This window comes from Streptomyces sp. NPDC104831 (genome assembly GCF_055583025.1).
The window spans coordinates 1-54,784 of record NZ_JBVJOT010000029.1 but is presented as its reverse complement, the minus strand read 5'-3'; the positions used below and the strand labels follow the sequence as shown (position 1 = coordinate 54,784).

Here is a 54,784-nt window from a genome sequence, read left to right as displayed (position 1 = left end):
GGGAGACCGTGCGCAAGGTGGCCCGGACGGTGTCCAGCATGACCGCGCTGCTGGAGGACGAGCCGGACTTCGTCTTCGCCATGTCCCAGGCGCAGCAGTGGGCGTGGGTGAAGGAGCACCGGCCCGAGGTGTGGGCCCGGGTGAAAGAGGCCGTCGCCGAGGGGCGGTTCGTGCCGGCCGGCGGGATGTGGGTGGAGTCGGACACCAACATGCCCGGCTCGGAGGCGATGGCCCGGCAGTTCGTGCACGGCAAGCGGTTCTTCCTGGACGAGTTCGGCGTCGAGAACGAGGAGGCATGGCTCCCGGACACCTTCGGCTTCGCCGCGGGCCTGCCGCAGATCATCAAGGCGGCCGGCTCCAAGTGGCTGCTGACGCAGAAGATCTCCTGGTCGCAGACCAACGAGTTCCCGCACCACACCTTCCACTGGGAGGGCATCGACGGCACCCGCGTCTTCACGCACTTCCCGCCGATCGACACCTACAACTGCTCGATGAAGGGCGGTGAGATCGCCCACGCGGTACGCAACTTCCGGGACAAGGGCAGGGCCCGGCACTCCCTGGCACCCACCGGCTGGGGCGACGGAGGCGGCGGCACCACACGGGAGATGGTCGCCAAGGCGGCCCGGCTGCGCGACCTGGAGGGCTCGGCCACCGTCCGCTGGGAGACACCGCGCGCGTTCTTCGAGCAGGCAGAGGCCGAGTACCCCGAACCGCCGGTCTGGGTCGGCGAGCTGTACCTCGAACTGCACCGCGCCACCCTCACCAGCCAGGCCCGCACCAAGCAGGGCAACCGGACTTGCGAGCACCTGCTGCGCGAGGCCGAACTCTGGGCGGCCACCGCGTCCGTACGCACCGGGGCCGCCTACCCCTACGAGGAGTTGGACCGCATCTGGAAGACGGTCCTGCTGCACCAGTTCCACGACATCCTGCCCGGCTCGTCCATCGCCTGGGTGCACCGGGAGGCCCGGGCGACCTACGAGCGGCTGACCGCCGAGCTGACCGCGCTCATCGACACCGCCCAGCGCGCGCTGGCCGGGAAGGGCACGGCCCCGCTGCTGTTCAACTCCGCCCCGCACGCCCGCCACGGTGTCCCGGCGGGCGGCGCCGGCGCCCCCCAGGCACCGGGCACCAGCACGCTCACGCCCCGCGAGGACGGCGGGTTCACGCTGGACAACGGCCTGCTGCGGATCACCGTGGACGCCCGGGGCCTGGTCGTCTCCGCCTACGACCCCGCCGCCGACCGCGAGGCGATCGCCCCGGGCAGGGCCGCGAACCTCCTCCAGCTCCACCCGGACCTCCCGAACATGTGGGACGCCTGGGACGTCGACTCCTTCTACCGCAACACCGTCACCGACCTCACCGAGGCGGAGTCGGTCACGGCCGGCGCGGACGGCGCCTCGGTGCGGATCGTCCGGGCCTTCGGGTCCTCCCGGGCGACCCAGCTGCTGTCCCTGCCCCCGGGGGAGCGCCGGCTGCTCATCGACACCGAGGTGGACTGGCACGAGACGGAGAAGTTCCTGAAGCTGGCCTTCCCCCTCGACCTGCACGCCGAACGGTACGCGTCCGAGACCCAGTTCGGGCACGTGTTCCGCCCCACCCACACCAACACCTCGTGGGAGGCCGCCAGGTTCGAGGCGTGCAACCACCGCTTCGTGCACGTGGAGGAGCCCGGCTGGGGCGTGGCGGTCGTCAACGACTGCACGTACGGCCACGACGTGACCCGCGCCGTCCGCACCGGCGGCGACCGCGGCACGACCACCACCGTCCGGGTGTCCCTGCTGCGCGCCCCGCGCTTCCCCGACCCGGAGACGGATCAGGGCGTCCACCGCTTCCGGCACGCCCTGGTCCCCGGCGCCACGGTCGGCGACGCGGTCCGCGAGGGCTGGCGGATCAACCTGCCGGAGCGGCGCACGAGCGGCGCCGGCGCGGTCGCCCCGCTGGTCACCGTGGACGACGACGCGGTGGTGGTGACGGCGGTGAAACTCGCCGACGACGGCAGCGGGGACGTGGTCGTCCGCTTCCACGAGGCCCACGGCGGCCGGGCCCGGGCGACCCTGACGACCGGCTTCCCGTTCACCGACGTCATCGCCACCGACCTGCTGGAACGCCCGCTGTCCGAGGGCCGGCCCGGCGCACGCGAGGGCGAGCGGATCACCGTGCGCCTGCGCCCGTTCGAACTCGTCACCCTCAGGTTCGTCCGCCCCTGAACCCGCGGGGAGCCGCCCACCGCGGGGCCCGGCGCCGGCTCGCCGGGCCGCGCCGGGCCCCGGCCGGGACGAGGTCTCACCGCTCAGCGCCCCCGACCCGCCCCCGCAGCCACTCCTCCACCCCGCCCACGTGCACCGAGGCCGCCCCCGGCGCCCGGACGGCCGGTGCCCCGCGCCCCTACGCGGACATCGCGCCGGACGCCTTCGGCCCCGGTGGGCCGATGTCCGGCTCCGACTGGCCGGTGCGCACCCCGGCCGCCTCCTGCGCGCAGGTGCTGCACACCGCGCGGGAACCGACCTCCCACCTCGCCGAGGCGGGGCGCACGGCACTGTCCGAGTCCACCGCGACGCGTGTCTACGCCCTCTGAGCCGGCCCCGCCAGCCGCGTCGGCGGCAGGTACTCCCGTACGAACGTCCGCTCCCAGCACGCCCCCGTCTCCCGCAGTTCCCGCGGGCTGGTGTACCGGTAGCGGAACAGCCGGGCCCGCACATGGCGGGGCGGGGTGCCCGGCGGGAACGGGGAGCGGCGCAGCAGCCTCAGGGTGTCCCGGTCGTTCTCCAGCAGGCGTTCCACCAGGGCGCCGAACCACTCCCCGGCGTAAGCCGGCGACAGCGCGGCGAACCACATCAGCCAGTCCAGGCGCAGGTGGTAGGGGGCGAACTGGCGCGGCCAGCGCCCCGGATCGCCGGGCTTGCCCTTGAAGGCGTACTCCCGCCAGTCCGAGTCCGCGCGCGGGGGATCGTCCAGGGTGCCCTCGACCACCACCTCGTAGCGGACCCGGCTGACGCTGCCGAACGCGCCGTAGGTGTTGACCAGGTGCAGCGGGTCGAAGGACCGGTTCATCACCTGGCGGCGGGAGATCATGTTCAGCACGGGGCGGTGGCTCAGGAAGAGCAGCAGCGCGCCGACCGCGAGCACCAGCACCTCGTACCACAGCGGCGCCGCTGTGCCCGGGCGCGCCGTCGCCGGCAGCCGCAGCGCGGACAGGGCCAGCACGATGGTGATCCAGTTCAGCCAGGAGAAGTTCCCGGAGAGCACCAGCCACAGCTGGGTGACGATCATCAGGGCGGCGGCGGCCGACGCGAACGGCTGCGGGGCGAACAGCAGGAACGGCACCACCAGCTGGGTGACGTGGTTGGCGGCCACCTCCACCCGGTGCAGCGGCCTCGGCAGATGGTGGAAGAACCAGCTCAGCGGGCCCGGCATCGGCTGGGTCTCGTGGTGGTAGTCCAGACAGGTCAGCTTCCGCCAGCAGGCGTCGCCGCGCAGCTTGATCAGCCCGGCGCCGAACTCCACCCGGAACAGGATCCAGCGCAGCAGGAACAGCACGACCACCGGCGGCGCCACCTCGCCGTTGCCGAGGAACGCGGCCAGGAAGCCGGTCTCCAGCAGCAGCGACTCCCACCCGAACGCGTACCACGTCTGGCCCACGTTCACGATCGACAGGTACAGCGCCCACGGCACCAGCCACAGCACGATCCCCGCCCACAGCGGCAGGCACGCGTCCGCCCCGGCCAGCAGCGCCGCCGACACCGCGCAGCCCGCCCAGGCGCAGCCGGCGAAGAAGCGGTCGGAGTAGTGCAGCTGGAACAGGCTCGGGGCGCGGCGGAAGGGCACCCGGGCCGTGAAGCGGGGGACCGGCAGCATGCCGCGCTCGCCCAGCAGGGCGCGGAACTGCAGGGCCGCCGACAGGAACGCGACCAGGTACACGGCGGCCAGGGCCCGCTGGAGGACCAGCCGGCTCAGCCAGTAGTCGGGTGCGGTGAACCACTCCACGGCTGTGCGCGCCCTTCCGTACGGCTGTGCCGTCGCCGCTTCCGGCGCGGCGTTCCCCGAGTTGCCAGCCAAACCCGTGCGATGCCAACAATAGGGCGTAATCACCCATAGTGATGTGGAGTGTGCGGTGCGGATCCCCACCCGAACCCTGGTCGCGGCCTGCGTGCTCTGGGCCGCGCTGCTCGTGGCCGGTTGCGCGGGCACCGGCGTCAAGCAGACCCGGGTGGGCGATCTCGTCTTCCTGCAGGGCGTCGCGGACCGGGGGCCCGGTCCCTTCACCGACTCCGCGGCCACCGGTCCCGTCAGCGAGTCCCCCCGGACCGGCGCCACGATCTCCGCCGGGGAGCTGGCGGCGCCCCTGCGCGCGGCCCGCACCGTGTCCGGCTCGACCCCCGGCCTGTACCGGGGCACCCCGCGCGTCGCCCACTGCGACGTCGAGCGGCACATCCGCTATCTCACGGCGGACCCGGCCAGGGCCGACGCCTTCGCCGGCGTCGTCGGGGTCGGACGGGCGGCGCTGCCCGCCTACCTGCGCGGTCTGACCCCCGTCGTGCTCGGCTCCGACACCCGGGTCACCAACCACGCCTACCGGACCCGCAGGGCGGACGACTACCAGGCCGTGCTCCAGGCCGGCACCGCCGTCCTAGTGGACGACCGGGGCATGCCCCGGGTGCGCTGCGCCTGCGGCAACCCGCTCGCCCCGCCCGCGCCGACCCACGGCGGGGCCAGTGCCCGGGGCACACCCTGGTCCGGCTACCGGCCGAACAAGGTGATCGTGGTCAGCCCGGCGCCCCGGGCCGTCACCAGTCTCACGCTCGTCGACGCCGGGCACCGCACCTGGACCCGGCGCCGGGTCGGCCACGACGTCCGGCACGACCGCGTCGTCCCGCCGCCCGCCGGAGCGACGACCGGCCCGTCCCCGGCCCCGACCACCCGCGCGGACCCCGACCCCACGCCCACACACCCGCCGAACGCACCCGTGGCCCCGGACCACCCGGCCACCTGAGCGGGCCCCCGAGCCCGTCGGGCGTGGCCAGGGCTCGGGACCGCCTGGCGGCCTGGGTGGGCCCAAGCTCGGTGGGCGTGCCCGTGGCCCCGGATCGTCCCGCTGTCCGGGCGAGGTCCCCGGATCCGCTGGGTGTGGCCAGGGCTCGGGACCGCCCGGCGGCCTGGGTAGGCCCAAGCTCGCCGGGTGTGCCTGTGGCCTCGGATCGTCCCGCATCCGTCGTGTGTGGCCAGGGCTCGGGATCGCTCGGCGGCCTGGGCGGGGCCAAGTGCGTCGGGTGTGCCCGTGGCACCGGACCGCCCGGCGGCCTGGGGGCCCAAGCTCGCCGGGGGTGCCCGTGGCCCCGGGACTGAGCGGGGCGTCCCAGCACGCCGGGCGCGCCCGCGGTCCCGGGCCGGCCCGCCCGGCGGTGACCCGCCCCGCGCCGTCCGCGGGCCCCGGGCGAGTCGAAGAATCGGCCGGATCCTGGCAAGGTGGCCCCATGGCCGATCGGGGTGCGAGCGCCCTGTCACTCCCGGAGGACCGGCCCGTGCAGCCGGACCCGGTCCTCGCGCTCAACGGCATGGGCGGCTTCGACTGGGACCTGGACGCCGGTCTGTTCCGCCTGGACGCCCAGGCCCTCGAGGTGTTCGACCTGCCGCCCGGGGAGTACGACGGGCGCCTGGAGACCCTGAACGCCCTCCGGGTGCCCCCGCCGGAGGCGGCCCGGCTCGACGCGACGGTCGCCCGGGCGATCAAGGACGGCAGCGACCACTACAGCGCCTACTTCCGCATCCGCCGCCGCGACGGCACCATGCGCTGGACGCACACCCGGGGCCGCATCCGCCGCGACGACTCCGGCCGCCCGCACCGCGTCGTCGGCATCCTCCGCGACGCCACCGAGGAACTCGCCGACAGCACGGCGCGCAGCCTGCGGGCGGCCCAGGACCAGGCGTTCCGGCAGCAGACCGGCGTCGTCCAGGTCATCTCCGCCGCCCTCGCGCACGCCCGCACCGTCCAGGACGTCATCGACGTGCTCAAGGACACCCACGGCGTCCGGCACCTGGGCGCGACCAGCCTGGTGATGGGCCTGGTGGAGGCGGGCCGGATCAGACTGGTGGCCGAGGGTCCCGCGGGCAGCTTCGTCCCCGGCACCCGCGTCACCCGGATCGACGAGCCGTATCCGATGAGCGAGGTCGTCCGCTCCCTCAGCCCCCGGTTCATCGAGTCACCGGAGGAGTTCGCCGCGCACTACCCCGTCCTGTGGCCGCACCTGGCCGGCCTGCGCATCACCTCGGCCGCCTACCTCCCGCTGATCGCCCAGGCCCGCCCGATCGGCGCCATGGGCCTGCTCTACGACGACCGGCGCGGCTTCTCCGCAGAGGAGCGCGCCGTCCTGGTCGCGCTCGGCAGCAGCATCGCGCAGAGCCTGATGCGGGCCATGCTCTACGAGCAGGAGAAGGACCTCGCCCAGGGCCTCCAGCAGGCCATGCTGCCCCGCTCCATCCCCAGCGTGTGCGGCGCGGACGTCGCCGTGCGCTACCGCGCGGCCGCCCTCGGCCGGGACATCGGCGGCGACTGGTACGACCTGATCCCGCTGCCCGGGGGCACCCCTTCCGGGGGCGGGCGGGTCGGCGCGGTCATCGGCGACGTCCAGGGACACGACACGCACGCCGCCGCCGTCATGGGCCAGCTGCGGATCGTGCTGCGCGCCTACGCCGCCGAGGGCCACACCCCGGCCACCGTGATGGCCCGCGCCTCCGTCTTCCTGCACGAACTCGACACCGACCGGTTCGCCACCTGCCTGTACGCCGAGGCCGACCTGGCCACCGGAGTCGTCCAGATGGTCCGCGCCGGTCACATCGACCCGCTGGTCCGCCACCGCGACGGCCGCTGCACCCGGCTGTCCGTCGAGGGCGGGCTGCCGCTCGGCCTGTCCGCCGAGTTCGGCCGGCTGGAGTACCCCGTCGCCACCCTCGAACTCGACCCCGGCAGCACACTGCTGCTGTGCACCGACGGACTGGTGGAACTGCCCGGCACCGACCTGGACGAGGGCATGTCCGCGCTCGTGACGCTCGTGCGCGAGGGGCCCGCCGAGGTGGCGGCCCTCGCCGACCGGCTGATCCGGGCGGCCGAGGAGCACGGCGGCGACGACGACGTGGCGCTGCTCCTGCTGCGCCGCCACACCCGGCAGGCGGCCCGGCCCGGCGGCCGGCTCCGCCGGCACGTGGCCCCCGGCGACCCGGAGGCCCTCGCCCGGGCCCGGCACATGATCCGCGCCGCCGTCCGCGCCCGCGGCGCCCGCGCGCGGGCCGACGACATCGAGCTGGTGGCCGACGAGCTGATCACCAACGCCCTGCTGCACACCGAGGGCTCGGCGATCGTCACCCTGCGGGTGCTGGAGGGCTCCGAGCGCCGGCTGCGCATCGAGGTCGAGGACTGCTCCAGCGTCCTGCCGCGCCGCCGGGACGCGGTCGGGAACGGGGCCTTCGGCCGGGGTCTGCTCCTGGTCGACCGGCTCGCCGACGCCTGGGGCGTGACGGCGCGCGGCTCGGGCAAGGCGGTGTGGTGCGAGTTCCGGCTGCCGTAGGGCCGCGTCCGGCCGCCGCGTGGCGTCCCCGGCGCCGGCTGGCACCCTGGACGTATGCCCGAACTGCCCGAGGTGGAAGCGCTGACGGACTTCCTGACCGAGCACCTGACCGGCCGCCGGGTGGTGCGGGTGCTGCCGGTCGCCGTCAGCGTCCTGAAGACCTACGACCCTCCGCCCGGCGCCGTCGAGGGCGCCGAGGTGACGGCCGTGCGCCGGTCCGGCAAGTTCCTGGACATCGAGACCGGCGGCGGACTCCACCTGGTCGTCCACCTGGCCCGCGCGGGCTGGCTCCAGTGGCGGGACCGGCTGCCGGACGGCCCGCCGAGGCCCGGCAAGGGCCCGCTGGCGCTGCGGGTCGCGCTGGAGACCGGGGAGGGCTTCGACCTGACCGAGGCCGGCACACAGAAGCGCCTCGCCGTGTACGTCGTGCGCGACCCGGCCGAGGTGCCCGGCGTCGCCCGCCTCGGCCCGGACCCGCTCGCCCGGGACTTCACCGAGGACCGCCTCGCCGCCCTGCTCGGCGGCGAACGGCGGCAGCTGAAGGGCGCGCTGCGCGACCAGTCGCTGATCGCGGGCGTCGGCAACGCCTACAGCGACGAGATCCTGCACGCCGCGCGGATGTCCCCGTTCAAGCTCGCGGCCTCCCTCACCCCGGAGGAGACCCACCGGCTGTACCAGGCGCTGCGCGGCACGCTCGGCGAGGCGGTCGAGCGTGCCCGGGGCGTGGCGGCGGGCCGGCTGAAGGCGGAGAAGAAGGGCGGTCTGCGCGTCCACGGCCGCACCGGCGAACCCTGCCCGGTGTGCGGCGACACCATCCGCGAGGTGTCCTTCAGCGATTCCTCGCTCCAGTACTGCCCGACCTGCCAGACGGGCGGCAGACCACTGGCCGACCGCAGGCTCTCCCGCCTGCTGAAGTGAGGGCGGCGGGGCGGGGCCGCGTGCCGGTGGCGGGCCCGGGACCGGTGCCGCCCGGGGTGGGCCGTCAGCGCGCCGCGAGCGTGAGCAGCAGTCGTCCGTCCGCCGTCCGGATCTCGTACCGGGCGATCCGGTCCGCACGCAGCGCCGTGGCGCCGAGCGCGGTGGTGGGCCGGGTGCCCGCGCGCGGGGCGGTCCAGCCGGCGGCGATCCGTTCGGTGCCGTCGCGGCCGACCACGACCAGCCGGCGGGTCCGCGGCCCGGCGCCGTCCCCGGCCTCGACACGCAGCGCGCTGCCCCACTCCTCGTCCGCCGCGGTGACCCGCGCCCACACCCCGGTGCGCGGGTCGGCCGCCTCGGCGACCCGGCCGGCCCCCGCGTCCGGCGGCCCCGGGCGCCCGGCGAACGCCACGATCCCCGGACCGGCCACGGCCAGCACCACCGAGGCGGCCAGCCCGTACAGCAGCCGCCGGCGGCGCGTCCGGCGCCGGTGCGCCAGCTCGCCGAGCAGCCGCTCCAGCAGCCGGGCGCCGGGCCGCGCCAGAGGGGGCACGAGAGGCGGGGTCGCCCGCCGGTACAGCATCAGCTGCCGGGTGACGGGCCCGAACCCCGTCACGTGGGCCGCGCACCGGGGACACTCCACGAGGTGGTCCTCGAAGCGGAACGCCGCCGCCTCGTCCAGCACGCCGAGCGCGTACGCGCCGGCGTCGCGATGCCGTTCCAGGGACCTCATGCCGAATCCTCGTGCCGTCGGGTGCGGGCGGGGCTGCCCCGTGCCCCCACCCGTACGCAGCGGACCACCGGATCACTCACGGCACGCACGCGATCGTGACCGGGGGACGCGGAGCCGCCCGGCCGCGGACCGGTGCGCGGCGTGAAGGGTTCAGAAGAGGTGGATCGCCAGGTGCCCGAGCGGCAGGCCCAGCCGCCACGCCGGGGTCCACACCTTCGGGCCGTCGTCCTCCCCGACCACCGGGCCGCCGCCCGGCACCGCGTCCAGGTCCGGCGCCAGCAGTTCGGTCTCCTCCAGCCAGCGCCAGGCGTCGGCGGCGAGCGCCAGGTCCGGGCAGGGCGCGTCGGATGCGGCCGCCCGTTCGGCCCGCTCGGCCATGCGCGCCCGCACCCAGTCCTGCCACGGCCGGTCGTGGGCGGTCAGCGCCAGCCAGTTCTCCAGCTGGGAGATCACCCGGATGCCGGACAGCTCCCCGTCGGTGTCGGACAGGAAGACGGTCAGCGCGAGCGCGTCCCGGCCGGCCCGGTACTCGAAGGACGCCGGCGGCATCAGATCGCCGGTGCGCAGCAGCTCGTCGGCGATGTACTCGGCGTACAGCCAGGCCATCGGGACGGTCAGCCCGCCGCCGTCGGCGCCGCCCGTGCTCTCGTGACCTCCGTGCAGCATCCCTTCCTGCCCTTCCTCCGGTGCGTGCGCGTCGCCCGGGCCGTCGGGGCCGGACCCCCGTCCGGAACGCGGATGAGGACAGCCCATGCCCGAACGCGGGCCGCGGCAAGGCGCTTTACCGAGACTTGACCGTCCTTGCGGTTTCACCGCAGGTCGGCCGCGTAACCCGGCAGGACCCGGCGCAGGGCACGCAGCGCGTAGTACGCGCGGGACTTCACGGTACCCTGTGGAATCCCCAGGGCCTCGGCCGCTTCCGCCACACTGGCCCCGCGGAAATACACGAGTACGAGCACGTCACGGTGGGCGGGAGTGAGTGTCTTCACAGCCTCCCGCACGTCGAGCATCGCCGCGGCCCGCTCGGCGTGGTCGGCGGTCACCCGGGCGTTCTCCGGCACCTCGTCGCCGGTCTCGGGCGGCCGGGCCCGCCGCGCCCGCCGGGCGTCGATCGCGAGCCGCCGGGCCACGGTCAGCAGCCAGGGCCGTACCGAGTCGAAGTCGTCGGCGTGCAGGGCCTCCGGGTGCTGCCAGGCGCGCACCAGCGTCTCCTGGACGAGGTCCTCGGCGCGCTGGCGGTCTCCGTCGCACAGCCTGAGCAGCAGGGCGAACAGCGGACCGCCGTGCTCGCGCTGGAGCGCGGCCAGCTCGTGCTCGGCGGTCGTCGTCCCGTGGGTGAGTGAGGTTCCGGCCGTCATGGCCGTATGCCAGCGCAGGCCGTGCCCGGCGGACAGGGGGCGGACCGGGTCGTGCGACGGACGGTCGATCGCGTCGGCGAACGGTCGGCCGGGCGGTACACCGGGACACCGGACGGGCTAATGACGCCACCCGGACTGTTTATCCGACGCATCAGCTTCATACCCATATGCCCGTCACGGCTTCGTCTGCACGGACGACGACCCTGGGGTGAGTTGATGATCGGACGCAGAAAGCAGGTGGCGCTGGTCCTGACCGCCGTCCTCGCGGCGGGGGCGGCCTGCCGGAATCAGCACGAGGAATCCGGCGCGCCGGGACCCGCGGGACCCCCGGCGTCCCCGGCGCCCGCCGCGGCCGGGCCCTTCACCCTCGTTGCCTCCGGGAGCATCCTGCCGCACGCCACCGTCGTCGAACGGGCCGCCTACGACGCCGGCGGCGACGGCCACGACTTCCGCCCCATGCTCTCCGGCGTCCAACCGGTCGTCTCGGGCGCCGATCTGGCGCTGTGTCACCTCGCCACCGGCTACGACCCCGCCGGCGGGCCCCCGCCGACCGCCCCGCCGCGACTGGCCGAGGACCTCGCCGCCACCGGCTACGACGGCTGTTCCACCGCCTCCGCCCACGCGCTGGACGACGGCGCCGACGGTGTGCGGCGCACCCTGGACGCCCTGGACCGGGCCGGGCTGCGGCACGCCGGGACCGCCCGCAGCGAGACCGAGGCCCGCTCGGTCATGCTGTACCGGGCGGGCGGCGCCCGGGTCGCCCACCTCGCCTACGCCGCCGCCACCGGCCAGCCGCCGCCCGCCGGCCGGCCCTGGGCGGTCGGCCTGATCGACGCCGACCGGATCGTCGCCGACGCCCGCGCCGCCCGGCGGGGCGGCGCCGACGTGGTCGTGGTCTCCCTGGACTGGGGCACCGAGGGGCAGGACGGACCCGACCCGGTCCAGCTCACCCTCGCCGGGCGGCTGACCGCCTCGGCCACGGACGGCCACCCCGACATCGACCTGATCCTCGGCACCTGTCCCCACGTCCCGCAGGCGTACGAGAAGGTCAACGGCACCTGGGTGGTCTACGGACTGGGCGACCAGATCGCCGGCCCGCGCCACGACGGGCAAGGCGCCCCGGACCCGCGCGGCAACGAGTCCACCCTCGGCCGCTTCACCTTCGCCCCGCCGGACCGGCCGGGCGGACCCTGGCGGGTGGTGAAGGCCGAGTTCGTCCCCCAGCTCTACGACCTCGACGCCGGCCGGGTGCTCGACCTCGGCCGGGCCATCGCCCAGGGCGCCGAGCTGGAGGGCGCCCGCGACCGGATCAGGGACGTGGTCCTCGGCCGCGGGGCCGCCCGGGACGGCCTGGTCATGGCGGAGTGATCAGCCGCCGCTCCGCCCGCGGGCCAGCACCGAACGCCGGTAGGAGTAGGCGAAGTAGATGACACAGCCGAGCGCGAACCACACCGCGAACCGCAGCCAGGTCTGCCACTGCAGGAACGTGATCAGCCAGACGGAGAAGAGCACCCCGAGCGCGGGCACGACCGGCATGCCCGGTGTCCGGAAGGTGCGCGGCAGCTCCGGCTGCCGGTAGCGCAGCACGATCACCGCCGCGCACACCACCACGAACGCCAGCAGGATGCCGATGTTGGTCAGCTCGGCCGCCTCGCCGATCGGGACGAAACCGGCGATGAGCGCGGACGCCACCCCGACGATCCAGGTCACCCGGGTCGGCACGTGCCGCGTCGGGTGGGTCTTGGCGAACCACGTGGGCAGCAGCCCGTCCCGGGACATCGAATACCACACCCGGGTCACGCCCAGCATGAAGGTGAACATCACCGTGAGGATGCCGATGATCGCCCCGACCGCGATCACGTCCGCCAGCGCCCCGAGCCCCACCGACTTGAACGCGGTGGAGAAGCCGCTCTCCTTGTCGATCTCCTTGTAGTTCTGCATGCCCGTCAGCACCAGGCAGGCCGCCACGTACAGCACCATCGAGATCACCAGCGAGTAGATGATCGCCTTCGGCATGTGCCGCTGGGCGTCCTTCGACTCCTCGGCCGCCGTCGACATCGCGTCGTAGCCGAACACCGCGAAGAACACCGTCGCCGCGCCCGTGAACGCCCCGCCGACGCCGTAGGGGAAGAACGGGTGGTAGTTCCCGGTGTTGATGTGGAACACGCCCACCCCGATCACCAGCAGCACCACCAGCACCTTCAGGGCGACCACGAACGTCTCGAACCGGGCCGCGCTGCGGATGCCCAGGGTCAGCAGCCAGGCGATGAGCAGGCACAGCACGGCCGCGAACAGGTCGACCCGGTGCCCGCTGCCGGTGCCGGGCGCGCCCAGCATCCACCGCGGCAGATCGGCGCCCAGCTCCCCGACCAGGAACCCGAAGTAACCGGAGATGCCGATGGCCACCACGGACACGATCGCCGTGTACTCCAGCAGCAGGTCCCAGCCGATGAACCAGCCCGCGAACTCGCCGAGCACCGCGTACCCGTAGGTGTAGGCCGAGCCCGCCTTCGGGATCATCCCGGCGAACTCGGCGTACGACAGCGCCGCACACGCGCTCGCCACACCGGCGATCAGGAACGACACCAGCACCGCGGGGCCGGCGGTGCCGTTGGCCACCGTGCCGGCCAGCGTGAACACGCCCGCGCCGATGATGCCGCCCACCCCGATCGCGGTGAGCTGCCAGAGCCCCAGCGACCTCTCCAGCCGGGTGCCCTCGCCGACCTCGGTCTCCTCGATGTGCTCGATGGGTTTGCGGCGGAGGATCCCCTCACCCGCGCGGAGCCTGCCCATGCGCCTCACCTCTTCGCCGACGGCAACGCCTGACGGCGGATCATGATGTCTCAGCGCCGCCGCCCAGGGAAGACGCCACGCACGGTCCGGCCAGGAGGCGCCGTGATCCCTTCGCGCGCTGCCGCCGGTGCCGCCGGTGCGGCCGGGAGCGTGGCCGCGACGGCCTTACGGCACCACCGTCACCGGCCAGCGGCCCGCCTTCACCAGCCGGATCGCCACCGAGCCGATGATCCGGTGGCCGGCCTGCTCCGACGCGCCCACCACCACCGCGTCCGCCTTCAGTTCGTCCGCCGCCCGCACCAGCCCGCTGTAGGGGTCGCCGCGGAAGGTGTGGAACTCCCAGCGCACCTCGAATATCCCCTTGACCCGCTCGGCCGCCTCCCGGATCTGCCCGATCAGGTCCTCGGCGATCTCGTCGGTCGCCTCCGCCACCGGCGCCCCGAGCGCCGCGCCCGCCGCGAGCACCGGCTGCACGTACACCACGGCCAGCAGCGCGTGCTGGCGCCGGGCCAGACCGCCGGCGTACGCGGCGGCGCGCAGCGAGGAGTCCGAGCCGTCCACCCCGACGAGGACGACCTTCGGGCCGTCCGTGCCCCGCTCGAACGTGTGCGAAGGCTGTTCGTGCTGTTCCGTCACGCCCCGAGGCTAGCGGAATCCCCGGTTCCCACCCAGGCCGGGGCCCGCCCGCCGATGGCGGGGCCGGTCGTGGACATGGCGGGAAGGCCGCCGGGGAAGCGCCCGCCGGATCCGCTGTCCGGGTGCATTACCGCCGCCGCACCGACGGTGTTGCGGTGCGGCGGCGTCCGGCCGGGCGACTGATGAGTCATGCAGAAGGATCAGTTGTTCACGCGGCGCCGGATGCTCCTCGCCGGTGTCGCCGCGCTCGGTTCGGCGGGCACGGCGGGTGCCGTGCTGGCGGGTGACGGCGAGGAGACCGTCCGGGCCGCCGTGGCCCCCGCCCCCGGGCCCCAGGCCCGTCCGGCCCTGGGGCCCTCCGCCTTCCGGCTCCAGCCGCTCACCGGATACGGGCCACCGCGCACCCCGCCCCGCAAGCTCAAGGTGCGCAAGGAGCCCATCCTGCGGATCTCCGGGCAGGACCGGCGCATGGTGCTGACCTTCGACGACGGGCCCCACCCCGACTACACCCCGCACATCCTCGACACCCTCGCCCGGTACCACGTCCGGGCGATGTTCTTCGTCTGCGGGGAGTGCGTCGTGGACAACCGGGAACTGCTGGCCCGGATGGCCGACGAGGGCCATGTCGTCGGCAACCACACCTGGACCCACCCGCTGCTGACGTCCCTCGGCCGCAAGGAGATCCGCTCCGAGATGGAGCGCACCAGCGAGGTCATCGAGGACACCTACGGCGAGCGCCCCCAGTGGTTCCGCGCGCCCTACGGCGCCTGGAACCGGGCCGCCTTCCAACTGGGCGCCGAGATGGGCATGGAGCCGATGGCCTGGACCGTGGACACCACCGACTGGATGGAGCCCGGCACCGACACCATCGTCGACCGGGTGGAGAGCGGCGCCGCCCCCGGCGTCGTGGTGCTCTCCCACGACGCCGGGGGCGACCGCTCGCAGACCGTCCGCGCGATCCGCGAATGGCTGCCCCGTCTGCTCGACTCCGGCTACCGGCTCACCGTGCCGGGCCGCCGGGTGTGAGGGCCCCGGCGGGGCGGTTCAGACGACCGCGGCCAGACGGGCGAAGACGACGACGTTGCCCTCGTAGCCGTTCTGCTTCGAGAAACCGCCCCCGCAGGTGATGACCCGCAGCTCCGGGGTGCCCTTGGAGCCGTAGACCCGGTCGCCGGGGAAGTCGTTCTTGGCGAAGACCTCGACGCCGTAGATCTCGAACACGGCGGTCTTCCCGTCCTGGCGCGCGACCTCGACCTGGTTGCCCTTCTTCAGCGCCCCGAGGCCGTAGAACACGGCGGGCCCCTGCTCGTTGTCGACGTGGCCGACGATGACCGCGGTGCCTTTCTCGCCCGGGGACACGGCGCCGGTGAACCAGCCGGCCTGGCCCGGGTTCTCCGGCGGCGGCGCGGCGACCCAGCCGTCCGCGTCCAGGCCGACCTGGATGACGGGGGCGTCCACCCGGATCGCCGGGATCCGCACCCGCCGCACGGGCGAGAACGGCAGCGCGGTGGGTGCGGGCGCGAGGGTGCCGAGGGTGGCGCGGGCGTCCGGGGCCGCCGCCGAGGCGGGCTGCGGCGGGCCGACGTCGAACTCCCCGGAGCCGTTGCGGATGAGGGCCAGGCCGGTCAGCAGCACCAGCGCTATCACCCCCCACGGGGCGCGCCTCCTCCGCCGCTCCTCCTCCTCGGCAAGCAGGGCCAGCTTGGACGCAGACATTCGCCATCCCCTCTCGACGCGGTCCCGCCACGTCCATCGCACATGGGAAAACGCTAAGTCCCGCACGGGCGGCGGGCGACGGGGCGATCGGCGAACGGGTGGCCGGCCGCGCGCCCGGTGCGCCATCCGAGTTGCCGTTCCCAGATATTTTCTGACGGTCCGTGACCTGCGGCAATATCCGATTGTGTGGTGATACGCCGGTGTGTCGGCTCACCAGGACGGACCATTCTCGACATGCGGGCGTGTTCCGCGCGCCCGAGTGTCGTCCCGGGAGGTGCTTCTCGCCGATCCACCGGGGACGGGACCCGGTGACCTCCCGCGGAGGATCACATGCGCAACCAACGTGCCCTGACGGCGGCGTGCACCACGGTCGCCGTCCTCGGGCTCGCCGTCCCCGTGGCCGTCGCGGACGGCATGGGAAACGGGGGCGGGCCGAGCGGCACCGACACCACTGTCATCGTCCCCGGCACCGGCAACATCGGCACCTTCAGCGGGAACGGCGTCTTCCCGGGGAACGGCAACGCCAACGGAAACGGCCACTTCAACGGGAACGGGAACGGCAACGGAAACGGCCACTTCAACGGGAACGGCAACGGGAACGGGAACGGCAACTTCAACGGCAACGGCAACGGCAACGGGAACGGGAACGGCCGCGGGGGTGAGGGCAACGGCCGGGGCGGCGAGGGCAACGGGCGCGGGGGCGAGGGCAACGGCCGGGGCGGGGAAGGCAACGGGCGCGGCGGCGAGGGCAACGGCCGCGGTGGCGAGGGGAACGGCCGCGGTGGCGAGGGCTTCGGCAACGGCCGGGGCGGGGAGGGCGGGGGCAACGGCCGCGGGGGCGAGGACTTCGGCAACCGGGGCGGCGACTTCGGACACGGGAACGGCGGCGAGGGCCGGGACGAGGGCTTCGGCGACGCGCACGACATCTTCGTCACCCCCGATGTGCTGCCGGCCGGGGGCCGCCTCACCGTCATCGTCAACGGCTGCCGGGGCGGTACGGCGAGTTCCGACGCCTTCGGCACCATCCGGCTGGAGTCGTTCCGCGACGACACGGCGCGGGGCGTCGCCATCGTCGACCGCGACGCCCGCCGCGGCCGGTACAGCGTCACCGTCCGCTGCGACGGCCGCACCCTGACCCGCCGGGACGCCTTCACCGTGCTCGGCGGGGTCAACGGCGGCCTCGGCGGCAGCCGGGCCGTCGGCGCGACACCCACCGACATGGCGATCGGCGGCGGTCTGGTCACCGCGGCCCTGGTGGGCGGGGGCGCCTTCTGGCTGCGCCGCCGGCACGAGAAGGGGGCCTGAGCCGCCGGTGCCCCGCGACCTCTCCGCCGCCGGGCACCCGCGCCACGGCCGGCCCACGCCCCGGTTCCGCGTTCCGCGCCGGAAGCGGGGGCGCGGGCCTGTCGCGGCCGGGCTCGGACGAGCGCTCCGGTGGCCGGGCTCCGGTGAGGGGCTCCGGCGGCCGGGCCGGTGGGCGTGGGTGTGGCCGGAAGCTAACCGGTGATGCCCGGGAACATGGTGACGAACGGTTCCGGGGTCACCGCGATGCCCCGGCTGTACGGCGCGTCGAAGTCCCAGATGAGGAACAGCATGAAGGCGATGGTGGCCGAGAACAGCGCGGCGAGGACCAACTCCCGCCCGGTGCGCCGGATCTGGAGGGCGAACACCATGCCGATGGTGATCAGCCCGCCGGTGATCAGCCCCCACCACACCACCGGCGGCATGGTGGCCCCGGTGGAGTCGGCGCGCGCGTTGCGGGCCTGGTCGGCGGCGGCCATCTGGTCCAGCAGCGGCTGGTAGGCCTGCGCCTCGAAGTCGTCGCGCGGACGGTAGTCGGTGACGTCCGCCCGGACCCGGCCCAGCAGGTCGGCACCGCGTTCCGTGACCCGCTGCTCGCCCGCCATCCGGTGCCACTCGGTGTGGACGACGTACCCGGCGTAGGCGTTCACGTCCTCGCGGACGCGGTCGCGGACGTCCGGCGGGTAGACGCGCACCCGCTCCGAGATCTCGTGCAGCGCCTGCGCCTCCGCCTGCACGTGGTCCTGCGCGGAGCTGCGGGCCTCCCACACGCCGGCGATGGCCAGGCCGAGGACGATGGCGTAGATGACGCCGATCCACATCGTCATGTACTCGATGACGTCGGGGGTCTCACTGGGGTCCTCGTCCTCGGACGCCGTCCGCTGCCGCACCAGCGTGATGACGACCACGACGGCGAAGGCCCCCGCCATCGCGAGGACGAGAACAAGCCAATCCGACAACTGGTGCCTCCAGGGGTGAGGGGCCGGTGCGTCAGCGCGGGCGCAGGGCGGCGACGGCCACGATCGCGGGGATGGTGATGAGCAGGACGTAGGTGACGGGAGTGGTGTGGCGGCGCGCCGGGCGGCGGACGGTGTGCGGGTGGTACACCGGGTAGCTCACGGGGGTCGCGGAGGGCCGCGGGGTCGGCTCGGGCGTGGGTTTCGGCGGCGGTACCGGTGCGGGCGCGGCGGTTCGGGCCGGGGTGGGTGCCGGGCGCGGGGCCGGGGGTGCCGGGGCGGGCCGGGCGGGTGGCCGGGGCGCGGGTGCCGGGGCCGGTGTGTGGGTGGGCGTGGGGCTGGGAGCCGGTCTCGGCGGGGTCGGCGACGGCGGGGGTGTCGGCTCGGGGGGCGGTGTGGGCTTCGGCGGGGGAGTGGGCGTGGGCGTGGGTGTCGGTTCGGGCGGGCACGGGGGCGGAGGCGGGGGCTTCGGGCAGGGCGGGTCGGGCCAGTGGTGACCGCCGGGCGGATGGGGCCGGTGGTGGCCACCGGGCCGGTGGTGGCCGCCGGCGTGGGCCACCGCGACCGTGCCGTCCGGGCCCGTCGAGGCGTACGCGCAGGCGTCGGCCGACGCGCTGCCGGCCGGCCAGCCCACCAGGGCCCAGGTCAGCGTCAGCAGGGCCAACACCCGTGCGGCGGGCGCGCGGCGGGTCACTCGGGGTCCATGCACGACGCAGATCATGGGGCGTGGGCGACCGTATTACCCCACAGTGGCCCGAGATTGCTCCGAAAGAGGGAGATCGAGCGGTCCAAGGTTTGCCGCGCGAAAGGGCGGCATATGCAGAACGGGCCTCCCGCGGCCCGCCTTCGCCGGGTCCCCGCCGCTCCCGGAAAGAACGCACGGCCGGTGTTGAACGCGGCGGCCCCCTTGTTCCGTACCCATGGCCGTGCGGCGGCGCGGCAGGCGCCGCGGTATCCAGGTGACGATGGGGAGCTGACGATGAAGACCTCCTGGCGGACCGCCTCACTGGTGGCCACGGCCGCCGCGGTACTGGTGCTGACGACGGCGTGCGGTCAGGACGGCACCACCACTCCCGCGTCGGCGGCCCGCGACGCCGGGGCGACGGTCGTCGCGGGCGACGGCGGCGACCGGGGCGGCGGCACCGCGATCGGCGCGGGCAACGGCTACGGCGCCGACGGCGACCAGGGTTCCGCGGCTCCGGGCACCCCGGCCGGCAGGCTGACAGTGGCGAGCAACCCCGAGCTGGGCAAGGTGCTGACCGACGGCTCCGGCCTCACCCTCTACCGGTTCGACAAGGACACGGCCGACCCGCCGAAGAGCAACTGCGCCGGCGACTGCGCCACCACGTGGCCTCCGGTCCCCGCCGACGACGCCACCGCCGGCGCCGGGATCGACAGGACGCTGCTCGGCGAGGTCACCCGCGCCGACGGCTCCAGGCAGCTCACCATCGGCGGCCGTCCCGCCTACCGCTACGCCAAGGACGTCAACGCCGGTGACGTCAACGGGCAGGGCGTGGGAGGCACTTGGTTCGCGCTCGCCCCGACCGGCAGGAAGGCCGAGCAGTCCGATCCGCCCGGCCTGTCCGTCCGCGAGGCCCCGGGCCTGGGCAGGGTCGTCGTCGACCGCGACGGCAGGACGGTCTACCGCTTCATGAAGGACAGGGCCTGGCCCAAGTCCGTCTCGAACTGCACCGGAGCCTGCCTGGAGAAGTGGCCGGCCGTCGCGCCGGTCGCCGCCGCCGACACCGACGGTGTGCGGAGGAAGGGCCTCATGTCCTTCACCCGCCCCGACGGCACCCGGCAGATGACGGTCGACTGCTGGCCGGTCTACACCTTCTCCGGGGACAGGGCTCCGGGGGACACCAACGGCCAGGGCGTGGGCGGCACCTGGTACGCCGTCTCGCCCGACGGCAAGCCGGTCGGCGCGCCGGGCGCGTAGGCCGCCTCCCCGGGGTCGCGTGCCCCGCCCCGGCCCGGCGCGCGGCCGAGGATCCGCCCCCTCCGCACCGAGCGGAGGGGGCGGGTCCTCGTGCGGGCGGGAGCGGTAGGGGCCCGCGCCGTCACGCACCGGGGTCGTGCGGGCACTTGCCGCAGGCAGTGACCGGGAACGGATGGTCAATTTCCGTTTCGGGTCGCTCCTTTGGCGGGCGATCAGTAGCCTCAGCTCGAACACCGGATCGCCTACACCTGTCCACGCTTTGGAGACATACATGGAGCGTCCTGCCTGGGCCCCACGCAGCATCGACATCTCGGTGCCGAGCGTCTCGCGGATCTACGACTACTACCTGGGCGGTTCGCACAACTTCGAGGTGGACCGGGAGGCGGCGCGCCGGGCGATGGAGTTCATGCCGGGTCTGCCGAAGGTCATGCAGGCCAACCGGGCGTTCATGCGCCGCGCGGTGCGGTTCGCGGCCGGCGAGGGCATCACCCAGTTCCTCGACATCGGTTCCGGCATCCCCACGTTCGGCAACGTCCACGAGGTGGCCCAGGCCGCCGTGCCGGGCGCCCGGGTGGTCTACGTCGACCACGATCCGGTGGCCGTCGCGCACAGCGAGGCGGTGCTCGCGGACAACGACGACGCGGACGTGATCGCCGCCGACCTCCGCAAGCCCCGGGAGATCCTGTCCAGCCCCCGGCTGGCGGGGCTCATCGACCTGAAGCGTCCGGTGGCGCTGCTGCTCGTTGCCATACTGCACTTCGTGGACGACGCGGACGACCCGTACGGCGCGGTGGCCGAGCTGTGCGCGGCGCTCGCGCCCGGCAGCCTGCTGATCCTCACCCATGCCTCGTACGAGGGAATCCCGCTGCCCGCCGAGCGGGCCGAGGGCGCGGTGGACGTATACAAGGACATTCGCAACCCGCTGATCATGCGCTCGCGCGAGGAGATCGCGCGGTTCTTCGAGGGGTACGACATGGTGGAACCCGGACTGGTGCAGATGCCGCACTGGCGCCCGGATTCGGCGCCGGAGGACGAGGATCCGTATGCCTTCTCCGGGTTCGCCGGCGTGGGGCGTCCGGCGTGAGCGCGGAACCGGACGGGCCGGAGGACAGACTGCGCCGGCTCACGACCATCTGGAGCCGGGCCGTCTACCCGGTGACCTCGACCTCGCTGACCCGCGCCGAGTTCGCGGAGGAACTCCTCCCGCTCGCCCGCCGGTTGAGCGAGTTGCTGCGCGCCCGCAACTTCGACGCGGACGCGGCGAAGGCGGTCGGCGCCGCCCTGGTCGGCGCGCACTGCACCGACCCCGAGGCGCTGGCCCGCACCCTGGACTGCGTGGACGCCTATCTGGTCCTGTACTGCGGCGAGGACGGCCCCCAGGACGAACTGCGGCTGCGGTCCTCGAAGTTGCAGCACGCGATGGCCGCCGGCTACGCGCAGGCGCTGCGCGTGCGCACCCGTGCCGAGCAGGAGGCCATCGCCCAGGCCGCGTTGCGGGCCCAGGGCGTGGTCGCCCAGGCGCTGCACGCGAGCGAGGCCCGGTTCCGCGCGGTCTTCGAGGGCGCCGCCATAGGGATCGGCATCGCCGACCTCGACGGCCACGTCCTCCAGGTCAACGAGGCGCTGCTGCGCATGTTCGGCCTGTCCGAGCAGACCCTGCGCGGCCGGCGCGTCCAGGACTGGGTGCATCCCGAGGACGCCCCGCAGATCCGGCGGCTGTACGAGGAGCTGGTCCGCGGCGAGCGCGAGCACTACCACGTGGAGAAGGCGTTCAACCGGCCTGACGGAACGGTCCTGTGGACCAACCTGACGGTCTCGCTGCTGCGCGACGCCGACGGACGCCCGCAGTATCAGCTGGCCCTGATGGAGGACACCACCGAGCGCCGGCTGCTCAACCTGCGGCTGCGCTACGAGGCCACCCACGACGCCCTGACCGGCCTGCCCAACCGCACCCTGTTCTTCGAGCGGCTGGAGAAGGCCCTGAACGCGGGCGAGGGCCAGCGCTTCGGCCTGTGCTACCTGGACCTGGACGGCTTCAAGACCGTCAACGACAGCCTGGGCCACGCGGCCGGCGACCGGCTGCTGGTGGAGGTCGCCGACCGGCTCCAGTCCTGCGCGACCGCGCCCGGGGAGATGGTGGCCCGGCTCGGCGGCGACGAGTTCGTGGCCCTGACCACCGGCCCCGGCACCGAGCGCGGGGTCGACGAACTCGCCGAGCGCATCATGAACGCGCTCGTGACCCCCATCAGCGTCGACGGGCGTGACCTGCTGGTCCGCGGCAGCCTCGGCATCGTGGAGGGCCCGGCCGGCGAGCGTACCGCCGCCGAGGTGCTGCGCAGCGCCGACATCACCATGTACCGGGCGAAGTCGGCGGGCGGCAACCGCGCGGAGCTGGCCGACCCCGAGGCCGACGCCCGCGCCATCACCCGGCACGGCCTGACCACGGCGCTGCCGACCGCCCTGGAGCGCGGCGAGTTCTTCATCGAGTACCAGCCCCTGGTGCACCTCGGCGACGGCAGCGTGCGCGGCGCCGAGGCCCTGGTGCGCTGGCTGCACCCGCAGCACGGGGTCCTCGGCCCGGACCGGTTCATCCCGCTCGCCGAGCACACCGGCCTGATCGTGCCGCTCGGCCGCTGGGTGCTGGAGGAGTCCATCCGGCAGGCCCGTGCCTGGCGGGAACGGCACGGCGGGCCGGCCGGCGCCGGACCGCTGCGCATCAACGTCAACCTCTCGCCCTGCCAGCTCGGGCACCCGGGGCTGGTGCAGGACACCGTGGAGATCCTCGAACGCGCGGGGGTCACCCCGGACGCGCTGTGCCTGGAGGTCACCGAGTCCGCGCTCATCGGCGCCGACGACGACCTCCTCAAACCCCTGCGCCGGCTCGCCGAGATGGGCGTCGACATCGCCCTGGACGACTTCGGCACCGGCTACTCCAACCTCGCCAACCTGCGCCGGCTGCCGGTCAGCATCCTCAAGCTCGACCGCTCCTTCACCCAGGGCATGCAGCGGTTCCCCGCCGACCCCGTCGACCTGAAGATCGTGGAGGGCATCGTCTCCCTCGCCCACAGCCTCGACCTGGCGGTCACGGTCGAGGGCGTGGAGACCGGCGCCCAGGCCGAGCAACTGCGCATCCTCGGCTGCGACACGGCCCAGGGCTGGTACTACGCCCGCCCGGGCCCACCGGAGCGGCTCCACGACCTCGCCCTGGTGGACGCGACGGGCTGAGCGGCGAGGGGATTCCCGTGGGCCGCCGGTCCTCCGCCGCGCGCGGCGCACCCGCCCGGCACAAAGACCTCCCGCGCGAGCCGGGCGCGTCGACGGCGGGGGCCGCCCGACCGCGCCCGCCCTCCGCTCGCCGCGCGTGGCCGGGAGCGGCCCGGTGGCGCCGGTCCCGGTGACCGTCACACCGTCCCGTCCCGTGCCGTCTCCGGCGCGCCGGGAGGCGGCGGTCTCGTGCCCGCGAGGGGGCGCGCTGCCGTGGTCCCGCCGCGCGGCCGGCTACGCGTGGGCGCCCGGGAGTGGCCGGGCGGCCGGATCGCCGCCGTCCGCCGCGTCGGCCCGCCGGCCGCCCGCGGCCGGGAGGGGCCCGGCGGCCGTATCCGCGGGGACCGGCACGCCGGTCCCCGCGCCGCGCGTTCCCGCGGCCACGCTCGTGGCCGACCGCACCAGCGCCGCCGCAGCCAGGGAGCGGGACTGCTGCGGCCAGGCGATCGCCAGCACCGAGGGCGGCGCGTCCGCGACCGGCCGGTAGACGACCCCGGGACGCGGATAGCGGCCGGCGACGGAGGCCGGCAGCACGGCCACCGCGTCGCCCAGCGCGATCAGCGTGAGCAGTTGGGCGAGGTCCCGGCCCGCGCTCCGGGTCTCCTCGAGGAACCGGTGCAGCTCCCCGGGCCGCAGCCCCAGGTCGCCGAGGGTGACCCCGTCCCGGGCGGCCAGGGGGTGGGCCGAGCCGAGGGCGGCGACCCGGTCCTCGGCGAGCAGGGGCTCGCTGTCCAGCCCGGTGCGGTCGAACGGCTCGTGCAGCAGCGCCACGTCGGCCTCCCCGCGCCGCAGCAGCCGGGGCTGTTCCCGCCACGCGCACAGGCGGACCGTCACCGGCAACGCGCCCGGCCGGGCGGCGTAGTGCTCCAGGAGGGGCTCCAGCAGGCCCGCGTCACCGTCGGCCTTCACCGCCAGGACCAGCTTCCGGTCCGGCCCGGCCGCGCGCCGCGCCCGCCGCCCGGCCGCCTGGAGGGCGTCCAGCGCGAACCGCGCCTCGGGCAGCAGCACCTCACCCGCCTCGGTCAGCGCGACGTGGTGCGTGGTCCGGTCGAACAGCGGCACGCCCAGCTCGGCCTCCAGCCGGCGGACCGCGCGGGACAGCGGCGGCGGGGAGATGCCCAGCCGCTCGGCGGCGCGGGCGAAGTTCAGTTCCTCGGCCACGGCGACGAAGTAGTGCAGCAGGCGGGAATCCACCCGCACCCCCTCCGCTCGGTATTGCCCTGAGGGTAACAACCCTGAGCCGGCCGGACCTTCAGTTCCCGGAGGGCCGCGGGCAGGCTCGGGCACGTCCTCCTCCCGCTCGCGCAGACCCCTCCGGAGCCCCTCATGATCCTCGTGACCACCCCGACCGGCCGGATCGGCGGCCAGGTCCTCGCCTCGCTGCTCGCCGCCGGCGACGCGGCGGGGCCGGTGCGCGTCGTCGTCCGCGACCCCGCCCGGCTCGCCCCGCGGGTACGCGACCGCGTGGAGGCCGTCCCTGGCTCGCACGCCGATCCCGAGGTCATGGCCGAGGCGTGCGCGGGCGTCGACCGGGTGTTCTGGCTGGTGCCGCCGTCACTCGCCGCCGACAGCGTCGAGGGCCACTTCCGCGCCTTCGCCCGGCCGCTGGCCGACGCGGTCGCGGCGCGGGGCGTCGAGCGGGTCGTCGCCGTCTCCACCCTGGGCCGCGGGGTCGCCGAGCGGGCCGGGCAGATCTCCGCCGCGCTGGCCGCCGACGACGAGATCCGGGCCACCGGCGTCCACCACCGCGCGCTGTGCCCGCCGTACCTGATGGAGAACCTGCTCGCCCAGGCCGCCGCCCTGCGCGACGGCGGTGAGCTGACCATGGCGGTGCCCGGCGACCGGGTGCTGCGCACCTGCGCCACCCGGGACATCGGCGCCACGGCCGCGCGGCTGCTGCTGGACGGCTCCTGGACCGGCCAGGCCGACGTACCGCTGGCCGGCCCCGACGACCTCACGCCCGAGGGCATGGCGCGGGTGGTGTCCGAGGTGCTGGACCGGCCGGTCCGCTTCCGCCGGATCGACGCCGACGACCAGCGGGCCGCGCTCCTGCGGTACGGCGCGAGCGAGGACGCGGCCCGGGGCCTGGCCGACATGATGCGCGCCCTCACCCGCCAGGACTTCTACGGCGCCGGCGTGCCCGTCACCCCCGACAGCGCGCCGACCGGCTTCCGCCAGTGGTGCGAGGAGGTGCTCAGGCCCGCCGTCCTCGGCTGAGCCGGGGCTCAGCGTTCCAGCAGCATCCGCTGCAGCTCCTGCGCCGCCCGCGGCGGGGCCACGTCGCTGCGGTGGGCGAGCGCGATCGTACGGTGCAGACCGGGCCGGGCCAGCGGGGTCACCCGCAGCCCGCGCCCGGCCCGGGTGGCGACCATGCGCGGCACCACCGCCACCCCCAGCCCGGCCCGGACGAAGCCCAGCACCGCGTCCATCTCGCCGCCCTCCACCGCGAAGTCCGGCTCGAAGCCCTCGGCCCGGCACGCGGCCACGGTCAGCTCCCGCAGGTCGTAGCCGTGCCGGAACATCACCAGCCGCTCACCCGCCAGGTCGGCGATGCGGATCACCCGCCCGCCCCGGCCGGGCGCGGGTGCCTCGGGCGAGGACACCACCACCAGGTCCTCGCGCAGCAGCTCCACCGTGGTCAGCGCGGGCGCCGGCGTCGGCAGCGGCAGTACGACCAGCGCCAGGTCGAGCGCCCCGCGCGCCAGCTCCCGCACCAGGTCGTGCGAGCCGCCCTCCTCGATCAGCAGCCGGATGCCGGGATACCGGTCGTGGAAGGCGCGCAGCACGTCCGGCAGCAGTCCGGTGCACAGGCTCGGCGTCGCCCCCAGCCGCACCCGCCCCCGCCGCAGCTGCACCAGCTCCTGCACCTCGTGCCGGGCGGTGTCCGCGTCGGCCAGGATCCGCCGGGCCAGCGGCAGCAGCGCCTCGCCCGCGTCGGTGAGCGTGATGTTGCCCCGGGCACGCAGGAACAGATCCGCGCCCAGCTCCCGCTCCAGCGCCTTGATCTGCTGCGACAGCGACGGCTGGGCCACGTGCACCCGCTCGGCGGCCCGGGTGAAGTGCCGGGTCTCGGCGACGGCCACGAAGTACTGGAGCTGTTGGAACTGCATCCAGGAACAATAGCCTCAAGCTATGGAAACAAGCTGCACCATGTCTTGGACCGATCGGGACCTTCGGCCCTAGCGTGCTGTCCCATGGCTCTGGCAACGCGGACGGACCGACGGCCGTCCATGGCGCGTACCGTGTGGGACAGCTCCGTCGGCAAGAAGACGGTCATGGCCGTCAGCGGCGTGATCATGCTGCTGTACCTGGTCGCCCACGTCATCGGCAACCTGAAGATCTTCTTCGGGCCCGACGAGTTCGACCACTACGCGCACTGGCTGCGCACCGTCGGCGAGCCGTTCATGCACTACGAGTGGACGCTCTGGCTGATCCGGGTCGTCCTGATCGTCGCCGTGGCCGCCCACGCCACCTCCGCCTACCAGCTCAGCCGCCGCGACCTCAAGGCCCGGCCCACCCGCTACGTCCACGCCAAGCCGCGGGCGAGCTACGCGACGCGCACCATGCGCTGGGGCGGTGTCATCCTCGGGCTGTTCATCGTCTGGCACATCCTCGACCTGACCACCGGCACCGTGCACCCCGGCGGCTTCCAGGAGGGACACCCGTACCAGAACGTCGTGGACACCTTCTCCACCTGGTACGGCAACGTCGTCTACATCGTCGCGATGCTCGCGCTCGGCCTGCACATCCGGCACGGCTTCTGGAGCGCCGCCCAGACCCTCGGCGTCGGCAGCCGCGCCCGCGACCGCGCCCTGAAGACCGTCGCCAACGTCCTCGCGCTGCTGCTCACGGCCGGCTTCATCGCCGTACCCGTGGGCGTCATGACCGGAGTGGTGAGCTGACCATGACCTACACCGACTACGCGACCGGTGCGCCGGTCGCCGACACCAAGGCCCCGTCCGGCCCGATCCACGAGCGCTGGGACAAGCGCCGGTTCGAGGCCAAGCTGGTCAACCCGGCCAACCGGCGCAAGCACACGGTCATCGTGGTGGGCACCGGCCTCGCGGGCGGCTCCGCCGGCGCCACCCTCGCCGAACAGGGCTACCACGTCGTCCAGTTCTGCTACCAGGACTCCCCGCGCCGCGCCCACTCCATCGCCGCGCAAGGCGGCATCAACGCGGCGAAGAACTACCGCAACGACGGCGACTCCGTCCACCGGCTGTTCTACGACACCGTCAAGGGCGGCGACTTCCGCGCCCGCGAGTCCAACGTGCACCGCCTCGCGCAGATCTCCGTGGAGATCATCGACCAGTGCGTGGCCCAGGGCGTGCCGTTCGCCCGCGAGTACGGCGGCCTGCTCGACACCCGCTCCTTCGGCGGCGTCCAGGTCTCCCGCACCTTCTACGCCCGCGGCCAGACCGGCCAGCAGCTCCTGCTCGGCGCCTACCAGGCGCTGTCCCGGCAGATCGCCGCCGGGAACGTGGAGCTGCACCCGCGCACCGAGATGCTGGACCTGATCGTCGTCGGCGGACGGGCCCGCGGCATCGTCGCCCGGGACCTGGTCACCGGAAAGACCGGCACGTACTTCGCGGACGCCGTCGTCCTCGCCTCCGGCGGCTACGGCAACGTCTTCTACCTGTCGACGAACGCCATGAACTCCAACGCGACCGCGATCTGGCGGGCGCACCGGCGCGGCGCCTACTTCGCCAACCCCTGCTTCACCCAGATCCACCCCACCTGCATCCCGCGCACCGGCGACCACCAGTCCAAGCTGACCCTGATGAGCGAGTCGCTGCGCAACGACGGCCGGATCTGGGTGCCCAAGGCCAAGGGCGACACCCGGCCGCCGCACCGGATCCCCGAGGACGAGCGCGACTACTACCTGGAACGCATCTACCCCTCCTTCGGCAACCTGGTGCCCCGGGACATCGCCTCCCGCGCCGCGAAGAACGTCTGCGACGAGGGCAGGGGGGTCGGCCCCGGCGGCCAGGGCGTCTACCTGGACTTCGCCGACGCCATCAAGCGCATGGGGCGCAAGGCCGTCGAGGCCAAGTACGGCAACCTCTTCGACATGTACCAGCGGATCACCGACGAGGATCCGTACGAGGTGCCGATGCGCATCTACCCGGCCGTGCACTACACGATGGGCGGCCTGTGGGTCGACTACGACCTGCAGACCACCATCCCCGGCCTGTTCGCGATCGGCGAGGCCAACTTCTCCGACCACGGCGCCAACCGGCTCGGCGCCTCCGCCCTGATGCAGGGCCTGGCCGACGGCTACTTCGTGCTGCCGGCCACCATCAACGACTACCTCGCCCGCAACCCCCACCAGGACCCGGTCACCGACGCGCACCCGGTCGTCCAGGAGGTGCTGGCCGAGACCGAGGACCGGATCAACCTGCTGCTGGCCGTGGACGGCGACCGCACCCCGGACTCCTTCCACCGCGAACTCGGCGAGCTGATGTGGGAGTTCTGCGGCATGGCCCGCACCGAAGCGGGGCTGCGCAAGGCCCTGGAGCGCATCCCGCAGATCCGCGAGGAGTTCTGGCGGCGGATCAAGGTGCCCGGCACCGGCGAGGAGTTCAACCAGTCGCTGGAGAAGGCCAACCGCATCGTCGACTACCTGGAACTCGCCGAGCTGATGTGCCTCGACGCGCTGCACCGCGCCGAGTCCTGCGGCGGCCACTTCCGCGAGGAGTCCCAGACCTCCGACGGCGAGGCCGCCCGCAGGGACGAGGAGTTCTCCTACGCCGCCGCATGGGAGTTCACCGGCACCGGCGAGGCTCCCGTCCTGCACAGGGAAGACCTGGTCTTCGAGTACGTCCACCCCACCCAGCGGAGCTACGCATGAAGCTCACCCTGCGCGTCTGGCGGCAGAAGAACGCCGGCGCCGAAGGAGCGATGTCCACCTACGAGGTGGACGACATCTCGCCCGACATGTCCTTCCTGGAGATGCTGGACGTCCTCAACGAACAGCTCATCCTGTCCGGCGAGGAACCCGTCGCCTTCGACCACGACTGCCGCGAGGGCATCTGCGGCGCGTGCAGCCTCGTCATCAACGGCGACGCGCACGGGCCGGAGCGCACCACCACCTGCCAGCTGCACATGCGGTCCTTCGAGGACGGCGACACGATCGACATCGAGCCGTGGCGGGCGTCCGCGTTCCCGGTGATCAAGGACCTGGTGGTGGACCGCTCGGCGTTCGACCGGATCATCCAGGCCGGCGGCTACATCACCGCCCCCACCGGCTCCGCGCCGGAGGCCCACGCCACCCCGGTGCCCAAGGCCGACGCCGACTTCGCGTTCGAGCACGCCGAGTGCATCGGCTGCGGGGCGTGCGTGGCCGCGTGCCCCAACGGCGCGGCGATGCTCTTCACCTCCGCCAAGGTCAACCACCTCAACGTGCTGCCCCAGGGCGCGCCCGAGCGGGAGACGCGGGTGCTGGACATGGTGGCCCAGATGGACGCCGAGGGCTTCGGCGGGTGCACGCTCACCGGCGAGTGCGCCACGGCCTGCCCCAAGGGCATCCCGCTGATGTCCATCACCGGCATGAACAAGGAGTGGCTGCGGGCCACCCGCAAGGCCGGCAAGAGGTAGCCGCCACCCGAGGACGTTCGCCGATCAGAGGCGGGCGGGCGGGGCCGGGGAGGTGCTCCCCCGGCCCCGTCTGGTGTTTTCGGCCCCGCCCGCCGCGGACGGCCGACCAAGGCGTTCACCACCCCCACATCCGCGCTCCCGGCACCGGTCACACGCGCGCCAACCGGTCTCGGAAGAACAGGAACGGCGGGCCGCACGCACGGGCCCGCCGCCCCTGCCGACCCGGCCCGTGCCCAGGAGTAGCCATGACCGGCGTTCCCACCCTCGACCGTCCCCCGCAGCCCGCGGCACCCGCCCGCTACACCGTCACCCTCGCCCGCGACGAGTCCGACGTGCGTGCCGCGCAGCGGCTGCGGCACGACGTCTTCGCCGGGGAGATGGGAGCACTGCTGGCCACCCCGGAACCGGGGTACGACATCGACGCCTTCGACTCCTACTGCGACCACCTCCTCGTGCGCGAGGAGAGCACCGGGCAGGTCGTCGGCACCTACCGGCTGCTGCCGCCCGAGCGGGCCGCCGTCGCCGGCCGGCTGTACTCCGAGGGCGAGTTCGACCTCGCCGCGCTCGACGCGATCCGGCCGCAGCTGGTCGAGGTCGGCCGCTCCTGCGTCCACCCGGACCACCGCGACGGCGCCGTCATCGGCCTGATCTGGGCCGGCATAGCCCGCTACATGACCGACCGGGGCCACGCGTGGCTGGCGGGCTGCTGCTCCCTGCCGCTCGCCGACGGCGGCGCCCTCGCCACCGGCACCTGGCAGCGGGTGCGCGAACGCCACCTGGCGCCCGCGGAGTTCCGGGTCCGGCCGCTGCTGCCGTGGACCGCGCCCGCCGGCGCCCCGGCCGCCCGCACCGAGCTGCCCGCCCTGCTGCGCGGCTACCTCCGGCTCGGCGCCTGGGTGTGCGGCGAACCCGCGCACGACCCCGACTTCGGCGTCGCCGACCTCTACGTCCTGCTGCCGATGCACCGGGTCGACCCCCGCTACCTGCGGCACTTCCTCTCCCTCGTCCTGGCCTGATGAGCGGCTGGCTGCCCACCGCGCCGTGCACCCCGGGCGCCTGCGTCCAGCCCGCCCGGGCGCCCGTGCCCGCACCCCGGGCCGTGCTGCGGCTGACCGCCGTCGCGGTCCTGGTACTGGCCGGGATCGCGCTGTCCCCCTTCGGGGAGAGGATCCCCGCCGAGTGGATCCGGCGGTGGTGCCGGCTGATCGTGCGGGCCGCGGGGGTGCGGGTCCGGATCACCGGCGCCGCCCCGCCGGACGGCGGACTGCTCCTGGTCGCCAACCACGTCTCCTGGCTGGACGTCCCGCTGCTCGCCGCCGTACGCCCGGCCAGGATGCTCGCCAAGGCCGAGGTCCGGCGCTGGCCCGTGGCGGGCGCGCTCGTCGCGCGCGGCGGGGCCCTGTTCATCGAACGCGACCGGTTGCGCGCGCTGCCCGGCACGGTGGCCCGGATCGCCGGCACGCTGCGCGCGGGCGGGACGGTGACTGTCTTCCCCGAGGGCAGCACCTGGTGCGGGCGCGCCCAGGGCCGCTTCCGCCGCGCCGCCTTCCAGGCCGCCCTCGACGCGGGCGTGCCCGTCCAGCCGGTCGGCCTGCGCTACCGGCGGCACGACGGCGGCCCCGGCACCGCGGCGGCCTTCGTCGGCGAGGACACCCTGGCGGCCTCGCTGTGGCGGGTGGCCCGGACCCGCGGCCTGGTCGCCGAGGTGGAGATACGGCCGCTGATCCCGCCGGGCACCCACCCCGACCGCCGTACCCTGGCCCGCGCGGCCCAGCCGGCCGCACCCGAGCCCGCCTGGACCCACGCGGCCCTGGTCGCCGCCGCCCGGGCACGCCCGCCCGGCCCCGGCACTCGGGCGGGCCGTGCGGCACTCGGAGCCTGACGGCGGGGCGACCCGTGGCGGCAACGGGCTCAGGGCATGACCCGCGCCAGATAGGGCGCGGTCGCGCTGTCCCCGGCCCGGGACACCCGGTCCGGCGGGCCTTCCGCCACCACGCGGCCGCCCCGGTCGCCGCCGCCCGGGCCGAGGTCGATCACCCAGTCGGCGCCCGCGACCACCGTCATGTCGTGCTCCACCACGACGACCGTGTGCCCGGCGTCGACCAGCCCGTGCAGCCGGTCCGTCAGCACCTCCACGTCGGCCGGGTGCAGCCCGGTCGTCGGCTCGTCCAGCAGGTACAGGGTGTGGCCCCGGCGCCCCCGCTGGAGTTCGCTCGCCAGCTTGATCCGCTGCGCCTCCCCGCCGGACAGCTCGGTCGCCGGCTGCCCGAGCCGCAGATAGCCGAGGCCCACGTCCAGCAGGGTGCCCAGGCTCCGGGCGGCACCCGGAACGTCCGCGAAGAACTCCGCCGCGGCCTCCACGGTCAGGTCCAGCACCTCGGCGATGTTCCGGCCGCGGTAGGTCACCTGGAGCGTCTCGGGGCGGTAACGGGCGCCGGCGCAGTCCGGGCAGGGCGCGTAGGTGCTCGGCAGGAACAGCAGCTCCACGCTGACGAACCCCTCGCCCTGGCAGGTCTCGCAGCGCCCGCCGGGCACGTTGAAGGAGAACCGCCCGACGCCGTACCCGCGCGCCCGCGCCTCCTCGGTGCCGGCGAACACCTTCCGGACGACGTCGAACAGGCCCGTGTACGTCGCCAGGTTGGAGCGCGGGGTGCGCCCGATGGGCTTCTGGTCGACCCGGACCAGCCGCCCCACCCCCGGCAGCTCCTGCGTCAACTCCCCGACGAGCGTGGACTTCCCGGAGCCGGAGACACCGGTGACTGCGGTGAACGCGCCGAGCGGGAACCGGGCCGTCACCGCGCGCAGGTTGTGCCGGGTCACCGGGCCCACCGTCAGCCAGCCGCGCGGCTCGCGGACCTCGCGCGCCGGACCGGGCGCCTCGTCGAAGAGGTAGGCGGCCGTCGCCGACCCCGCCACCGACGCCAGCTCGGCCGGCGGCCCGCTGTACAGCACCCGCCCGCCGTGCTCGCCCGCGCCGGGGCCCACGTCCACCACCCAGTCGGCGCCGCGCACCACGTCCAGGTGGTGTTCCACCACGAACACCGAGTTCCCGGCCGCCTTCAGCCGGTCCAGGACGGTGAGCAGCGCCTCGGTGTCCGCCGGGTGCAGCCCGGCGGACGGCTCGTCCAGCACGTACACCACGCCGAACAGCCCGGACCGCAGCTGGGTGGCCAGCCGCAGCCGTTGCAGCTCGCCCGCGGAGAGCGTGGGCGCGGCCCGGTCCAGGCCGAGGTAGCCGAGGCCCAGTTCGACCACCGGCGCGATCCGGGACTTCAGGTCGGCCGTGAGGACCCTCGCCGTCTCGTCGCGGCCGTCGGGCAGGTTCGCGAGGTCGGTCAGCGGCAGCGCCGCCAGCTCGGCGATGGTCCGGCCGTCGTAGGTCACGGCGAGCGCCTCGGGCCGCAGCCGGCTGCCGCCGCAGGCCGGGCACGGGGTGCTGGTCAGGAACCGCTCGGCCTTCGCCCGCAGGGTGGCCGACTTGGTGTCGGAGAACGTCTTCAGCACATACCGGCGGGCGCTCGTGTAGGTGCCCTGGTAGGGCCGCTGGATGCGGTCGGCGTCCCGCACCGGGTGGACGGTGACCACCGGCTGCTCGTCGGTGAACAGGATCCAGTCGCGCTGCTCGGCGGGCAGCTCCCGCCAGGGCCGGTCCACGTCGTAGCCGAGCGTGTCCAGGATGTCCCGCAGGTTCTTGCCCTGCCAGGCGCCCGGCCACGCCGCGATCGCCCCCTCGCGGATGGACAGCGAGGGGTCCGGGACCAGCAGTTCCTCGGTCGTCCCGTGCACCTGCCCGAGGCCGTGGCAGCGGGGACAGGCGCCGGCCGCCGTGTTCGGCGAGAAGGCGTCCGAGTCGAGCCGCTCGGCGCCGGGCGGATAGCGGCCGGCCCGGGAGAACAGCATCCGCAGTGAGTTGGAGAGGTTGGTGACCGTGCCCACCGAGGATCGCGAGGTGGGGGAGGAGCGGCGCTGCTGGAGCGAGACCGCCGGGGGCAGCCCGGTGATCTCGCCGACTTTCGGGGCCCCGACCTGGTGGATCAGCCGGCGCGCGTACGGCGCGACCGACTCGAAGTACCGCCGCTGGGCCTCGGCGTAGACGGTGCCGAACGCCAGGGAGGACTTCCCCGAGCCGGAGACCCCGGTGAACACGGCCAGTACGTCCCGGGGGATGTCCACGTCCACGCTCTTGAGGTTGTGCTCGCGGGCGCCGCGGACGCGGACGAAGGGGTCGTGGGGGGTGTGCATCGGGGGAACTCTATCCGCCCCCGTGCGCCACTACCGCGGGGGGTTGCCCGGGTCCTGCGGCCGGGTGCCGAACTCGTCCCTCAGCTTGTCCTGACCGGTGTCGACCTGTGACCGGTACTTGTTCCCGGTGCGCTGGTCGAGATAGTCGCCGCCCTTGTCGATGCCCTTGTCGGCCGTGCTCTCGTGGCCCTTGAGCATGCCCTTGATCTTGTCCATGAAGGACATGGCAGCCCTCCTCGTCGCTGACAGGCTTGCCCTCCCAGGGTCACCGGCCCGCGCCGGAACCGCATCTCGGGACGGTCTTCACCGGCCGGGCGCGAACAGCGCGGCGAGCCGCCGGTAGGAGTCCAGCAGGGCCGTGCGGTCGTAGGTGCTGGTGGTGACGAGCACCTCCTGGGCGCCCGTCTCCGCCAGCACCGCCTCCAGCTCCCGCGCGACCTGCTCCGGGGTGCCGGCGAGGTGACCGGTGAGCGCCGACTCGTAGAGGTCCCGTTCCCTCGCCGTCATCGTGCGCGCCCGGACCGACTCGGCGGGGGCGAGCGGCGGGAAGGTGCCGTGGGTGCGGGAGTGGGCCAGCGACCAGGCCTCGGGGACCAGCAGCCGGCGCGCCTCGGCCTCGGTGCCGGCCACCGCCACCGTCCCGGAGATCACGACGTACGGCTCGGCCGCCCAGCGCGAGGGGCGGAACAGGGAGCGGTACTGGTCGATGCCGCGCAGCATCTTCTCCCGGCCCCGCAGATCGCCGATGACCATGGGCAGGCCCGCGCGGGCCGCGACGCGCGCGCCCTCGCCGAGGGCCAGCACGAACGGCGGCACGGCCAGGCCTTCCGCGGGACGGGCCCGCACCCCGGTCGGCGAGCCGCCGGTGAACCAGCCGAGCAGTTCGGCGAGCTGTGCCGCGAAGTCCTCGGCGTCGCCCTTGTCCCGGCCGAGCGCCTTGCGCACCCCGTCCGTGAACCCCACGGAGCGGCCGAGCCCCATGTCGATCCGCCCCGGGAACAGCGCCTCCAGCACCCCGAACTGCTCGGCGACGACCAGGGGCCGGTGGTTGGGCAGCATGACCCCGCCGGTGCCCACCCGGATGGTGCGGGTGGCCGCGGCGACGGCGGCGGCGAGCACGGTGGGCGCGGACCCGGCGACGCCCGGCACCCCGTGGTGCTCGGACACCCAGAACCGGTGGTAGCCGAGCGCCTCCGCCTCCCGGGCCAGCGCGACGGTGTCCCGCAGTGCCTCGGCCGGCGGGCGGCCCTGACGGGTGCGGGAGCGGTCGAGGACGGAGAACCGGGTCCGGCTGATCACTGTGCTGCTCACACGGGGTTCAACGCGCGGACGCGCACGGGATTCCCGGCCCGCCCCGGCCGCCGTACGGGTGGGCACGCGGCCGGCGGCGCGGTGCCCCGCCCGGAGGCCGTCGGCAGGGCCGGCGCGGCGCGGTGCGGTGGCCGGGCGGGGGCCGGGGCCGAGGCCCCGCGCACGAGGCCGCCCGGACGGCCGGAGGCCCGGTCCGTTCCCCGGGCCCCGGCCGTGCGGGCAGGTTGCCGGGCGCCGGGGACTGACTAGGGTGGCCGGTGTGACCGACCGCAGCGGGCCGCCGATCGCCGTGTTCGACCTCGACAACACGCTGGCCGACACCGCCCACCGCCAGCACTTCCTGGAGGGCCGGCGGCGGAACTGGGCCGCGTTCTTCGCCGCGGCGCCCGCGGACCCGCCGCTCGCCGAGGGCGTGGCGCTGGCCGCGGAGAGCGCCCGTGCCTGCGAGGTCGTCTATCTGACCGGCCGCCCCGAGCGGTACCGCCGGGACACCCTGGAGTGGCTCGCGGCCCACGGACTGCCCGAGGGCCGGGTGTTCATGCGGGACGACGCCGATCGCAGGCCGGCCCGGCTCACCAAGCTGGGGATCCTGCGCCGGCTCGCCCGGGGCCGCGAGGTCCGGGTGCTCGTGGACGACGACGAGCTGGTCTGCGACGACGCCGAACGCGCCGGTTTCGCCGTCGTACGGGCGCGCTGGGCGCGGAAGTCGGCCGCGCTTGAGGAGGCACAGGAGCGGGAGGGCCGCACCTGACGCGCGCCGGGGCGGCTCAGGCGCCGTCCTCGATGCGGAAGCCGACCTTCAGGCCCACCTGGTAATGCTCGATCCGGCCGTTCTCGATCTGGCCGCGGACCTGGGTCACCTCGAACCAGTCCAGATTGCGCAGCGTCTGGTCGGCGCGGGCGATGCCGTTGCGGATGGCCTGGTCGACGCCCTCGTGCGAGGTGCCGACGATCTCGGTGACCCGGTAGGTGTGGTTCGTCATGCGGGTGCTCCTTACGTGTCACGCCGTACTCCACCGTGCACTATCCGCGCGGTCCGCGCACGGCGTCCCGGGCTATCACGCGGTACCGCTTGACCTGTCGATTGGTCCATACCAAAATCCGTCACACCCGTACGAGCCACCGCGCTCCGCCCCCCACGTCGGGCCCCCACACCTGTCCCAGGACCCTCGCCAGACAGAACAGGACCCCTCGTGAGACGTCGTCTGCTCGCCCTCCTCTGTATCACCGGCTCCCTCGTCAGCGCCTGCGGGATGCTCCCCGGCGGCGACGAGGAGCGGACGACCGTCACCGTGTGGCTGATGAAGGACAGCGCCTCCAAGGAGTTCCTGCGGCGGTTCACCGAGGACTTCGAGCGCACCCACGACGACCTGCGCCTCGACATCCGCATCCAGGAGTGGACCGGCATCGTCGAGAAGGTCCGCGGCGCGCTCAAGGCACCCTCCGGCGACGGCCCGGACGTCATCGAGGTCGGCAACACCCAGGTGCCGCTGTACGCCGACGGCGGCCGGCTGGCGGACCTCACCCTGGAGTCGATGCGGGACTGGGGCAAGGACAAGTGGCTGCCCGGTCTCGCCGAGCCCGGCAAGGACGGCAACAAGCAGTACGGCATCCCCTGGTACGCGGCCAACCGGGTCGTCATCTACCGCAAGGACCTGTTCCGGCAGGCCGGCATCGCCCGCCCGCCGCGGACGCGCGAGGAATGGCTCGCCGCCACCGAGAAGCTGAACGGGGGCGGGAACCAGGGCATCTACCTCGCGGGCCAGGACTGGTACACGCTCGCCGGGTTCGTCTGGGACGAGGGCGGCGAACTCGCCGAGGAGAAGGACCACGAGTGGCGGGGCACCCTGGACAGCCCGGCCGCGCTGCGCGGCATGGACTTCTACCGGCGGCTCCAGGCGCTCGGCCGGGGTCCCGCGGACGCCGACGAGGAACACCCGCCGCACGCCGGCGTGTTCGCCGACGGCCAGGTCGCGCAGATCATCGCCCTGCCCGGGCTCGCCCAGTCGATCGTCCGGCAGAACCCCGGACTCAAGGACAAGATCGGCTTCTTCCCCGTGCCCGGCCGCACCGCCGGCCGGCCCGGCACCGTCTTCACCGGCGGCTCCGACCTCGTGGTCCCGCGCAACACCGACGACCAGTTCGCCGCGACCACCGTCGTCGGGGCGCTCACCGGCGCCAAGTGGGACACCGAACTGGCCCGCGCCATGAACTACGTGCCCAACAAGACCACGCTGGCCGGCGAGGTCACCGGAGCGGAGGGGGTCGCCGCCATGGCCGCGGGCGCGGCGCACGGCCGGGCGACCCCCACCACCCCTCAGTGGGCGGACGTCGAGGCCGACAACCCGATCAAGACGTACATGACCCGGGTGCTCCAGGGCGCCGACCCGGCGACCGAGGCCCGCCGCGCCTCCCGGAAGATCACCGAGGCGCTCGTCCCGGACGTGGGCTGAGCCGCCCCGCTCACCGCGCCACGCTCAGCGACAGCGCGAAGCGGCCCGGCGCGTCCGTCCACCACCGGGTCAGCTCCAGGCCCGCCGCGGCCAGTTCGGCGGTCACCCCCTCCTTGCGGAACTTGGCCGACACCTCGGTGCGCAGTTCCTCGCCCGCCGCGAAGTCCACGGCGAGACTCAGCGCGGGCACCTTCACGGTCTGGGCGGTGCGGGAGCGCAGCCGCATCTCGATCCACTCCCGCTCGGCGTCCCACCGGGCCACGTGGTCGAACGCCTCCGGATCGAAGTCGGCGCCCAGCTCACGGTCGATCACGGCCAGCACGTTCCGGTTGAACGCGGCCGTCACGCCGGCCGCGTCGTCGTACGCCCGGACCAGTACCCGCTCGTCCTTGACCAGGTCCGTGCCGAGCAGCAGTCCGTCGCCCGGGGCGAGCAGCGCCCGCACTCGGGTGAGGAACCGGGCGCGTTCGGCGGGCAGCAGATTGCCGATCGTGCCGCCGAGGAAGGCCACCAGCCGGGGTCCGGGGGTCGCGGGCAGGGCCAGCGGGGCGGTGAAGTCGGCGATCAGCGCGTGCACGTCCAGCCCCGGACGCTCCTCGACGAGCGCCCGCCCGGCCCGGGTGAGCGCGCTCTCGCTGACGTCGACCGGCACGTACGCGGCGAGCGCGGGCAGCGCGTCGATCAGGTGGCGGGTCTTCTCCGAGGAGCCCGAGCCCAGTTCGACCAGGGTGCGGGCGCCGCTCGCGGCCGCGATCTCCCCGGACCGGGTGCTGAGGATCTCCCGCTCGGCCCGCGTGGGGTAGTACTCGGGCAGCTCGGTGATCCGCTCGAACAGCTCGCTGCCGCGGGCGTCGTAGAACCACTTGGGCGGCAGCCACTTGGGGGTGTCGGTGAGGCCGCGCAGGACGTCGGCGCGCAGCGCGGCCTCGGTGGCGTCCTCGGGAAGGGTGCGGGTGATGTGCAAGGGGCTCAACGGCAGGGCTCCTTCGGGGGTACGGCCGCCGGTTCCTCCAGCGGGGCGAGCAGCACGCCGGTGCGGCTCGCGGTGAGCACGGTGCGGTCGGGGACCTCCCGCCAGAGCGGATCGTCGTCGTACGGCTCGGAGGCGACGACCGTGCTCCGGCCGGGCTCCGCGCGGTACCAGAGCGAGTCGCCCCAGGCGGTGGCGGTGATCGTGTCCCCGTCGGTCAGCAGCAGGTTGAGCCGGGAGGCCGGGGCGGCCCGGGCCAGTTCGCGCACCGTTTCCCCCAGCGCCTCCTCCGGTGCCCGGCCGGAGCGCAGCCGGTGCAGGACCAGGGCCCAGACGAACGCCGAGTCGGTGCGGGCCTGGAGCGACAGCAGTTCGACCGGGGGCAGCGCGGACACCAGCGGTGCCGCCGCGTCCGGCCAGCCCGCGATCAGCCCGTTGTGGCTGAACAGCCACCGCCCGGCCGCGAACGGAGCCGCCGCGGCCTCGGCGTCCGCCCCCGCCAGGGTCGCGTCCCGGACCGCCGCGAGGACGGCGCCCGAGCGCACCACCCGGGCCAGGTCGGCGAAGGACAGGTCGGCCCAGATCGGCCCGGACCGCCGGTAGCGGGCCGGCGCCGGATCCCCGGGCGCGTACCAGCCGACGCCGAACCCGTCGGCGTTGACCGTCCCGTACCGCTGCCGGCGCGGTGCCCACGACTGCCGGTACAGGCCGTGCGGGGGCTCCACGAGGAGCCGGCCGAGCGGCTCCTCGGCGCCCAGGTAGGCGAGGTGACGGCACATCAGCCCACCTCCGAACGGGCGGTGCGGAACCCGGAGAAGATCTGCCGGCGGACGGGGAGGTCCCAGTTGCGGAACGTGCCCCGGCAGGCCACCGGGTCCACGGCGAACGAGCCGCCGCGCAGCACCTTGTGGTCGGAGCCGAAGAACACCTCCGAGTACTCCTTGTACGGGAACGCCCGGAACCCCGGGTACGGCAGGAAGTCGCTCGCCGTCCACTCCCACACGTCGCCGATCAGCTGCCGCACGCCCAGCGGCGACTGTCCGGCCGGGTAGCTGCCGGCGGGGGCGGGCCGCAGGTGCCGCTGGCCGAGGTTGGCGTGTTCGGGCGCGGGATCGGCGTCGCCCCACGGGTAGCGCCGGGAGCGGCCGGTGACCGGGTCGAAGCGGGCCGCCTTCTCCCACTCCGGCTCGGTCGGCAGCCGGCGTCCGGCCCAGCGGGCGTAGGCGTCCGCCTCGTACCAGCACACGTGCAGCACCGGTTCGTCCGGCGGTACCGGCTCGGTGACGCCGAACCGGTGCCGCAGCCACCGGTCGCCGTCCCGCCGCCAGAACAGCGGGGCGGTGATGCCGTGCCGCCGGATGTGTGCCCAGCCCCGCGGGGTCCACCACCGCTCGGTGGCGTACCCGCCGTCCTCGATGAACGCCTGGTAGGCCGCGTTCGTCACCGGGACGGTGTCGATCCAGAACGGCGCCACCTCCCGGGGGTGCGCCGGGCGTTCGTTGTCCAGCGCCCAGGGCTCGTCGGAGGTGCCCATGGTGAACGGCCCGCCGGGCACGAGGACTTCGGCCGGGCCGGTGAACGGCGGCACCGGCCGCGGGTCCGGCGCGGTGAGGGCCCGGGGGCCCTTCCTGAGCTGATGGGTGATCAGCATGGTCTCGTCGTGCTGCTGTTCGTGCTGGGCGATCATGCCGAAGGCGAAGCCGGCCTCGGTCAGCCGGCTGCCGTGGAAGTCCGCCCCCGCCAGCAGGTCCAGCGCCCGGCCGCGCACCTCGGCCGCGTACCGGCGCGCCTCGGCGGGCGGCAGCAGCGGCAGCGAGGGGCGCTCGGCGCGGGGATGCTCGAAGGCGTCGTAGAGGCTGTCTATCTCCGGCCGTACGGCCTCGCGGCCGCCGACCGTCCGCAGCAGCCACACCTCCTCCTGGTTGCCGATGTGCGCCAGATCCCACACCAGCGGGGACATCAGCGGGGAGTGCTGGGCGGTGAGGTCCGGTTCGTCGACGCAGGTGGTCAGCAGGGTGGTGCGGTCACGGGCGGTGGTGAGGCAGTCCAGCGCCCGCTCGCGCAGGGCCTCGGTGTCCGTCTCGGTGGTCGGGGTGCCGGTCTCCGGGGCGGTCATGTGCGGCTGTCCTTCCTCCCGTGGGCACGGGTGCCTCCGGGTGGGGTTTCGTCCAGCAGGTCGTCGGCCGGGCAGCGGCCCCGGGCCACGTGGCGGTCCCGGAAGGCGGCCACCGCGTCGACGACCCGCGTCGTGGCGCCGAGCCGGGGCAGGGCCTCCAGGGCCGCCGCGAAGCAGGCGTCGGCGGCCTCGCGCAGCTCCGGGTCGGCGAGGGCGTGCCGGGCCGCGTCGGCCCACAGCGGATTGTGCGGGGCGGGCCGGTCCAGGGCCCGTTCGGCGAGCGGCTTCACGGTCCGGTAGGCGCTCTCGGCGGCCTGCGGATCGTCGAACAGCGCCGCCGTCACCGCGAGCGGCACGATCCAGCCGTCCTCGCCGGGCTGCGCGTCGATCATCCGCAGCTCCAGGTGGCCGCGCGGCCTGACCGGCGGGAACAGGGTGGTCAGGTGGTAGTCGAGGTCCGCCCGGGTGGGCGGCCGGGGCGCCCCGGACCGCGTCCACTCCCGGAACGTGAGCTGCTCGGGAACCTCCCAGGGGCCGCTGTCCCGGCGCACGCACATCACCGGCGAGTCCAGGACGTGCCGGGCCCAGGCGGCCCGCGGCTCGCCGTCCAGCGGGGGAGCGCCGGCCCGGCCGGGACCTATCCCCATCCACATCAGCTGACGGGCGGACCGCCAGCCGGTGCGCCGCCGGCCGACCAGCGGGGAGTTGGCGAACGCGGCCACCAGGACCGCTCCCAACTGGTGCGCCAGCCACCAGCGCCGGGCGTGCCCCAGCGGGCCCGGCTCCTCCTGCCCGGCGTCCACGCACACCTGGACGGAGGCGGAGGCGCACATCATGTGCCGGCCGGCCGGACCGGTGCGGTCCAGGCAGGCTTCCATGGCGTCGTAGCGGGGTTGGCGCAGGATCCTGCGGGGCGGGTGCCGGGGGTCGTGGCCGATGCCGGCGAGCCCGAGGCCCTCGTCGGCCAGGACGGCCCGTACGGCGTCCAGATCGGCGGAAACGGTGTCCACGCACTCCATCAGGGAGGCGGCGGGCGGCGAGCTGAGCTCCAGTTGGCCGCCGGGCTCGACGGTGAGCGCCGAGGCCAGGGGCAGTTTCCGCACCGCGGCGTAGGCCGCTTCGAGTCGTTCGGGTGGGACCGGGAGCTGTGGCAGCTCCAGCGAGTGGACGAGCCATTCCAGCTCGACACCGAGTGCGCGAGGCGGTCCGGTCTTGAAGCAGATGCCCCGGACCAGGGCCTCCACCTCGGCCTCGGTGACGGCGGTGCGGTGCTCCGTACAGTCGCCACCGTCGCTCTGTATATCGGACATGTCGGGATCCTCCTGAGGTTCCAGCATGCCATCGGCCCGTGGAGCGGGCCGAACCAGCACATCCCAGCCAAGACCCTTCGGCGGACGCGCACAAGAGCGCCGGACCGGCCTTCTCGGGCGTGCCGCCAATTCCGTTGCGCCGCCTCCCCAGCATCGCCCAGGATGCGTGCATGAGCACGACGGGGGAGACCGTGCGGCGCGCGGCCGTGGCGCCCACGGGGGTGGCGCCGTGAGCGCGCGGCTGCGCGGGATCGCCGCGGAGACGGAACGGATCGTGGCCGCGGGCCGGTACCGGGCGCCGGACGGCCGGGAGGTGACGGTCGCGGAGGCGGTCGAGGCCGCGCGGGCGGGCACCCGGATGTTCGGCCCCGCACCCGTGCCGGTGCCCGCGGTGCCGGCCCCGGCGGGCGGCACGCGGTACGAGGTCACCGGGGAGAGCAGCCTGGAGGCGGCCCGCCGGCTGGCCGGCGCCCCCGTCGCCGTACTGAACTTCGCCTCGGCCCGCAACCCGGGCGGCGGCTACCTCAACGGCGCGCAGGCCCAGGAAGAGGCCCTGTGCCGCGCCTCCGCGCTGTACACCTGCCTGCTGACGGCGCGCGGCTTCCACGACCACCACCGCGCCGACCGCGACCCGTTCTACACCGACCGGGTGATCCACTCGCCGGGCGTCCCCGTCTTCCGCGACGACCGGGGCCGGCTGCTCGCCGAGCCGTACCTCGTCGGGTTCCTGACGGCCGCCGCGCCCAACGCGGGCGTCGTCCGGCGTACGGCGCCGGAGCGGGCCGCCGGACTGCCCGGTGTCCTCGCGGCCCGGGCCGGACGCGTGCTGGAGACGGCCGCGGCCCACGGCTACCGGCGGCTGGTGCTCGGCGCCTGGGGCTGCGGCGTCTTCCGGAACGATCCGGCCGAGGTCGCGGGCGCCTTCCGGGCGGCCCTGGGGCCCGGCGGCCGGTTCGCGCGTTCGTTCGAACACGTGGTGTTCGGCGTGCTGGACCGGACACCGGGCGCGGTGGTGCGGGAGGCGTTCGAACGGGCGTTTCCCGGGGGCGCGGGGGTGAACGGCGGTTCCGTGGACCGGTGAGGCGCGGTGGCCCGGTCCGGCGCCTGGGGCGCGGGCCGGCATCCGTGGTGCGGTCCGGCGTCAGGTCCAGCCGTAACGCTCGCGCAGCCGCCTCCGGACCGGGTCGAAACGGGTCCGGTCCAGCGCGCAGGCCTCCCGGCGGATGCCCCGTCCGTGCAGCCGCAGCACCCGGTCCACGGCCACCCGGGAGTCGCGGCCCGGCCGGTCCCACGGTCCGCCGCCGATCGGCACCCGGTCCCGGTCGCCGTCGTGCCGCTTGCCCGACAGCCGTACCGCGAGGTGGGTGCCCGCCGCCTCCCGGGCCACGACCGGTACCGGACGGTCCTTGCCCCGGCCGTCGTTCTCCTCGAACGGCGCCCACGTCCGCACGGCCTCCCCGGGGTCGGGGTCGCCGTCGTGCGCCGGGGAGTACGCGGTGCGCACCCGGCCCACCTCGTGCGGGTCGGCCTCGGTGGTGGCGTGCGGGCCCCGGCGGCCGCGCCGTCGTCGGCGAAGGTGCTCACGCGGGCACCCCGGCGCCCGGGCGACCCGCCTGCGCCCCGGGCGTCACGCCGGTGCAACGTCGGGGAGCCGGGCGGGCACGGCGTCGGGGCGGGCGCCGATCCGCATGCCGGGGCGCCGGCCGTGCACGGTCAGGTACGTCAGCCCGGCCGGGCCGGCGGTGATGCCGCGCGCGGCGCCGTGCGGCAGCCAGGCCAGGGAACCCTCGGTCAGCGGCTGCCCCGCGTCCGGGGTGCCGTCGCCGAGCACGCCGTCCCCGGCGACGACCAGGACCAGCACGTCCAACTGCGTCTCGGTGTGCGGCGGGACCCGGCCGCCCGGGGCCAGCCGGACCACGTTCGCGTCGAGCTGGCGCCCGCTCTCGGCCAGTTTCCACAGCACCCCGGCGGGCACCGGAGGCGCCTCGGCCAGCGCGCGCGTCTCGCTCAGGACGCGCGGCCCGGTCGCCGGGCGGGCGGCCGCGCCGGTGTCGGCCGCGGACGGCGATGTCATCTGGTGTTCCCCTCGGTCTCGCATTCCCCCGCACTCACTCCCGGCCACCCTACAATTCATACATGTAGGATCCGTGAAAACCGACCGCGGGCGAGAGGGGTGTCCGGACGTGAGCACGCGCGAGAGCCCGCGCCGCCGAGCGCTGCTGGACGTCCTGCGCGCCGCGCCCGCGCCGCTCGGCGTCGCGCAGGCCGCCGAGCGCATGGGGGTGCACGCCAACACCGTCCGGTTCCACCTGGACGCCCTGGTGGCCGACGGCCTGGTCGAACGCCGTACCGAGGAGCCCTCCGGGCCCGGCCGGCCGCGTACCGTCTACGCCGCCCGCCCCGGCATGGACCGCGGTGGCCCGCGCGACTACCGGCTGCTGGCCCGCATGCTGCTCAGCCGCTGGACCACGGCGGACCCCGCCGAGGCGCGCGCCGAGGCCCGGGAGACGGGCCGGACCTGGGGCCGCTACCTCGCGGACCCGCCCGCGCCGGACGAGACCCCGACCCCCGAACGGTCGGCGGCCGGGCTGCTCGCCCTGCTGGACGACCTGGGCTTCGCCCCGCGGCCGGAAGGCGGCGGGCCCGGCCGGCCCCCTCGGCGGATCCGGCTGCGGCACTGCCCCTTCCTGGAACTCGCGGAGGAACAGGGCGGCTTGGTGTGCTCGCTCCACCTGGGCCTGATGCAGGGCGCGTTGGCCCGCATGGGCGCGCCGCTGACGGCCACCGCGCTGGAGCCGTTCGCGGAACCGGACGCGTGCGTCGCGCATCTGGCCGGCACACCGGCCGCCTGAACCGGGCGATCACGCGGCCGCGTTGTCGCCCCCCCATCGGGAGGCCCGGCGGCCCGGGGCCGGCCGTGGCGGACCCGCGCACGCGCAGAACCCGTCCGCCGACCGGGCAATCCTTCGCGCAGGCCCTCGCGCGGGCCCCGCTCAGGTCCCCGAGGAGAACCCGCCGCCCCGGCGGAGAAAGGCCCGCACCCCCATGAACGCCACCTCTGCCGCCCTCGCCGGCGCGGTCACCTTCGTCTGGCTCGGGATGGTGCTGGCGATCTCCTTCCTGGAGGCGCCGCTGAAGTTCCGCGCCCCGGGGGTGACGACCCCCCTCGGGCTGGGCATCGGCCGGCTGGTGTTCCGGGCGCTGAACACCGTGGAGGCGGTCCTGGCCGTCGTCGTGGTCATCGCGGTGGCCGTGGGCGGCGCCCCGGCCGCGATCATCGCGCCGGCCACGTCGGTGACGGCACTCCTCGCCGTGCAGCTGGCCGTCGTCCGCCCCGTCCTCAACCGCAGGTCCGACCGGGTGCTCGCGGGCGAGGAACTGCCCCGATCCCGCGGCCACCTGTGGTACGTGGCGCTGGAAATCCTGAAGACCGCCACCCTGATCGTCCTGGGCGTGACCCTCGCGGGGTCCTGACGCGTGATGGTGTCCTTCGGCCGTCCGCCGGTGCGACGCGCGTCCGTCAGGGAGCCGGCGGCCTCCGTGTGAGAGCGTCGCTCCCGTCCGGTGTCCGGGCGGCCGGGGCAAGGGCAGGGGCCGAAGCCGGTGCGGCTTCGGCCCCCAGGGGTGGTGCGGGTCAGGCGGCGGCGCCCACGTTGCCGTGCAGGCGGGCCACGACCTCGGTGAGCTGGGCGGCGACCTCGGCGTCGTCGGACGGGTGGGTCTCGGCGAAGCGGGTGAGGGAGCCCGGGATGGACAGCTTGATGTCCTCGATCACCTTGCCGCCGGCGATGCCCACGGCCTTGCGGGTGTCGTCCTGGGCCCACACGCCGCCGTACTGGCCGAAGGCGGTGCCGATCACGGCGACGGGCTTGCCGCCGAAGGCGCCGGCGCCGTAGGGGCGGGACAGCCAGTCGATGGCGTTCTTCAGCACGGCCGGGATGGTGCCGTTGTACTCGGGGGAGAACAGCAGGAAGGCGTCGGCGGCCGCCGCGGCCTCGCGCAGCTTCGCGGCGGCGGCCGGCACGCTGCCCTCCACGTCGATGTCCTCGTTGTAGAACGGGACGTCGGCCAGGCCCTCGAAGAGCTCGACCTCGGCGCCCTCCGGCGCGAGCTTCACGGCCGCCTCGGCGAGCTGGCGGTTGTGCGAACCGGCACGGAGGCTGCCGACCAGCGCGAGGATACGAACAGACATGGGAACTCCAAGGGGCTGAAACATCGCTGTCACGATCCGGACCAAAGTCCGTTTAAGTGTGTACCACCTTAAGCGGACCGCGGTCCAGTTTTCTTCCCGATGCTTTACGCTGGCGTCATGTCCAGCGCTCTGCCGCCCTTCCCGAAGCCTCAGGAGCCCTCCGAAACCCCCTCGCTGCTGGAGGTCGGCGCGGATCCCGACGAGCCGTGCCTGCGCGCCGACGCGGCCCGCAACCGGGCCCGGCTGCTGGAGGCCGCCGCCCGGCTGATCGCCGAGCACGGGGTGGCCGGCGTCACCATGGAGGCGGTCGCCGCGGCGGCCGACGTGGGCAAGGGCACCGTCTTCCGCCGGTTCGGCGACCGCACCGGACTGCTGATGGCCCTCCTCGACCACTCCGCCCGGCAGCTCCAGGCCGACTTCATGGGCGGGCCCCCGCCGCTGGGCCCCGGCGCGCCGCCCCTGGACCGGCTGCGGGCGTTCGGCGTCGCCGTGCTGTACCGCTCGGCCGAACAGCTCGAACTGCAACTGGCCGCCCAGTCCGAGCCGACCCGCCGCTTCTCCCACCCCGCCGCCGCGGCACTGCGCGCGCACATCACGGTGCTGCTCCGGCAGATCCTCCCCGACGCCGACTGCGACCTGCTCGCCCACACCCTGCTGGCCTCCCTGGACCCCGCGCTGATCCACCACCTCACCCGGCAGTGCGGGATGCCCATGGAGCGGCTGGAGACCGCCTGGCTCGACCTGGTCGCCCGGGTGACCCGCACGGACCCGCCGAGCTGACCCGGGGCGGGAGGGGAGCGGGCCGCGCGGACCCACAGCCACCGGCCCGGCCCGGTACGGATTCGCTTCGCCTCCGTACGATTCCGGTCCGGCCCGGAGCGGTCGAGCCGGCCGTCGTAGGAAACCGGGCCCCGCAGAGCAGGCGAACGGGTGTCCGGTCAGTCCTCCTCGGCGGTGAACATCTCCACCAGTTCCCGTGGGGCGTCCGCGGCGAACAGCATCTCCTGGGCGCGCGCGGATTCCGCCGCCGACGCCTCGGCGCGCGGGAACATCCGGGCCTCGTACGCGGCGAGGGCGGCCTCCGTGTCCCCGGGGTGGGCGGCCAGCGCGAGGCCCAGCTCGGCGCCGTCGAGCAGGGCCAGGTTGGCGCCCTCGCCCGCGAACGGGGACATCAGGTGGGCGGCGTCCCCGAGCAGCGTCACCCCGGGCACCCGGTCCCAGCGGTGGCCCACCGGCAGCGCGTGGATCCGGCGGGGCACCAGCGGCCCGTCCGCGTCCCGGACCAGCGCCCGCAGCCGCTCGTCCCAGCCGTCGAACTCCTTCAGCACGGCCGTCTTAGCCGCCCCGGTGTCGGCGAAGTCGATGCCGTCCAGCCAGTCCTCGGGCGCGACGACGGCGGTGTACACGTGCAGGCTGCCGTCGGGCTCGCGGTGCGCGAGGAAGCCGCGGCCCGGGCCGAGCGCGAAGAGCATGCCGCCGCCGACCACCTCCGCGCTCACCGGGTGGCGCCGATCGGCGTCCCGCAGATCCGCCTCGACGAACGACACGCCCGTGTACGCGGGGCGGGCGGCGGAGACCAGTTCCCGCACCCGGGACCAGGCGCCGTCCGCGCCGACCAGCACCCCGGTGGTGAACTCGGAGCCGTCCGCGAGCGTCACCCGGTGCCGTCCCCCGCCCAGCGGACGGGCGCCGACGACCTTGGCGCCCCACCGGATCGTGCCCGCGGGCAGCGAGCCGAGCAGCAGTTCGCGCAGGTCGCCCCGGTCCGTCTCGGGACGGCCGCCGCTGCCGTCGTCGGGCGCCGCGAACCGGACGGCACCGTCCTGCCCGAGGACCCGCATGGCCTGGCCGCCGGGGTGGACGAGGGTCAGGAACCGCTCGTGCAGCCCGGCCGCCCGCAGCGCCTCCTGCCCGGAGTCGTCGTGGATGTCGAGCATGCCGCCCTGTGCCCGGGCGTCCGCCGACGCGTCCAGGTCGAACAGCGCGGCCTCGATGCCGTGCACATGCAGCACACGGGCGAGGGCGAGCCCGCCGAGACCCGCGCCGACGACGGCGACGGGGTGGTGGGGGAGGTGCGCGGTGGTCATGGGGCCTCCTGGCCTTCGGTCGGTACGGTGGTCCGTTCGATGCCGGTGATCAGGGTCCGGAAGGCCCACGACAAGCGGGCCCCGGGCGTGCCGGACAGCAGCGCCCCGGCGTCGGCGGCGATGTGCGGATGGGTGGCGGCGGGCGCCTCGCGCAGGGCCCGGGCCGCCGCCTCCCAGGCGGCCGGCGACTCCTCGCCGGCGTGCTCGGCGGCGGTCGCGGTGGCGTGCTGGAGCAGCAGGTCCACGCCCCAGGCGGCCTGCGCGCGGGGCACTCCGCCCTCCCGCAGCAGCCCGAGCAGCGTCTCGATCAGGCGCAGATAGTGCGGACCGCTGGGCCGGGCGGTCAGCGCCGACCGGGCCAGGGAGGGGTGCTCCAGCAGCATCGCGGTGTAGCGGGTGAGCACCCGCTCCAGCCGCTCCCGCCAGCCGCCCTCGGCCGGCGCCGGGCCGACCGTGCCGAGCAGCTCGTCCAGGACGGCCGCGTGCAGTTCGTCGGTACTGCGGACGTACACGTAGAGCGAGGCGGGGCCGGTGTCGAGCTCCTGCGCGAGCCGGCGCATCGTCACCTTGCGCAGCCCTTCGGCGCGCAGGATCGCGACGGCCGCGGCGACGATGCCCTCCCGGGTCAGGGCGGGCTTGGCGGGGCGTTCTCGGCGGGAGCGGGGGGCAGCGGTCATGGCGCAACCGTAACGAACATGTTCGTCGCGAACAAGTTCGTTCCGAACGCGTTCGCCCGAAGGGATTCGTCGAAGGGTGAACCACCTCGCCCCGCCCGGCCCCGGCCCCGGCCCCTCTGCCAAGATGCGGTCTGTCATGGTGCAGATACCGAACACGCCCACGAGCGCCGATGTCGCCCGCCTGGCCGGAGTCTCCCGCGCGACGGTCTCCTACGTCCTCAACAACGCCGACGCCGTACGCATCAGCGAGGAGACCCGCCGGCGCGTGCGCGAGGCCGCGCGCGAGCTGGGGTACGTCCCCCACGCCGCCGCCCGCAGCCTGCGCGCCGGACACAGCCGTACGGTCCTGATGCCCGCCCCGGTGATCCCGGTGGGCCCCCTCTACGGCGGGTTCCTCGACGAACTCCAGTGGGCGCTCGGCCGGCTCGACTACACCGTCGTCCAGTACGGCAGCGTCGGCCTCCAGGGCGACGAAGCCGCCCGCGCCTGGGCCGAGTTACGCCCCGTCGCCGTCCTCGTGCCCGGCGCCGGACTCGGCCCGCAGGGCGTCGCCGTCCTCAAGCGGGCCGGTGCCCGCGCCGTGGTCACGCTCGGTCCCGTCCGCGTCGAGGGGGCCCACGCCGTCCTCATGGACCACGACGCCGTCGGCCACTGCGCGGGCGCCCACCTGTACGCCCGGGGCCGGCGCCGGATCGGCGTCGTGATGCCCGCGGAACCCGGACTCGACACCTACGCGCGGCCCCGGCTGGCCGGCGTCCGCAAGGCGCTGCGCGGCACCGGCGCCACCGTCACCGAGCTGCCGCTCGCCTACACCGAGGAGGCCGCGGCCCGACTCGCCGCCCGCTGGCCCGCGTCGGGCCTGGACGCGGTCTTCGCCTACAACGACGAGTACGCCATGCTGCTGATGCGCGCCCTCCAGGACGACGGCGTACGCATCCCCGAGGACGTCGCCGTGATCGGCGCCGACGACCTGATGCTCGGCCGGCTGCTGCGGCCCCGGCTCAGCACCGTGCACATCGACCTGCCCTCGGGGCGCGCCCTCGCCGCGCTGGTCGACCGCGCGGTCCGCGACCCCGGCGGCGAACCCGGAACCCACACCGTGCTGGGGGCCCGGGTGGTGCGGCGCGAGTCCACCTGACCCGCGCCCGCACCGGGGGCGTCCTACTGCTGGGCCTGCCCCTGCTGGGCGGCGATGCTCTTGCGGACCTCGTCCATGTCCAGCGCGCGGGCCTGCCCGATCAGGCCGGCCAGCGCCGGTGCCGGCAGGGCGCCCGGCTCGGCGTAGACCGCGACCTGGTCACGGACGATCATCAGCGTCGGGATGGACGAGATGCCGAAGGCCGCGGCCAGCTCCGGCTGCGCCTCGGTGTCCACCTTGCCGAACACCAGGTCCGGGTTCTCCTCGGCCGCCTTCTCGTACACGGGCGCGAACTGCCGGCACGGCCCGCACCAGGACGCCCAGAAGTCGATCAGAACGAACTCGTTCCCGGAGACCGTCTCGTCGAAGTTCTCCTTGGTCAGTTCCACGGTGGTGGTCATGGCGTGATTCCCTCTTCCTGGTGTGGGGTGTGCCGACGGCGCAAACACGGCCGCCGGGCCGCCTATTCCACCCGCGCACGCCGGTGTTCCGCGCGCGTACCCATGTGGCCGCGGCGCACACCACCCACCAGACTGACCCCATGACGGAAACGGAATCCAACGTGTACGACGTCGTGGTGATCGGGGCCGGTCCGGTGGGGGAGAACATCGCCGACCGGACCCGGGCGGCCGGCCTGACCACCGCCGTCGTGGAGAGCGAACTGCTCGGCGGCGAATGCTCCTACTGGGCCTGCATGCCCAGCAAGGCCCTGCTCAGGCCGGTCATCGCCCAGGCCGACGCGCGCCGCCTGCCCGGCCTCGCCGAGGCCGTGCGCGGCCCCCTCGACACCCCGGCCGTACTGGCCCGCCGGGACGAGTACACCTCCCACTGGCAGGACGACGGCCAGGTCTCCTGGCTGGCGGGCACCGGCGCCGACCTGTACCGCGGCCACGGCCGGCTCACCGGTCCGCGCACGGTCACCGTCAGCGGCCCGGACGGCACCCGGACCACGCTCACCGCCCGGCACGCCGTCGCCGTCGCCACCGGGACCCGCGCCCAGCTGCCCGACCTTCCCGGCCTCGCCGAGGTCCGGCCCTGGACCAGCCGCGAGGCCACCAGCGCCAAGGCGGCCCCCGGACGGCTCATCGTGGTCGGCGGCGGGGTCGTCGCCGCCGAGATGGCCACCGCCTGGCAGGCCCTCGGCTCCCGGGTCACCGTGCTGGTCCGCGGCAAGGGCCTGCTGGGCCGCATGGAGCCGTTCGCCGGGGAACTGGTCGCCGAGGCCCTCACCGGGGCGGGCGCCGACATCCGCACCGGCACCTCCGTGGAGTCCGTCCGCCGCGAGAACGGCACGGTCGTGGCGGTCACCTCCGCCGGCGACCGGATCGAGGCCGACGAGATCCTCTTCGCCACCGGACGCGCCCCGCGCACCGACGACCTCGGCCTGGAGACCGTCGGCCTGGAACCCGGCTCCTGGCTGGACACCGACGACAGCCTCCGCGTCACCGGCACCGACTGGCTGTACGCGGTCGGCGACGTCAACCACCGCGCGCTCCTCACCCACCAGGGCAAGTACCAGGCCCGCATCGCCGGCGCCGCCATCGCCGCCCGCGCCGCCGGGGACACCCTCCTGGAGGAGCCCTGGGGCGCCCACGCCGCGACGGCCGACCACCACGCCGTCCCCCAGGTCGTCTTCACCGACCCCGAGGCCGCCGCCGTCGGACTCTCCCTCGCCGAGGCCGAACAGGCGGGCCACCGGGTGCGGGCGGTGGACGTCGAGTTCTCCTCCGTGGCGGGCGCCGGCCTCTACGGCGAGGGCTACAAGGGCCGCGCCCGCATGGTCGTCGACCTGGAGGAGGAGATCCTGCGCGGAGTGACCTTCGTCGGCCCCGGCGTCGGCGAACTGATCCACTCGGCCACCGTCGCGGTCACCGGCCGCGTCCCGGTCGGCCGCCTGTGGCACGCGGTCCCGTCCTACCCCACCCTGAGCGAGGTATGGCTGCGCCTGCTGGAGGCGTACCGGGACAACTGACCGCCGCGCTACGGCAGCCGGAAGCCCAGGGCCTCGGCCGCCGGGCGCGGGGTCGGGTGGGGCCACAGGGCCGCCACCGCCTCGTTGGTCGACAGGGAGCGCGGCTCCGCGCGGTCCAGGTACAGGGTGCCGTCGAGGTGGTCCGTCTCGTGCTGGACGATCCGGGCCGGCCAGCCGGTGAACACCTCGTCCAGCGGGCGGCCGCGCTCGTCCTCGCCGCGCAGCCGCACCTCGGCGTGCCGGGCCACCACCGCCTGCCAGCCCGGCACGCTCAGGCAGCCCTCGAAGAACGCGGCCCGGGCGGTGCCGACCGGCTCGTACACCGGGTTGACCAGCACCCGGAACGGCTGCGGGACCCGGCCCCGGGCCGCCGCCACCTCCGGCGGCACCGGCGCGGGGTCCTCGATGACCGCGATCCGCAGCGGGATGCCGACCTGCGGGGCGGCCAGACCCACCCCGGGGGCCGCGCGCATGGTGGCGCGCAGCGCCTCGACGAACCGGTCCAGCAGCGCGGGGCCGAGCTGACCGTCGTACGGCTCGGTGCCGCGCCGCAGCACCGGCCGGCCGGCCGCGACGATGGGCAAGGGACCACCGGCGGCGAGGAGTTCCTCGACCCGCTCGGCGAGCGGTGTGTCATCTCGGGGTGCCATCGCGTCAGCATGCCACGCCCGGCCCCGCCCCCGGCGGCACCCCCGGGGCGTCGGCGCGCGCACCGTGCGGTCACGGCGCTGTCGGTGGTGTGAAGTAGCGTGGGAGGGGTCGGTGAGCGAGCAGCGGGAGACGGGGGAGGGAACCGGGGATGACGGGGCAGGACGGCCGGGCCCGGCGGCGCGGCCAGGGCGAGCTGGAAGGGCAGGTGCTCGGCGCGCTGCGCGAGGCGGACGGGCCGGTCAGCGCCGCCTGGGTGCAGCAGCGCCTCGGCGGCGACCTCGCCTACACCACCGTCGTCACCATCCTGACCCGGCTGCTCGCCAAGGACGTCGTCTCCCGCGAACGGCACGGCCGGTCCTTCCTGTGGACGCCGACGGCCGACGTCGCCCGGCTGGCCGCCCTGCGCATGCGCCGCCTGCTGGACGGCGAACGCGACCGCGAGGCGGTCCTGGCCAGCTTCGTCACCGCCCTGCCGCCCGGCGACGAACAGGTGCTGCGGGCCCTGCTCGACACCCCCGCCCCGGACGCCGGCGGCCCGGAGGACTGAGCGTCATGGGGGTCTTCGTCTTCCTGCCGCTGGTGCTGCCGCTGTCCGCCTGGCCGGTCGCCCGGCTCGCCGAGACCCGGCTGCACCCGCGCACCGCCACCCGGCTGCTGACCGCGGTCGCCGTCGTCATGGCCGTGTGCAGCACTCTGTGTCTGGCCCTGCTCATGGTGGTCGGCACCGCGCAACTGCCCGGAAACCCGCTGCCCGACGGCTGGTCCGACCCCGAGGTGCGGGCCGCCGTCCCGCACGACGAGGTGGCCGGGCGGGCCGCGATACCGGCGCTCGCCGCGGTCGCCGTCGCCTGCGCCCGCACCCTGCGCCGGCACCGCCGGGTCACCCGCCGCGCCCGCCGGGCCCTCGCCGGGGTGCCGGGCTCCACGGTGGCGGTGCTGCCCGACAGCACGCCGTACGCGTACGCGCTGCCCGGCGGCCGGGGCCGGATCGTCGTCAGCACGGCCCTGCTGGCCGGGCTCGCCCCGGCCGAGCGGCGCGCCCTGTTCGCGCACGAACGCGCCCATCTGACCGCCCGCCACCACCGTCACCTGCTCGCCGTGCACCTGGCCGCCCGCGCCAACCCGTTCCTGCGCCCGCTGCGCACCGCCGTCGTCTACACGGCCGAGCGGTGGGCGGACGAGGAGGCGGCCCGCGCGGTGGGCGACCGGCGCACGGTCGCCCGGGCCATCGGCAAGGCGGCCCTGCTGTCCCCGCCCACCCCGGCGCCCACGCTGGCGGCGCTCGCCGCGACCGGGCCCGTGCCGCGCCGGGTGGCCGCGCTGCTGGCGCCCGCCCCCGCGGCCCGCACCTGGCCGTCGGCGTTCACCACGGTCGGCCTGGCCGCCTGGGGCGCCGCCGCCGGGGCGCTGGCCTCGGCCATGTCGTCGGCGAACTCGGCCGTCACTCTGGTCCTGATCCTGCGCGCGGCCACCCCCCTGTGACCGGCAGGCGCCCGTGCCCCCACGGCACGGGCCGCCGATTCGGGGCCCTCGGGCTCCCGGGCCGACTCGGCCCGCGCGGCGGCACGAGGACCGCGGGGCGCGGCAAGGCGGCGAAGGAGCGCCGGGCGCGCGGGGGCGGGGCGGCCAAGGCGCCGTGTACGGCGGCCCGGACCGCGCCGGCCGGTGCCGGTCGCTCAGCCCGCCGCACTGCCCCGCGCCCGCATCACCGCGCCCACGAGGCCGGCGCCCCGCCCCGCCGGTCCACCTGCTTCCTCCCTGCCCGGCGGCGCGCCGTGGGCCTGGGGGGGGGGGGGGGGGGGGGCACCGACCAAGAAACGATCCGAGGGGGCCCAAAGGGGACCAAAAAAAACAGGACGGCGAAAGAAAAAAGAAAAAAAAATCACACGGGTGGCAG

General features: G+C 74.9%; 53 protein-coding genes (1 of these 53 cut by a window edge). 27 read left to right on the top strand and 26 right to left on the bottom strand.

The features are described 5' to 3' along the window. Together ACZ63H_RS20805 and ACZ63H_RS20800 are read left to right on the top strand one after the other, a co-directional pair. Positions 1-2,207, top strand: the 3' portion of a protein-coding gene (locus ACZ63H_RS20805) for an alpha-mannosidase (protein ID WP_469867064.1). The gene continues 814 nt to the left of window position 1, outside the view; only the last 2,207 of its 3,021 coding nucleotides appear in the window; the start codon falls outside the window, past its left edge; the stop codon is at positions 2,205-2,207. A gap of 221 nt (positions 2,208-2,428) precedes the next feature. Continuing rightward, complete coding sequence (locus ACZ63H_RS20800) at positions 2,429-2,575, top strand: hypothetical protein (protein WP_469867062.1); 147 nt, start codon at positions 2,429-2,431, stop codon at positions 2,573-2,575. Here ACZ63H_RS20800 and ACZ63H_RS20795 read toward each other — a convergent pair. Next, a complete protein-coding gene (locus tag ACZ63H_RS20795; protein WP_469867060.1) occupies positions 2,563-3,984 on the bottom strand; it encodes a lipase maturation factor family protein in 1,422 nt (473 codons plus the stop codon). The two genes, ACZ63H_RS20800 and ACZ63H_RS20795, sit on opposite strands and share 13 nt — an antisense overlap. Positions 3,985-4,111: 127 nt before the next feature. Between ACZ63H_RS20795 and ACZ63H_RS20790 the strand changes: the two genes are divergently transcribed. From ACZ63H_RS20790 to ACZ63H_RS20780, 3 genes are all read left to right on the top strand, one after another. Further along, positions 4,112-4,990: a DUF6777 domain-containing protein gene (locus ACZ63H_RS20790; protein WP_469867059.1), complete on the top strand. Its 879-nt coding sequence runs from the start codon at positions 4,112-4,114 to the stop codon at positions 4,988-4,990. A 481-nt stretch (positions 4,991-5,471) separates the two neighbouring features. Next, a complete protein-coding gene (locus ACZ63H_RS20785) occupies positions 5,472-7,559 on the top strand; it encodes a SpoIIE family protein phosphatase (RefSeq protein ID WP_469867057.1) in 2,088 nt (695 codons plus the stop codon). A 54-nt stretch (positions 7,560-7,613) separates the two neighbouring features. Further along, positions 7,614-8,477, top strand: a complete 864-nt coding sequence (locus tag ACZ63H_RS20780) for an Fpg/Nei family DNA glycosylase (RefSeq protein WP_469867055.1) — start codon at positions 7,614-7,616, stop codon at positions 8,475-8,477. A 64-nt stretch (positions 8,478-8,541) separates the two neighbouring features. Here the strand turns inward: ACZ63H_RS20780 and ACZ63H_RS20775 are convergent, their stop codons facing one another. From ACZ63H_RS20775 to ACZ63H_RS20765, 3 genes are all read right to left on the bottom strand, one after another. Continuing rightward, the gene (locus ACZ63H_RS20775) at positions 8,542-9,207 is read right to left on the bottom strand and encodes a zf-HC2 domain-containing protein (RefSeq protein WP_469867053.1); all 666 of its coding nucleotides are present in this window, start codon (positions 9,205-9,207) and stop codon (positions 8,542-8,544) included. A 150-nt stretch (positions 9,208-9,357) separates the two neighbouring features. Further along, complete coding sequence (locus tag ACZ63H_RS20770) at positions 9,358-9,873, bottom strand: hypothetical protein (protein WP_469867052.1); 516 nt, start codon at positions 9,871-9,873, stop codon at positions 9,358-9,360. Positions 9,874-10,016: 143 nt separating this feature from the next. After that, the gene (locus ACZ63H_RS20765; protein WP_469867050.1) at positions 10,017-10,565 is read right to left on the bottom strand and encodes a sigma-70 family RNA polymerase sigma factor; all 549 of its coding nucleotides are present in this window, start codon (positions 10,563-10,565) and stop codon (positions 10,017-10,019) included. Positions 10,566-10,781: 216 nt separating this feature from the next. Between ACZ63H_RS20765 and ACZ63H_RS20760 the strand changes: the two genes are divergently transcribed. Continuing rightward, on the top strand, positions 10,782-11,933 hold the full coding sequence (locus ACZ63H_RS20760; RefSeq protein WP_469867049.1) for a CapA family protein: 1,152 nt from the start codon (positions 10,782-10,784) through the stop codon (positions 11,931-11,933). On the opposite strand, the gene ACZ63H_RS20755 is transcribed toward ACZ63H_RS20760, so the two are convergent. Both ACZ63H_RS20755 and ACZ63H_RS20750 read right to left on the bottom strand, forming a co-directional pair. After that, entirely contained in the window at positions 11,934-13,358 is a 1,425-nt protein-coding gene (locus tag ACZ63H_RS20755) for an amino acid permease (RefSeq protein WP_469867047.1), read from the bottom strand. It abuts the gene before it with no gap. Positions 13,359-13,523: 165 nt separating this feature from the next. Next, the gene (locus ACZ63H_RS20750) at positions 13,524-13,994 is read right to left on the bottom strand and encodes a universal stress protein (RefSeq protein WP_469867045.1); all 471 of its coding nucleotides are present in this window, start codon (positions 13,992-13,994) and stop codon (positions 13,524-13,526) included. 189 nt (positions 13,995-14,183) lie between these two features. On the opposite strand from ACZ63H_RS20750, the gene ACZ63H_RS20745 reads away from it, so the two are divergent. Next, the gene (locus ACZ63H_RS20745) at positions 14,184-15,020 is read left to right on the top strand and encodes a polysaccharide deacetylase family protein (RefSeq protein WP_469867043.1); all 837 of its coding nucleotides are present in this window, start codon (positions 14,184-14,186) and stop codon (positions 15,018-15,020) included. An 18-nt stretch (positions 15,021-15,038) separates the two neighbouring features. On the opposite strand, the gene ACZ63H_RS20740 is transcribed toward ACZ63H_RS20745, so the two are convergent. Beyond that, positions 15,039-15,710: a class F sortase gene (locus ACZ63H_RS20740; protein ID WP_469867041.1), complete on the bottom strand. Its 672-nt coding sequence runs from the start codon at positions 15,708-15,710 to the stop codon at positions 15,039-15,041. Between the two features lie 330 nt (positions 15,711-16,040). Between ACZ63H_RS20740 and ACZ63H_RS20735 the strand changes: the two genes are divergently transcribed. Continuing rightward, positions 16,041-17,015, top strand: coding sequence for a hypothetical protein (locus tag ACZ63H_RS20735; protein WP_469867039.1), 975 nt, complete (start codon positions 16,041-16,043; stop codon positions 17,013-17,015). A gap of 191 nt (positions 17,016-17,206) precedes the next feature. Here ACZ63H_RS20735 and ACZ63H_RS20730 read toward each other — a convergent pair whose 3' ends face one another. Together ACZ63H_RS20730 and ACZ63H_RS20725 are read right to left on the bottom strand one after the other, a co-directional pair. Further along, positions 17,207-17,971, bottom strand: coding sequence for a bestrophin-like domain (locus tag ACZ63H_RS20730; protein WP_469867038.1), 765 nt, complete (start codon positions 17,969-17,971; stop codon positions 17,207-17,209). Between the two features lie 31 nt (positions 17,972-18,002). Further along, on the bottom strand, positions 18,003-18,131 hold the full coding sequence (locus ACZ63H_RS20725; protein ID WP_318200072.1) for a hypothetical protein: 129 nt from the start codon (positions 18,129-18,131) through the stop codon (positions 18,003-18,005). 816 nt (positions 18,132-18,947) lie between these two features. Here ACZ63H_RS20725 and ACZ63H_RS20720 point away from each other — a divergent pair. The 3 genes from ACZ63H_RS20720 (at position 18,948) to ACZ63H_RS20710 (ending at position 23,132) form a co-directional block, all read left to right on the top strand. Continuing rightward, the gene (locus tag ACZ63H_RS20720) at positions 18,948-19,907 is read left to right on the top strand and encodes an SCO0930 family lipoprotein (protein WP_469867036.1); all 960 of its coding nucleotides are present in this window, start codon (positions 18,948-18,950) and stop codon (positions 19,905-19,907) included. A gap of 271 nt (positions 19,908-20,178) precedes the next feature. Continuing rightward, positions 20,179-20,991, top strand: coding sequence for an SAM-dependent methyltransferase (locus ACZ63H_RS20715; protein ID WP_469867034.1), 813 nt, complete (start codon positions 20,179-20,181; stop codon positions 20,989-20,991). Continuing rightward, complete coding sequence (locus ACZ63H_RS20710; protein ID WP_469867032.1) at positions 20,988-23,132, top strand: putative bifunctional diguanylate cyclase/phosphodiesterase; 2,145 nt, start codon at positions 20,988-20,990, stop codon at positions 23,130-23,132. The genes ACZ63H_RS20715 and ACZ63H_RS20710 overlap by 4 nt, the downstream gene beginning before the upstream one ends. 273 nt (positions 23,133-23,405) lie before the next feature. Here ACZ63H_RS20710 and ACZ63H_RS20705 read toward each other — a convergent pair whose 3' ends face one another. Next, positions 23,406-24,365, bottom strand: a complete 960-nt coding sequence (locus ACZ63H_RS20705) for a LysR family transcriptional regulator (protein WP_469867030.1) — start codon at positions 24,363-24,365, stop codon at positions 23,406-23,408. Positions 24,366-24,497: 132 nt separating this feature from the next. Between ACZ63H_RS20705 and ACZ63H_RS20700 the strand changes: the two genes are divergently transcribed. Continuing rightward, positions 24,498-25,388, top strand: a complete 891-nt coding sequence (locus tag ACZ63H_RS20700) for an NAD(P)H-binding protein (RefSeq protein ID WP_469867028.1) — start codon at positions 24,498-24,500, stop codon at positions 25,386-25,388. A gap of 8 nt (positions 25,389-25,396) precedes the next feature. On the opposite strand, the gene ACZ63H_RS20695 is transcribed toward ACZ63H_RS20700, so the two are convergent. After that, entirely contained in the window at positions 25,397-26,281 is an 885-nt protein-coding gene (locus ACZ63H_RS20695) for a LysR family transcriptional regulator (protein ID WP_469867026.1), read from the bottom strand. A gap of 120 nt (positions 26,282-26,401) precedes the next feature. Between ACZ63H_RS20695 and ACZ63H_RS20690 the strand changes: the two genes are divergently transcribed. From ACZ63H_RS20690 to ACZ63H_RS20670, 5 genes are all read left to right on the top strand, one after another. After that, a complete protein-coding gene (locus tag ACZ63H_RS20690; protein WP_469867141.1) occupies positions 26,402-27,073 on the top strand; it encodes a succinate dehydrogenase in 672 nt (223 codons plus the stop codon). A 2-nt stretch (positions 27,074-27,075) separates the two neighbouring features. Beyond that, positions 27,076-29,022, top strand: coding sequence for a fumarate reductase/succinate dehydrogenase flavoprotein subunit (locus ACZ63H_RS20685; RefSeq protein WP_469867024.1), 1,947 nt, complete (start codon positions 27,076-27,078; stop codon positions 29,020-29,022). Beyond that, positions 29,019-29,768 (top strand): succinate dehydrogenase/fumarate reductase iron-sulfur subunit, encoded by a 750-nt coding sequence (locus tag ACZ63H_RS20680; RefSeq protein WP_469867022.1) that lies wholly within the window; start codon positions 29,019-29,021, stop codon positions 29,766-29,768. The genes ACZ63H_RS20685 and ACZ63H_RS20680 overlap by 4 nt, the downstream gene beginning before the upstream one ends. Positions 29,769-30,013: 245 nt before the next feature. Next, positions 30,014-30,784 carry a GNAT family N-acetyltransferase gene (locus ACZ63H_RS20675; RefSeq protein WP_469867020.1) on the top strand — a complete coding sequence of 257 codons (771 nt, stop codon included), beginning with the start codon at positions 30,014-30,016 and terminating at the stop codon, positions 30,782-30,784. Then, on the top strand, positions 30,784-31,650 hold the full coding sequence (locus tag ACZ63H_RS20670) for a lysophospholipid acyltransferase family protein (protein WP_469867018.1): 867 nt from the start codon (positions 30,784-30,786) through the stop codon (positions 31,648-31,650). Before ACZ63H_RS20675 ends, ACZ63H_RS20670 begins: the two co-directional genes overlap by 1 nt. Before the next feature lie 29 nt (positions 31,651-31,679). Here the strand turns inward: ACZ63H_RS20670 and ACZ63H_RS20665 are convergent, their stop codons facing one another. The 3 genes from ACZ63H_RS20665 to ACZ63H_RS20655 form a co-directional block, all read right to left on the bottom strand. Beyond that, positions 31,680-34,010 carry an ATP-binding cassette domain-containing protein gene (locus tag ACZ63H_RS20665; RefSeq protein WP_469867016.1) on the bottom strand — a complete coding sequence of 777 codons (2,331 nt, stop codon included), beginning with the start codon at positions 34,008-34,010 and terminating at the stop codon, positions 31,680-31,682. Positions 34,011-34,040: 30 nt separating this feature from the next. Further along, positions 34,041-34,235 (bottom strand): antitoxin, encoded by a 195-nt coding sequence (locus ACZ63H_RS20660; protein WP_469867014.1) that lies wholly within the window; start codon positions 34,233-34,235, stop codon positions 34,041-34,043. 78 nt (positions 34,236-34,313) lie between these two features. Continuing rightward, positions 34,314-35,321, bottom strand: coding sequence for an LLM class flavin-dependent oxidoreductase (locus ACZ63H_RS20655; RefSeq protein ID WP_469867012.1), 1,008 nt, complete (start codon positions 35,319-35,321; stop codon positions 34,314-34,316). A gap of 259 nt (positions 35,322-35,580) precedes the next feature. On the opposite strand from ACZ63H_RS20655, the gene ACZ63H_RS20650 reads away from it, so the two are divergent. Next, entirely contained in the window at positions 35,581-36,072 is a 492-nt protein-coding gene (locus ACZ63H_RS20650) for a phosphatase domain-containing protein (RefSeq protein ID WP_469867011.1), read from the top strand. Between the two features lie 16 nt (positions 36,073-36,088). On the opposite strand, the gene ACZ63H_RS20645 is transcribed toward ACZ63H_RS20650, so the two are convergent. Beyond that, positions 36,089-36,304 (bottom strand): dodecin, encoded by a 216-nt coding sequence (locus ACZ63H_RS20645; protein ID WP_469867009.1) that lies wholly within the window; start codon positions 36,302-36,304, stop codon positions 36,089-36,091. Positions 36,305-36,514: 210 nt separating this feature from the next. Between ACZ63H_RS20645 and ACZ63H_RS20640 the strand changes: the two genes are divergently transcribed. Continuing rightward, complete coding sequence (locus ACZ63H_RS20640) at positions 36,515-37,774, top strand: extracellular solute-binding protein (RefSeq protein WP_469867008.1); 1,260 nt, start codon at positions 36,515-36,517, stop codon at positions 37,772-37,774. Between the two features lie 10 nt (positions 37,775-37,784). Here ACZ63H_RS20640 and egtD read toward each other — a convergent pair whose 3' ends face one another. The 4 genes from egtD to egtA are packed head-to-tail and all read right to left on the bottom strand — an operon-like array spanning position 37,785 to position 42,170. Next, positions 37,785-38,747 carry an L-histidine N(alpha)-methyltransferase gene (gene egtD / locus ACZ63H_RS20635; RefSeq protein WP_469867006.1) on the bottom strand — a complete coding sequence of 321 codons (963 nt, stop codon included), beginning with the start codon at positions 38,745-38,747 and terminating at the stop codon, positions 37,785-37,787. Beyond that, complete coding sequence (gene egtC, locus ACZ63H_RS20630) at positions 38,744-39,523, bottom strand: ergothioneine biosynthesis protein EgtC (protein ID WP_469867004.1); 780 nt, start codon at positions 39,521-39,523, stop codon at positions 38,744-38,746. The genes egtD and egtC overlap by 4 nt, the downstream gene beginning before the upstream one ends. Next, complete coding sequence (gene egtB / locus ACZ63H_RS20625; RefSeq protein ID WP_469867002.1) at positions 39,523-40,860, bottom strand: ergothioneine biosynthesis protein EgtB; 1,338 nt, start codon at positions 40,858-40,860, stop codon at positions 39,523-39,525. The genes egtC and egtB overlap by 1 nt, the downstream gene beginning before the upstream one ends. Then, on the bottom strand, positions 40,857-42,170 hold the full coding sequence (gene egtA, locus ACZ63H_RS20620; protein ID WP_469867000.1) for an ergothioneine biosynthesis glutamate--cysteine ligase EgtA: 1,314 nt from the start codon (positions 42,168-42,170) through the stop codon (positions 40,857-40,859). The genes egtB and egtA overlap by 4 nt, the downstream gene beginning before the upstream one ends. A gap of 229 nt (positions 42,171-42,399) precedes the next feature. Here egtA and ACZ63H_RS20615 point away from each other — a divergent pair, with 229 nt between their 5' ends. After that, positions 42,400-43,251: a TIGR02452 family protein gene (locus tag ACZ63H_RS20615; protein WP_469866998.1), complete on the top strand. Its 852-nt coding sequence runs from the start codon at positions 42,400-42,402 to the stop codon at positions 43,249-43,251. Between the two features lie 60 nt (positions 43,252-43,311). Here ACZ63H_RS20615 and ACZ63H_RS20610 read toward each other — a convergent pair whose 3' ends face one another. Both ACZ63H_RS20610 and ACZ63H_RS20605 read right to left on the bottom strand, forming a co-directional pair. Next, positions 43,312-43,674, bottom strand: coding sequence for a type II toxin-antitoxin system PemK/MazF family toxin (locus tag ACZ63H_RS20610; RefSeq protein ID WP_469866996.1), 363 nt, complete (start codon positions 43,672-43,674; stop codon positions 43,312-43,314). A 123-nt stretch (positions 43,675-43,797) separates the two neighbouring features. After that, positions 43,798-44,244, bottom strand: coding sequence for a cupin domain-containing protein (locus tag ACZ63H_RS20605; RefSeq protein ID WP_469866995.1), 447 nt, complete (start codon positions 44,242-44,244; stop codon positions 43,798-43,800). A gap of 109 nt (positions 44,245-44,353) precedes the next feature. Between ACZ63H_RS20605 and ACZ63H_RS20600 the strand changes: the two genes are divergently transcribed. Together ACZ63H_RS20600 and ACZ63H_RS20595 are read left to right on the top strand one after the other, a co-directional pair. Continuing rightward, complete coding sequence (locus ACZ63H_RS20600; protein ID WP_469866993.1) at positions 44,354-45,022, top strand: helix-turn-helix transcriptional regulator; 669 nt, start codon at positions 44,354-44,356, stop codon at positions 45,020-45,022. A 193-nt stretch (positions 45,023-45,215) separates the two neighbouring features. Further along, the gene (locus ACZ63H_RS20595; RefSeq protein ID WP_469866991.1) at positions 45,216-45,644 is read left to right on the top strand and encodes a hypothetical protein; all 429 of its coding nucleotides are present in this window, start codon (positions 45,216-45,218) and stop codon (positions 45,642-45,644) included. A 160-nt stretch (positions 45,645-45,804) separates the two neighbouring features. Here ACZ63H_RS20595 and ACZ63H_RS20590 read toward each other — a convergent pair whose 3' ends face one another. Beyond that, the gene (locus tag ACZ63H_RS20590) at positions 45,805-46,362 is read right to left on the bottom strand and encodes an NAD(P)H-dependent oxidoreductase (RefSeq protein ID WP_469866990.1); all 558 of its coding nucleotides are present in this window, start codon (positions 46,360-46,362) and stop codon (positions 45,805-45,807) included. A 99-nt stretch (positions 46,363-46,461) separates the two neighbouring features. Between ACZ63H_RS20590 and ACZ63H_RS20585 the strand changes: the two genes are divergently transcribed. Further along, the gene (locus ACZ63H_RS20585) at positions 46,462-47,142 is read left to right on the top strand and encodes a TetR/AcrR family transcriptional regulator (protein WP_469866988.1); all 681 of its coding nucleotides are present in this window, start codon (positions 46,462-46,464) and stop codon (positions 47,140-47,142) included. Positions 47,143-47,300: 158 nt separating this feature from the next. On the opposite strand, the gene ACZ63H_RS20580 is transcribed toward ACZ63H_RS20585, so the two are convergent. Further along, the gene (locus tag ACZ63H_RS20580; RefSeq protein WP_469866986.1) at positions 47,301-48,449 is read right to left on the bottom strand and encodes an FAD-dependent oxidoreductase; all 1,149 of its coding nucleotides are present in this window, start codon (positions 48,447-48,449) and stop codon (positions 47,301-47,303) included. Beyond that, a complete protein-coding gene (locus ACZ63H_RS20575; RefSeq protein WP_469866984.1) occupies positions 48,446-49,126 on the bottom strand; it encodes a TetR/AcrR family transcriptional regulator in 681 nt (226 codons plus the stop codon). Before ACZ63H_RS20575 ends, ACZ63H_RS20580 begins: the two co-directional genes overlap by 4 nt. Positions 49,127-49,250: 124 nt before the next feature. On the opposite strand from ACZ63H_RS20575, the gene ACZ63H_RS20570 reads away from it, so the two are divergent. Beyond that, positions 49,251-50,264 (top strand): LacI family DNA-binding transcriptional regulator, encoded by a 1,014-nt coding sequence (locus ACZ63H_RS20570; RefSeq protein ID WP_469866982.1) that lies wholly within the window; start codon positions 49,251-49,253, stop codon positions 50,262-50,264. A gap of 23 nt (positions 50,265-50,287) precedes the next feature. Here ACZ63H_RS20570 and trxA read toward each other — a convergent pair whose 3' ends face one another. Beyond that, positions 50,288-50,665, bottom strand: a complete 378-nt coding sequence (trxA, locus tag ACZ63H_RS20565; protein WP_469866981.1) for a thioredoxin — start codon at positions 50,663-50,665, stop codon at positions 50,288-50,290. A 140-nt stretch (positions 50,666-50,805) separates the two neighbouring features. Here trxA and ACZ63H_RS20560 point away from each other — a divergent pair, with 140 nt between their 5' ends. After that, complete coding sequence (locus tag ACZ63H_RS20560; RefSeq protein ID WP_469866979.1) at positions 50,806-52,236, top strand: dihydrolipoyl dehydrogenase family protein; 1,431 nt, start codon at positions 50,806-50,808, stop codon at positions 52,234-52,236. Between the two features lie 8 nt (positions 52,237-52,244). Here the strand turns inward: ACZ63H_RS20560 and ACZ63H_RS20555 are convergent, their stop codons facing one another. Continuing rightward, positions 52,245-52,886: a peptide deformylase gene (locus ACZ63H_RS20555; RefSeq protein ID WP_469866977.1), complete on the bottom strand. Its 642-nt coding sequence runs from the start codon at positions 52,884-52,886 to the stop codon at positions 52,245-52,247. A gap of 149 nt (positions 52,887-53,035) precedes the next feature. Here ACZ63H_RS20555 and ACZ63H_RS20550 point away from each other — a divergent pair, with 149 nt between their 5' ends. Together ACZ63H_RS20550 and ACZ63H_RS20545 are read left to right on the top strand one after the other, a co-directional pair. Beyond that, positions 53,036-53,434: a BlaI/MecI/CopY family transcriptional regulator gene (locus ACZ63H_RS20550; RefSeq protein ID WP_469866975.1), complete on the top strand. Its 399-nt coding sequence runs from the start codon at positions 53,036-53,038 to the stop codon at positions 53,432-53,434. Between the two features lie 5 nt (positions 53,435-53,439). Further along, positions 53,440-54,369 carry a M56 family metallopeptidase gene (locus tag ACZ63H_RS20545; protein WP_469866973.1) on the top strand — a complete coding sequence of 310 codons (930 nt, stop codon included), beginning with the start codon at positions 53,440-53,442 and terminating at the stop codon, positions 54,367-54,369. Positions 54,370-54,784 lie beyond the last annotated feature (415 nt).

What these genes read in the sequence shown, in the direction of transcription:
- ACZ63H_RS20645 (WP_469867009.1), bottom strand. Translation starts at nt 36,304, where the DNA reads ATGACGAACCACACCTACCGGGTCACCGAGATCGTCGGCACCTCGCAC.
- egtC (WP_469867004.1), bottom strand. Translation starts at nt 39,523, where the DNA reads ATGTGCCGTCACCTCGCCTACCTGGGCGCCGAGGAGCCGCTCGGCCGG.
- ACZ63H_RS20785 (WP_469867057.1), top strand. Translation starts at nt 5,472, where the DNA reads ATGGCCGATCGGGGTGCGAGCGCCCTGTCACTCCCGGAGGACCGGCCC.
- ACZ63H_RS20580 (WP_469866986.1), bottom strand. Translation starts at nt 48,449, where the DNA reads ATGACCACCGCGCACCTCCCCCACCACCCCGTCGCCGTCGTCGGCGCG.
- ACZ63H_RS20695 (WP_469867026.1), bottom strand. Translation starts at nt 26,281, where the DNA reads ATGCAGTTCCAACAGCTCCAGTACTTCGTGGCCGTCGCCGAGACCCGG.
- ACZ63H_RS20775 (WP_469867053.1), bottom strand. Translation starts at nt 9,207, where the DNA reads ATGAGGTCCCTGGAACGGCATCGCGACGCCGGCGCGTACGCGCTCGGC.
- egtB (WP_469867002.1), bottom strand. Translation starts at nt 40,860, where the DNA reads ATGACCGCCCCGGAGACCGGCACCCCGACCACCGAGACGGACACCGAG.
- ACZ63H_RS20770 (WP_469867052.1), bottom strand. Translation starts at nt 9,873, where the DNA reads ATGCTGCACGGAGGTCACGAGAGCACGGGCGGCGCCGACGGCGGCGGG.
- ACZ63H_RS20680 (WP_469867022.1), top strand. Translation starts at nt 29,019, where the DNA reads ATGAAGCTCACCCTGCGCGTCTGGCGGCAGAAGAACGCCGGCGCCGAA.
- ACZ63H_RS20665 (WP_469867016.1), bottom strand. Translation starts at nt 34,010, where the DNA reads ATGCACACCCCCCACGACCCCTTCGTCCGCGTCCGCGGCGCCCGCGAG.
- ACZ63H_RS20675 (WP_469867020.1), top strand. Translation starts at nt 30,014, where the DNA reads ATGACCGGCGTTCCCACCCTCGACCGTCCCCCGCAGCCCGCGGCACCC.
- ACZ63H_RS20570 (WP_469866982.1), top strand. Translation starts at nt 49,251, where the DNA reads ATGCGGTCTGTCATGGTGCAGATACCGAACACGCCCACGAGCGCCGAT.
- ACZ63H_RS20660 (WP_469867014.1), bottom strand. Translation starts at nt 34,235, where the DNA reads ATGTCCTTCATGGACAAGATCAAGGGCATGCTCAAGGGCCACGAGAGC.
- ACZ63H_RS20765 (WP_469867050.1), bottom strand. Translation starts at nt 10,565, where the DNA reads ATGACGGCCGGAACCTCACTCACCCACGGGACGACGACCGCCGAGCAC.
- ACZ63H_RS20585 (WP_469866988.1), top strand. Translation starts at nt 46,462, where the DNA reads ATGCTTTACGCTGGCGTCATGTCCAGCGCTCTGCCGCCCTTCCCGAAG.
- ACZ63H_RS20780 (WP_469867055.1), top strand. Translation starts at nt 7,614, where the DNA reads ATGCCCGAACTGCCCGAGGTGGAAGCGCTGACGGACTTCCTGACCGAG.
- ACZ63H_RS20590 (WP_469866990.1), bottom strand. Translation starts at nt 46,362, where the DNA reads ATGTCTGTTCGTATCCTCGCGCTGGTCGGCAGCCTCCGTGCCGGTTCG.
- ACZ63H_RS20550 (WP_469866975.1), top strand. Translation starts at nt 53,036, where the DNA reads ATGACGGGGCAGGACGGCCGGGCCCGGCGGCGCGGCCAGGGCGAGCTG.
- ACZ63H_RS20690 (WP_469867141.1), top strand. Translation starts at nt 26,402, where the DNA reads ATGGCGCGTACCGTGTGGGACAGCTCCGTCGGCAAGAAGACGGTCATG.
- ACZ63H_RS20605 (WP_469866995.1), bottom strand. Translation starts at nt 44,244, where the DNA reads ATGACATCGCCGTCCGCGGCCGACACCGGCGCGGCCGCCCGCCCGGCG.
- ACZ63H_RS20545 (WP_469866973.1), top strand. Translation starts at nt 53,440, where the DNA reads ATGGGGGTCTTCGTCTTCCTGCCGCTGGTGCTGCCGCTGTCCGCCTGG.
- egtA (WP_469867000.1), bottom strand. Translation starts at nt 42,170, where the DNA reads ATGTCCGATATACAGAGCGACGGTGGCGACTGTACGGAGCACCGCACC.
- ACZ63H_RS20760 (WP_469867049.1), top strand. Translation starts at nt 10,782, where the DNA reads ATGATCGGACGCAGAAAGCAGGTGGCGCTGGTCCTGACCGCCGTCCTC.
- ACZ63H_RS20720 (WP_469867036.1), top strand. Translation starts at nt 18,948, where the DNA reads ATGAAGACCTCCTGGCGGACCGCCTCACTGGTGGCCACGGCCGCCGCG.
- ACZ63H_RS20740 (WP_469867041.1), bottom strand. Translation starts at nt 15,710, where the DNA reads ATGTCTGCGTCCAAGCTGGCCCTGCTTGCCGAGGAGGAGGAGCGGCGG.
- ACZ63H_RS20735 (WP_469867039.1), top strand. Translation starts at nt 16,041, where the DNA reads ATGCGCAACCAACGTGCCCTGACGGCGGCGTGCACCACGGTCGCCGTC.
- ACZ63H_RS20685 (WP_469867024.1), top strand. Translation starts at nt 27,076, where the DNA reads ATGACCTACACCGACTACGCGACCGGTGCGCCGGTCGCCGACACCAAG.
- ACZ63H_RS20560 (WP_469866979.1), top strand. Translation starts at nt 50,806, where the DNA reads ATGACGGAAACGGAATCCAACGTGTACGACGTCGTGGTGATCGGGGCC.
- ACZ63H_RS20745 (WP_469867043.1), top strand. Translation starts at nt 14,184, where the DNA reads ATGCAGAAGGATCAGTTGTTCACGCGGCGCCGGATGCTCCTCGCCGGT.
- ACZ63H_RS20800 (WP_469867062.1), top strand. Translation starts at nt 2,429, where the DNA reads ATGTCCGGCTCCGACTGGCCGGTGCGCACCCCGGCCGCCTCCTGCGCG.
- ACZ63H_RS20700 (WP_469867028.1), top strand. Translation starts at nt 24,498, where the DNA reads ATGATCCTCGTGACCACCCCGACCGGCCGGATCGGCGGCCAGGTCCTC.
- trxA (WP_469866981.1), bottom strand. Translation starts at nt 50,665, where the DNA reads ATGACCACCACCGTGGAACTGACCAAGGAGAACTTCGACGAGACGGTC.
- ACZ63H_RS20555 (WP_469866977.1), bottom strand. Translation starts at nt 52,886, where the DNA reads ATGGCACCCCGAGATGACACACCGCTCGCCGAGCGGGTCGAGGAACTC.
- ACZ63H_RS20595 (WP_469866991.1), top strand. Translation starts at nt 45,216, where the DNA reads ATGAACGCCACCTCTGCCGCCCTCGCCGGCGCGGTCACCTTCGTCTGG.
- ACZ63H_RS20715 (WP_469867034.1), top strand. Translation starts at nt 20,179, where the DNA reads ATGGAGCGTCCTGCCTGGGCCCCACGCAGCATCGACATCTCGGTGCCG.
- ACZ63H_RS20575 (WP_469866984.1), bottom strand. Translation starts at nt 49,126, where the DNA reads ATGACCGCTGCCCCCCGCTCCCGCCGAGAACGCCCCGCCAAGCCCGCC.
- ACZ63H_RS20670 (WP_469867018.1), top strand. Translation starts at nt 30,784, where the DNA reads ATGAGCGGCTGGCTGCCCACCGCGCCGTGCACCCCGGGCGCCTGCGTC.
- ACZ63H_RS20755 (WP_469867047.1), bottom strand. Translation starts at nt 13,358, where the DNA reads ATGGGCAGGCTCCGCGCGGGTGAGGGGATCCTCCGCCGCAAACCCATC.